Origin of the sequence: Frankia sp. Hr75.2, from assembly GCF_949319125.1 — a bacterium.
Lineage (GTDB): Bacteria > Actinomycetota > Actinomycetes > Frankiales > Frankiaceae > Parafrankia > Parafrankia soli.
On record NZ_CASGGV010000305.1, the window covers coordinates 1 to 46,557 of the forward strand.

A 46,557-nucleotide genomic window follows, 5' to 3' on the forward strand; every position below is an offset into this window, starting at 1 on the left:
GTTCGATCACCTGACCGGCACCATCAAGGTCAACCTCGTGTTCCAGGCCGCCAGGACCCCTCGAGACCCGAGTTCGATCACCTATTGGCGGATATACGCAGGTCACACATAGTGGGTCAGAAGGGCTTGACTATGGACTCACCCACCCGCCACGGTTGTGTCGAGTCGGGGTCAGGCTGTGGTGGTGCCGCTTGGGGTGGTGGTTGTGGTGGTGGTTGGGGTGGTCAGGTTGTAGAGGGTTGTGCCGTCGACGGTGGTGGCGGTGAAGTTCGCCGCGACCCAGGCCGCGATGTCACTGGACGCCTGGCTTCCGCCGTTCTGCCCGCCGAAGCCGCCGCCGCCGATGAAGTAGTGGATGCGGCCGTCCGCCACGTACTGCTTGAACTGCTCGAGGGTGGGGGAGGGGTCGCTGCCGTTGAAGCCACCGATCGCCATCACCGGATCGCCACTGGCGAGCTGGTAGCCGGCGGCGTTGTTCGACCCGACGGACGCCGCCACCCAGGTGTAGGACGAGGCGTCCGCCTCCAGCAGCGCGAGGACCTCCTCGCTGGGGTTACCGGCGCTGAGCAGGCCGCCCATGCCACCGCCGGGGCCGCCCTGCGTGCCGCCGGGAGCAGTGCCGCCCTGAGTAGTGCCTCCGGGGGCCGTCCCTCCGGGGGCCGTGCCGCCCGGAGCTGTACCTCCCGGAGCAGTGCCGCCGCCGGGGACCTGCGTCGTCCCCTGCTGGGCCCCGCCGTTGCCGCCGCCCGGTCCGCCGAACAACTGCCGTCCGCCACCGCCCGGTCCGCCACCGCCCGGTCCGCCGAAGCCCGAGCCTGCCGGGCCCGCGGACGGGATGGAACCGGTGTGCGGGGTGGCCGCGGTCGCGATCGAGTAGCCGAGCGGCCCGAGCAGCGCCGAGACCAGCGCGGCCGCGACGACCACCAGCCGGGCCGCCCGCGGCAGCCGCGAGAGCACGATGAGCAGCAGTGCCGCCGCGAAACCGACGATCAGCACGACCCAGCGCATCCACGGGTTCCAGTCGGGTGTGCGGTCGAGCAGGACGTAGGACCACAGCGCGGTCAGCACCAGGATCCCGGCCATGGTGGCCGCGGCGATCGGGTGCTCACGGCGGCGCCACAGGGTCGCGGCTCCCATGCCGACCACGGCGCCGACCGCGGGGGCGAGCGCGACCGTGTAGTAGGCGTGGAAGATGCCCTGCATCTGGCTGAACACGATGCCGGTGACCAGCAGCCAGCCGCCCCAGACCGCGAGCGCGGCCCGTCCGGGATCGGCGCGGGGTGCGCGCCGGGTGATCCACAGGCCCGCCACCAGCAGGGCGAGCGCGGTCGGCAACAGCCAGGAGACCTGCGCGCCGACCTCGGAGCCGAACATCCGGCCCCAGCCGGTCGTGCCCCACATGGTGCGGGCGCCGCCACCGCCGCCGACGCTGCCGGACTCGTTGCCGGTCAGCCGGCCCAGGCCGTTGTAGCCGAGAGTCAGCTCCAGGATGCTGTTGTGCTGCGACCCGCCGATGTACGGGCGGGCCGAGTCGGGGACGAGCTCGACGATCGCGATGAAGATCCCGGCCGGGACGATCAGTCCGAGCGCGCCCGCTCCGACCTGCCACAGCCGCCGGGTGAACCGCGTCGGCGCGGTGACGAGGTAGACGAGGGCCAGCACCGGGACGATCAGCAGCGCCTGCAGCATTTTCGTCAGGAAGCCGAAGCTGACGAACACCCCGGCCCAGACCAGCCAGCGGGTGCTCGCGATCTCGACGGCGCGCAGCGTCGCGTACGCCGCGGCGACCAGCAGCAGGACGAGCAGGGCGTCCGGGTTGTTGAACCGGAACATCAGCGTCGCGACCGGGGTGATCGCGAGGACGGCCCCGGCGAGCAGCGCCGCGCCGGCCGGGAAGGCCCGGCGCACCGCGGCGTAGAGCAGGCCGACCGTGGCGACGCCCATCAGCGCCTGCGGGACGAGGATGCTCCAGGCGTTCACCCCGAAGACGCGCGCGGAGAGCGCCATCACCCAGATCGAGGCCGGGGGCTTGTCGACGGTGATGGAGTTCCCGGCGTCCGAGGAGGCGTAGAACATCGCCTTCCAGCTCACCGAGCCGGCCTGGACCGACGCCGAGTAGAAGGCGTTCGCCCAGCCGGAGGCGCCCAGGCCCCACAGGTAGAGCACGGCCGTCGCCGCGAGCAGCCCGAGCAGCGCGGGCCGCACCCACCGCGGATCGTCGGGACGTCCGCGCGCGAACCGGCCGATCCGTCCGTCGCCGGCCAGCCGTCGCCGCCCGGACGCCCCGCCCGCCCGCCCGGGAGCACCGGCGGGCCAGTGCGTGCCCGGAACGGTCGCGTGGTCAGCCCCCGCGTAGGCCGCGTGGTCAGCCCTCGGGTAGGCCGCACGGTCAGCCCTCGCGTAGGCCGCGTGGTCGAACTGGTCGGTCGGCGGTGACGGCGTCGGTGAGGTCGGCATAAGGATCAGGGTCGGACGTCGACCTTTCCCGACCTTGTGCCCTACCTGTGCATCACCTGTGGGTACCGGCAGCTAGGCCGCGCCCGCCTCGCTGGCGATCACTTCGTCGAAGTCGAAGTCCACGTTCCAGTCCGGCCCGGCCGCCGACTCCAGGGCGACCGCGAGGATCTTGATCGGCCGGTTGTGACGCTTGGCCGCGCTGGGACTTACGACGACCATCCCGTCCACGATCTCGATGCCCGCGCACTGCTCCTCGGACCAGGAGTCGTACTGCTCCGCCGTGATCTGCTGATGCATCCAGGCAGGAGCGATCATCCCCGCAGCGATGGCGCACGTCCCCTCAGGAGACCCGGCAGGCCTGAACCCGCCACATCAGCCCAGCGCCGTCAGGCCGAGGAACTGCTCACCGAACGAGGGCGACTGCCCGACCCCCGGGTGGGACAGTGCCCCACCGGTGCATCACCTGTGAGGACGGGTCCCCGCGGCCGTCACGGCGGGATCGGCGGCGTCGGGCGCGCAGCCGTCGATGGTGCCCGGTGGGTCGACGGTGCCCGGTGGGTCGAGGGCGCCCGGGTCCGGGGTGCCCGGGTCGGGGGTGTCCAGGGGCAGGACCACGGTGAAGGCGGTGCGGCCGGGACGGCTCGCGGCCGCGACCCGTCCATGGTGTGCCTCGACCACCGCCGCCACGATGGACAGCCCGAGCCCGGTGCTGCCGGCCGCGCGGGAACGCGAACTGTCTCCCCGCGCGAAGCGCTCGAACACCTTCGGGAGCAGTGCGTCCGGGATCCCCGGCCCGTCGTCGATCACCGAGAGCACCGCGGACGGCCGGTCCGCGCCCGGCCCGTTCGCCGCGGGACCGGAAGGCCCCGGCGCGGCGGGTTCCGGAGCGGAGGGTTCCGGCTCGACGGTCAGTCGGGCCGTCACGCGGCTGCCCGGCGGGGTGTGCGTGCGGGCGTTGGCGAGCAGGTTGGCGAGGACCTGGTGCAGCCGGGCCGGGTCGCCCGCCACGGCGACGGGCCTGCTGGGCAGGTCCAGCTCGAAGCGGTGCTCGGGCGCGGCCACGTGGGCGTCGCTGACCGCGTCCACCACGAGCCGGGAGAGGTCGACGGTCTCCCGCACGAGCGGGCGTCCGGAGTCGAGGCGGGCCAGCAGCAGCAGGTCGGAGACGAGCGCGGTCATCCGTGCGCTCTCGGACTCGACCCGGCCCATCGCGTAGGCGACGTCCGGCGGGACGGTGTCGCGGGTGCGCCTGGTGAGCTCGGCGTAGCCGCTGATCGCCGCCAGCGGTGTGCGCAGCTCGTGGCTGGCGTCGGCGAGGAACTGGCGCATCCGCGTCTCGCTCGCGTGCCGGGCGGAGAAGGCCGCGCCGATGTGGCCGAGCATCCGGTTCAGCGCCGCGCCGACCTGCCCGACCTCGGTCCGGGGGTCGGTGTCGACGTCCGGCGCCACCGCCATGAGGTCGACGGCTCCCCGGTCGAGCGGGAGCTCGGCCACCCGGCTCGCGGTCGCCGCGACCCGGTTCAGCGGCCGCAGCGTGACCCGGATGATCGCCGCGCCCGCGATGCCCGCGGCCAGCACCCCCAGCGCCGCCACGATCGCGCCGGCGATCCCGACCTCGGTCAGGGTCGCGCTGACCTCGTTCATCGGCACGCCGGTGACGAGCACCGTCTGCCCGTTGGGGTCGAAGTGGGCGATGAGGCGGTAGTCGCCCTGGTCTGCGATCGCGCGGGTGTGTTCCTGGCCGTCGAGCGGGATCTGGGCCACGACGGCGGCGTCCACGCCGGTGAGCGGCTGCACGTCACCGTTGTCGTCGATGACGGCGACGGCGGCGCTCTCGATCAGGGAGGTCAGGTCCGGGGCCGCCGATCCCGGCGGTGGCGCGCCCCGCAGCGCCTCGCGCGCCGAGCTCTGGGTGGTGGTGTCGGGATCCCGCAGCTTGAAGACCGCGCCGAGGGTCCCCGACGGCTGACCGCGGAAGCCCAGGAACCAGTCCACCCGCTCGTCGGCGGTCAGGTCCGGCGTGGGCGGCTGGGCCAGGCTGGGAGTTCCGGCACCCCCCGGGCCGGCGTTTCCATAGCCGGGCAGCATGACCGGTCCGGCCTGGCTGGTCAGCCCCCAGCGGCGGCTCGCGTCCTCCAACCGGTCGTCGAGCTGCTGGACGAGCACCCCGCGCAACGCGACCGCCGTCACGAAGACGATCACCGTGGACATCACGGCGAGCAGCGCGAGGAGCAGCGCGAGCAGCCTGGTACGCAGCGACCAGCCGGCCGGGCCGCGCCGCCGGTGGGTGCCGGTGGTGCCCGTGGGGCCGGCGGTGCCCGTGGGGCCGGTCATCGTCACGGGCCCGGTCAGGTCGCCGGCCGGAGTACGTAGCCCGCGCCGCGCATTGTGTGGATCATGGCGGGTCGGCCGGCGTCGATCTTCTTGCGCAGGTAGGAGACGTACAGCTCGACGACGTTCGCCTGGCCGCCGAAGTCGTAGTTCCACACCCGGTCGAGGATCTGCGCCTTGCTCAGCACCCGGCGCGGGTTGCGCATGAAGAAGCGCAACAGCTCGAACTCGGTCGCCGTCAGGCGGATCTCGCGGCCGGCCCGGGTGACCTCGCGGCTCTCCTCGTTCATGATGAGGTCGCCGACGACCAGCACGGCACCGTCCCAGATCGTCGAGCGGTGCAGCCGGCGCAGCAGCCCACGCAGGCGCGCGACGAGCTCCTCCAGGCTGAACGGCTTGGTGACGTAGTCGTCGCCGCCGGCGGTGAGGCCGGCCACCCGGTCCTCGACGGCGTCGCGGGCGGTGAGGAACAGCACCGGTACCTCGGGGCTGTCCGCGCGCAGCTTGCGCAGCACCTCGAGGCCGTCCATGTCGGGCAGCATGATGTCGAGGACCACCGCGTCCGGCCGGAAGTCGCGGGCTACGCGCAGCGCGCCGCGCCCGTCCTGCGCGGTGCGCACTTCCCAGCCCTCGTAACGCAGGGCCATGGACAGCAACTCCGACAGCGTGTTCTCGTCGTCGACGACCAGAATGCGGGGGCTCGACGGCTGCATTCCGTCAGCATGGGATGCATTCCTGTGGGCTTCCTGAACATCTCCTGTGGGTTGGCTGTGCGCCCGCGCGGGCGACGCGGTGGCCGGCCCGCTGCGGTGGGCACATAACCAGCGCTCAGCGTCGTCACAGGCTGCACACAGGTTATCGGCGAAATCTCCTCCCGACGGCGGCGACCGACCCGCCGGGACGAGGAGTTCGGACATGAGCCACGTCGGGCCCGACGACCCGCCCGAGTCCTCGCCGTCGAGCGGGGCGGCCCCGTCACCGGCGGGAGGGAATCCCCAGCCGCCGTCGACGAACAGGCCGCCGCAGGCGAGCACATGGCCGGCGCCGCAGGCAGGTGGTGAGCCGGCGCCGCAGGCGACTGGGAGCCACGCGGTTGGAAGCGGGGCCTCCCAAACGCCCGGCTGGACCGGGTCGCCGGCCTGGAGCGGGCCGCCGCCGTCCCCCGGGCCGGGGTCGGCCCCGGGCGAGGCCTCGTCCCGGGCGGCTGCCTCTCCCGGCGCGCCGGTGCCCGGCGTGAGCCCGCCGCCGCGGGTGGCCTCGGGTGCGCTGCCCCGGTGGAGCCTGGGCCGGACGGCCGTGGCCGGAGCCATCGCGCTCGCTCTCGCCGTCGGCGCGGCGGCCGCGGTCAACGCCAGCAGCCTCGGCTCGGACGGAGCCGGCGGCGGCCCCGGCGGCCTGCGCGGCGGGCCGTTCCAGGTCATGAACCCGGCCGGATCGGCGGTGACGGCGGGCGGCACCGGCACCGGTTCGCTGCACGGGGAGTACGTCACCGCGGACCGCTCCGGCGGCTACACGACCGTCCGGACCCAGTCCGGCGAGGTCACGACAGTGCAGCCCACCGCCGTCACGGTGCGCAGTACGGACGGCTTCACCGCGACCTACACGGTCACGGACGAAACGCTCGTGGACGGCGGCACGGGTGGGATCGGCAACGTCGACGTCGGTGACACCGTCGGGGTCACCGCGACCGTGCCCGATGACGATCCGGCCGACGGCACCCCGTCGACGGCCACCGCGACCGCGACCGCGATCGTCGAGGAGGCCACCGGCCAGGGCCAGGGGCAGACCCAGGGCCAGATTCCGAGTCAGGGCCAGGGCCAGGGGCAGGGGCAGGGCCAGCCGCCGGGCGGAGCGGGCGGCCTGACGGGGCGCGGCGGGCTGGGCGGGGGCGCGTTCCCCGGCTCGCCGCCGGGGCAGGGCACGGCGTCGGGCGGGACGGACCCCACCGTCCAGGGCGGGGCCGCCCCGGTGCCGCCGTTGCCTGGTATGGCAGCCCCGCTCGCGCGGCAGACCGCCCTCGTCCCGTCAGCCACCCGGCTGGAGGGTGGGCGGGGCGGCACCGATACCGGCACGGCCGTGGCCACCGCCGCCTAGTTCTGGAACATCATGATCAACCGTGGCCCGCGGTGGCCGCGTCATCGACCCGACCCCGAACCCCTGCCCCGGGCCTGTCCCGGCGGGTGTCGTCGGGACGACGTCATCGTGTCCGTGTGGCCCGCTACGGGTGTCAAGCCGCGCCTACAGTGGACCAATGGCCGTTCGTGTAGTCCTCGCTGAGGACAACGCCCTGCTCCGGCATGGTCTGGCAACGCTGATCGAGCGTGCGGACGGCCTGGAGCTCGTCGGCACGGCGACCGATCGGCCGTCCCTGGAACAGGCGGTGCGCGACCACGATCCGGACGTGGTGGTGACCGACATCAGGATGCCGCCGTCCCGTTCGGACGAGGGCATCAAGGTCGCCGGGTGGCTGCGGCGGGAGCGCCCGGCGGTCGGCGTCGTCGTCCTCAGTCAGCACGCCGAGGCCACCTACGCCCTCGCGTTGCTCGAGGGCGGCTCGTCCGGGCGGGCGTACCTGCTCAAGGAGCGGGTGGCCGGCGTGGACGACCTGCTGCGGGCCATCCGCGCGGTCGCGGCCGGGGAGTCGGTGATCGACCCGGCGGTGGTGGAGGGGCTGGTCGCGGCGAACGCGCGCCGCCAGCACACCGAGCTGGACCGGCTGACCCCGCGCGAGCGGGAGGTGCTGAGCCACATGGCCCAGGGCTGGAGCAACGCGGCGATCGCCGGGACGCTCGTCCTGTCCGAACGGGCGGTGGAGAAGCACAGCAACTCGATCTTCGCGAAGCTCGGCCTGACCGACGAGCCCGACCTGAACCGGCGGGTGAAGGCCGTCCTGCTCTACCTGCACTCGGGGCATCGCCCCGCAAGCGGGTCGACGGGGAAGGTAGCCACACCGACCTGATGACATGGTCGCACCCTTGGGCACCGTGAGCCGCACGGCGAGACTGTGTCCATGAGCTCCCCTCCGGCGGTCTCCGTGCTGGTCGTTGACGACCAGCGGCCCTTCCGGCTCGCCGTGCGCGCGGTCCTGCGCCGTGCCGCCGGTTTCGTCCTCGCCGGTGAGGCCGAGACGGGCGAGGACGCGCTTACCGCCGCCGCCGAGCTGCGCCCTGACCTGGTGCTCATGGACGTCAACCTGCCCGGTATCGACGGCGTGGTCGCCGGCGCGCGCATCCGCGAGGACGCGCCCGACACGGTCGTCGTCCTGTGCTCGACGTACGGGCGGACGGACCTGCCGGCGGCCGTCGCGGCCAGCGGGCTGGACTACCTGTGCAAGGAGGACCTGGCGCCGAGCGTCCTACGCGAGATCTGGAGCCGGCGCACGCCGCCGTCCGATCCGCCCCGATAGCCGGGGCTGGCCCGTGCGGGGGGGGTCACTCCCCGCGCAGGACGGCCCCCGGCAGCAGCCGCCACGCGCGCCAGGCGGGCAGGGCGGCGACGAGCAGGCCGACGGCGATCGCGGCCGGCGGGAGCACGGCGAGCACCCGCACGGGTATCGCCAGGTCGGCGGACACCCCGGTCGCGGTCGCGATCTCCCACCAGACCAGACGTCCGATCAACATGCCGGCCGGGATACCGACGGCGACGGCCAGCGCCGCGCTCACGCACGAGGTCGTCAGCGGGATGCGGGCCGTCTGGGACGGTGTGAAGCCGAGGGTGCGCAGGATCGCGAGCTCGCCGTGGCGGCGCCGCCAGGTGGTTCCGGCGGCGTGACCCGCGGCGGCCACGGCCAGCGCGGCGAGCACGGTCTGGAGCAGGGCCGGGAGCCGGCCGATGCCGCCCAGGTTGGCGATCTCGGTCGGCGGGCGGCCGACGTCCAGCTCGTACTCGGTGCCCAGCGCGGCGGCGAGGTTCACCGGGTTCACCGGGTCGACGGCGCGGACGAGCGCGCTGCGCAGCGGCTGCGTCCGCTGGACCCGGGCGAGCGTGGCCGGCTCGACGAGCATGCTCTCGCCGAGCCGCTCCCCGCCGGGGACGGGGCCGATCCCGATGCCGACGACGGTGAGCACGGCGTGCCCGCCGTCGTTCGCCGCCACGCTCACCGTGTTGCCCACCCCGAGGTCGAACCGCTGGGCGGCCCGCGGGCCGAGGACGACCTCGTTCGGGCCCCGCGGCACCACACCCTCGAAGATCGTCCATCCCACCGCCCCGGTGGACGTCACCGGGCCGGCGCGCGTGGTCGCCTTCGGCGCGAGGGAGTAGACGGCGACGTCCTCGCCGGGGCTGGTGTCCCCCCGCCCGATCGCCCCGGGGCCGGCGTCGCCCGGGCCGTCGCCCTGGATGGGGTCCGGCGCCCGCAACGCCCGGCCCCCGGCGTCGACCTCGATGGTCGCGGTCGAGGCGTCGAGCATGCTGACGGCGGCGACCCGGGGGTCGGCCGCGAGCCGGTTGACGATCTCCGGGCGCGCGTCGGTGATCTCCAGATCCGCGTTCCATCCGTACCGCTGCGGCTCGTCGACCAGGCGGTTCATGCCGGCGGCGATCGTCGCGGCGGCGACCAGCCCGGTCACCCCGATGGCCGCGCCCGCGACGGCGGGCCGGCGGGTGGCCGGCGAGCGGTCCCGGCGGCGCCCGAGCGCGAACGCGGTTCCGATCCACAGCCAGACCGGGCCGCGCATGCAGGCCGCGCCGCGGGCCAGCGGGGATCCGGCCCCACCCTGGCCCGTCGCCGCCGATGCCGCCGCCGAGCCGACCGGTGACAGGGACGACGCGGCCGGCAGGGGTGACACGGCCGACGAGCCGAACCGGGCCGCCGGCCCGAAGGCCCCGGCCGCCAGGGCGGCCATGCCCAGGCGGGGCACGAGAGGTCCCGGGTCTGCCGGGCGACGTCCGGTTCGGGCCGCGGTGCCGCCGGCGAGCAGGAGGGTGATGAGCAGGCCCGCCGCTCCGGCGCCGCACACCAGCGCGACGTGCGGCGCGTAGCCCGGGTGGGGCTCCACCCAGGCGAGCGGCCCGAGCGGTTCCAGCAGGCCCGCGATGAGGGGGCCCGCGGCGGCGGTCACCCCGGCCAGCCCGGCGGCGGGCAGCGCCGCCAGCGTCCGCGCGCCGGCGCGGCCCAGCCCGGTCAGGCCGAGCACCGCCTCGATGCGCTGGGCGTGCGCGCTCGCCGCGTGGTGGCGGTAGAACGCCTGCCCGGCGGCGGCGAGGCCGGCGACGCCGACGACGGCGGCGAAGACGACCAGCCCGGTGACGAGGACGCGCTGGGTCGCGCCGATGCGGGCGTCGCCGTCGGTCGCCGGCCGGGACACCTGCAGCGCGGGGAACTCCCCGGCCAGCGGGTCGCGCGCCAGGCCGTCTCCCAGCCGCCGCAGTGCCGTGCTGACGGCCGCGACGGTCCGCGGGCCGGGCTCGAGTCGCAGCATGACCGCGGTGGAGACGGGATCGAGCCGGCTTGCCAGCGCTGGGCTGACAGCCAGCGGCATCTGCCGGGCGTTCTCGCCGGCCATCCTGGTCAGGCCGGTGATCGTCAGTTTCAGGACGGGCCCGCCCGGGGTGCCGAAACCGGTGTCGAAGCTGAGGAAGTCCGACGGCGTCAGCAGCCGCAGCCGCAGCGTGTCGCCGACGCCCACCCCCCACCGGGCGGCCGCCCGCTCGTCGAGGACGGCCTCGTCCGGCGCGGCCGGGTCATACCCGTGCCCACGGACCACCACGGGCTCGTACAGGCCGCGGTGATCGGCCGGGCCGCCGATGATGCCGATGTAGGCCAGCGACGGCTGGTCCTCCAGCCGCCCGACCATCCCGACGCCCGCCCACGCCTGCGCGACCCCCGGGATGGCGGCCACCCTGCGGGCCAGCTCCGGGTCGTCGCTGAAGTAGCTCACCTGGAGGTCCGCGACCGAGGAGGCACGCTCGAGTCGGTCGTGCGCCGTGGCGGTGCGCCGGACGAGCGCCGCCGTCCCGGCGACCACGGCGACGACCATGCCGATGAGCACGCCGAGGGCGACCAGCGCCGCCCACCGCCGCCGCAGCTCACTGCGCGCGATCATCCCGATCGCGCCGAGGACGGCCATCAGCCGCCACCCACGGGCACGACGCCGATGACGCCCGTCCCGGAGCCGGGGGACGACTCCCAGCGCAGCGTGCCGCCGATCGCGCCGATGCGGTCCGCCATGTTCGTCATGCCGTGGCCACGTGCGGAGCTCTCCGGTTCGAAGCCGGCGCCGTCGTCCCACACGGCGAAGGTGAGCGACCCCTCCCGCTCGCCGAGCGTCACCTCCACCGAGCTGCCGGGGGCGTGCTTGGCCGCGTTCTGCAACGCCTCCAGGCAGCAGAAGTAGACGGCGGCCTCGACGTCCGGGGGGTAGCGGCCGATGTCGTCGGCCCGCACCGTCACGCCCACCGTGGAACGCTGCCCGGCGGCCCGCAGCGCCTCGGTCAGGCCCGAGGACCGCAGCAGCGGCGGGTAGATGCCGTGCGCGAGGTTGCGGACCTCGGTGATCGTCTCGGTCACCTGCTCGGCCATGGCGGTGAGCAGCTCGTCGGCGGCGGCCAGGTCCTCGTCGCGTTCCGGCGCGCCGGGCCCGGACCCGTCGCCGTCGTTCGAGCCGCCGTCGTTCGAGCCGCCGTCGTGCGAGCCGCTGCCGTCCGAGTCACCGTCCGAGATGAGGTCGCGGACCAGCCGGAGGCCGACGGCGAGCGAGACCAGCTGCTGCTGCGCCCCGTCGTGGAGATCGCGCTCGATCCGGCGCCGCTCGGCGTCCGCGGTGGCGACCAGGCGGGCCCTGGAGCCGCGCAGCTCTTCGTTGGCGTGCCGCAGGTCGGTGAGCGCGTCGCGCAGGTTGGCGTCGAGCTGGCGGTTGTGCAGGACGGTGCCGACCCGTGTCCCGAGTTCGGCGAGCATCCGGTCCTCGGCCTCGGAGAACCGGGGGGCCTCCGGTGGCCGCTGGGCGACGAGCATCCCGAGCAGGGCGCCGCCGGCGCGGGCGGGGACGACCCGTACCTGGGTGTCCAGGTACCGGCGGGCGAGCTGGGGGACCCACAGCGACAGCCACCCGGGCCCCGCCACCCTGGTCCGCGCGAGCACGATGAGATCACCGGCGGTGAGGGCGATCGTCGAGCCGACCTCGGCGGGCCCGTCGGCGGTGGCACCGGGACCGCCCGCAGTACCGGAACCGCCCGCAGTGGGCCTACCGGCATCCTGCCCACCGGCGTCCGGAGTGGCCGGGGGTGGGCTCTCCGGCGTCACGACGGCGGCGGTGAGGCGCCCGGCCGCGCCGGTCCAGATCTCCACCCGCTGCAGGGAGAGGCTGCGCCGCAGGGCGTCACCCAGCCCGGCCAGCGCCTCGTCCAGGCTGGTCCCGCGGCTCGCGTCCTCGCCGAAGGTCCGCAGGACGTCGTCGGGCGCGTACCGGGCGCCCCGCACGGCGTGCCGGACGAGCGCCGCCGTCCGGGCCCGCGCCCCGGCGGCCAGGACGGCGGCGAGGGCCGCCGCGATCAGGACCGGGCCGGTGAAGCTCTCGCCGCCGTCCGGCGGGCGGTGCCCGAGGGTGGCCAGCGCGCCCGCGAGGCCCACCGCCGCGATCGCGGCGAGGCAGGCGAGGTCGGCGGCGATGGTCAGAACGCGTTCGGAACGGCGCCGCGCGTGGGGCGCCCAGCCGGCGGCCACCCCGGCGGTGAGCAGGACGGCGTCCACGGCCAGCGGGGCGGACCATGGCGGCGTTCCGGCGCCGAGCAGCCGTGGGGCGGCGCACGCGGCGGTCACCGCGGCCCCGGCCAGGGCCGCCGCGGTGAGGAGCTGGCGCCGCGGGTGGGTCACGCCGACACCTCGGCCCGCCCACGGCCGGCGCCGCCGCCCGCAACCGTGGCGCCGCCCGCACCGGCGACGCCGGCCGCACCTGTGCCGGCACCGGCACCGCCGCTCGCGCTGGTGGAGACGCGACCGTCGCGCATGGTGACGATCCGCTGTGCGCCGGCCGCGACCTGCGGGTCGTGGGTGACCATCAGGATGGTCTGCCCGCGCTCGTGTAGCCGGGTGAACAGATCGAGGACCTCGGCGGCGCCGGCGGAGTCGAGCGCTCCGGTCGGCTCGTCGGCGAGCAGCACGGTCGGCTCGTTCGCGAGCGCGCGGGCGATCGCCAGGCGCTGGCGCTGGCCTCCGGAGAGCGTGCCCGGCATCGAGTCAGCCCGCTCGAGCAGCCCGAGCAGGTCGAGCAGGTCATGCCCACGCCGGACGGCGGCCCGCCGGCCCGCCCCCGACAGCCGGGCCGCCAGCACGACGTTGTCCGCCACGGACATCGCCTCGAGCAGGTGGAAGAACTGGAACACCATCCCGACGTGGTGGCGGCGCAGCCGGGCGAGGTCGGCCTCGGACAGCGCGGTCAGCGCGATGCCGGCGACGGTGACCGACCCGTCGTCGACCCGCTCGAGCCCGGCGACGACGTTCAGCAGAGTCGACTTGCCGCTGCCGGACGGCCCCATCACCGCGACGAACTCACCGCGGGCCACGGTCAGGCTGGCGCCCCGCAGCGCGTGCACCGGGGCGGTCTCGGCATCGAAGGTGCGGTACACCGACCGTAACCGGACGGCGGGCTCCTCCGAACCCGTGCCCGGCAACTCCGGCAACTCCGACGACCGGGGCGGTTCTGACGACCTGGACGGCTCCGGCGACCCCGGCGATTCCGACACGGCAACCGCGCTCCTTCACACCCCGCGCCCCGTGATCCGGACGCCCCGCCCCTGCCGCCCCGATGGCCCGGGGAACTGACCATTTCACCCGACGGCTGCGCCGCGCGGTAGGCGGGCACCCAGCCGGTGCGGGTGGTGGTGGCCTCACCCGTTCCCGCAGGGTGCCAGGCTCGCCGCGCGACGCTCCGCTCCCGGATCGTGACCGCGACCATCTGCCCCGTCTCGCGGCATTCCTGGCGAATGTGCCGCGGCCACGGGCGGTGCGGACCGACCGAGGAGCAGGAGACCCACGAATGCACACCTGGAACCCGTCCGATGTCGACCGGGACCGTGCCGACCGGGACCGTGCCGACCGGGACCGTTACGACTCCCCGGACACCTTCGATCTGCACGGCCGCCCGCGTCGCTCCGATGGGCGCTGGCCGCTGGCGGGCGCGGCGGCGGCCGTCCTCGGGGCGCTCGGCTCGTTCGTCCTCGGCTGGGACCCGGACGAGGGGATCACGCAGGCCGGGACGGACGCAATCTACCGCGAGGCGGGTGAGCACGGGTCCGTCATCAGGGCCGGGGCCTCGCTGGGGTTCGTGGCCGTCGCGGCGCTGATCGTGTTCGCCGCCGGTTTCACCCGGGCGCTGGGCCGCCGGGCGCCGGACAGCCTCGCCGTGCCGGTGATGCGGACGGCCTTCGGCGCGGCGGCCGCCTGCCTGATCTTCGCCTTCGGCCTCAAGCACGTGCTCGCCGGTGGGGTGCCCGGCGGCATCGACGACAACTTCTACACGCCGGCCGACGTCGAGGTGTTCAGCGTGCTGGTCAGCCAGATGCAGTACGCCGCCTGGTGGGGTGTCGTGCTCGCCGCCGCTGCCGCCGCGGTGCTGGCGTTCTCCGGGCCGCGGGTGCTGCCGCGCTGGTTCGGGGCCGTGAGCGTGGCGCTGTCCGGCATATCGATCGGCGCCACCCTGCTGGTCGGGCTGCCCTACTCGGCGGGCCTGCTGGCGCCGCTGTGGCTGCTCGCCGCCGCCGTGGCCGCGTACCGCATCCGGCCCGCGGACGCCGCCCGCGGCCGGCACCGCTGAGCCGGGCCGGGCCGCTGAGCCGTGTTGCTGAGCCGGGCCGAGGGTGGGCCGGATGGTGTCCTCACCCCGGTCCACCAGGTGGCATGTCGCATCTGGTGGTACTGGCATCCCTTGCACCGCAACGTGATCATATGCGTGCAGTGGGTGGGATGTGGTCTGTCGGCAGCCTGACCGGTAACTCGCTCGATTTGGTGGGTTCATCTGCGCAGACTGGGTACGTGCACCCCATGGCCCGCCACCGCAGTCCTGCCTCGCCGCGCCGGTCCACCCGCCCCGGTGGCCACCGGCGTGCCGTGCGTCCCGCTGTCACCGCCGCCACGGTCGTGGCCGCCGGCGCCGTCACGGTCGGCACGGCGTTCGCGGTGTCGGGGTCCACCTCGGTCGCGCCGCCGGTGCCCGCGCAGCGGGTCGGCGTGGTCACGGCGAGCGTCGGCGGGCCCGGCACCGTGGTGCCCTCGGCGCAGGAGTCGTCGGTGATCGTGAACGCGGTCCGGAGCAGCGCCCTCACGTCCGCCGTCCCGCCGGAGAGCTACCGGGTCACGGGCACCGTCCTCGCCCGCAGCGACCAGAGCTGGGCCTGGGTCGAGCTCGTGCCCGTCACGGACGAGGTCGACCGGGCCGAGGGCGTCCTGCACCGTGGCGACTCGGGGTGGGAGCTGATCCAGATCGGCAGCTACGAGGTCGGCTGTGGCATCGTCCCGAGCGCCGTCGCCGCGGATCTCGACCTGGAGTGCCCGAGCGACCAGCCCGGCTTCGACGCCTGACCGGCGCCTCGGCTGAGGCGCCCGTCCGGCGCGTGGCGCCCGGGGTTCGAGTGACCGGCGACTGGAGCCCCGGGTCCGAGGCCGCCGGGCTGGGCCCACGGCGAGCCCGGCCCGGCAGGTCGGCCGTCCGACCGCTGTCCGTCAGCCGTACTGCGGCGGCTGGCCGGCCAGCGGCGCGGCGGCGGGGTTGTTGTTCGCCGCGAGCAGGTCGCGGATCTCGGTGAGCAGCTTCGCCTCGTCGCTGATCGCCGGCTCCTCCTGCGGCTCCGGTTCCTCGCCACGCTGGCGCATCTCGTTCGCCTTGGCGAGCGGCAGGACGATCACGAAGTAGATCACCGCCGCGACAACGATGAACGCGATCACATCGTTGATGAACGTCCCGTACCTGAACTTGCTGTCGTTGATGGTGAACGTCAGGCTGGAGAAGTCCGGCTCGCCGCCGATCGCGGCGATCAACGGCGTGAGGATGTTCTTCACCAGCGACTGGACGACGGCCGTGAACGCCGTGCCGACGACCACCGCGATGGCCAGGTCGACGATGTTGCCCCGCATCAGGAACTGCTTGAAGCCCCGCAGCCCCGGAGTGATCAGCCGCGTCGGGGGCTCGACGACACCGCGACCACTACTGACGACCTTCCGCCACCCGAACACGCCTGTTCCTCCACAACCTCGGACCAAAACTGCCGAGGGGAGGCTATAGCCGGATGATCGGGAGTAAAACCCCAGGTCATCGGATGCGTGAGATCCGGGTGCGCAGCCCGGTCAGCGCGCCGAGTCCGGCGTGTAGGTGATGTCCCACAGCCGGGCGGTCTTGTCCGTGCTGGTGGTGGCCAGCAGCAGGCCGTAGGGCGCGAACGCGCAGGCCATGACGGTGCTGCTGTGACCGGTCAGCGTCGCCACCGCCGTCCCGGTGGCGACGTCCCACAGTCGGGCGGTGTCGTCGGTGCTCGCCGTCGCCAGCAGGACGCCGTCCGGGGAGAACGCGCAGCTCTGCGCCGAGCCGGGCAGGGTGAGTGTGGTCGTCCCGGTCGGGGTGTCGGTGAGACGGGTGCCGTCGTTGCTGGTCGTGGCCAGCAGCAGGCCGTCGGGGGAGAACGAGCAGCCGTTCGCGAAGTTGGTGTGCCCGGCCAGGCTCGTGATCGTCTCGCCGATCGTGACGTCCCAGAGCAGGGTCGACTCGGCGCCCGCGGTGACGAGGAGCCGGCCGTCCGGGGAGAACGCGCACCCGTACACCGAGCCGCGGTGCCCGGTCAGCGTGGCGATGTTGGTTCCGGTCGAGACCCCCCACAGCTTGACCGTGCGGTCCGTGCTGACCGTCGCGAGCAGGCGGCCGTCCGGGGAGAACGCGCAGCCGTAGACGGGGCCTTTGTGGCCGGCCAGGGTGAGGGCCAGCCGCTCGGTCGCGATCTCCCAGATCCGCGCGGTCTTGTCGCTGCCGGTGGTCGCGAGCAGGTCGCCGTCCGGGGAGAACGCACAGCCGTGCACTGCGGAGATCTTGCGCCCGCTCAGCCGTCCGACGGTGCGGCCGGTGGTCGTGTCCCACAGCCGGGTGCCGTCCTTGCTGGTGGTGGCGAGCAGCCGGCCGTCGGGGGAGAACGCGGCGGAGGTGACGTCGCGTTCGTGCCCGGTCAGCGTCACCCGCGTCGTCACCTCGACGTTGCGGGACGGTCGGTTGCTGCGCTCGAATCCGCGCAGGTCGGCGGGCCGGGCCGAGCCGGCCGGCGCGGGGCCGGACGGCAGCGTCGTGGCCAGCCAGTCGACGTCGCGCACGGCCGAACCCGGCTCGGCGTGGGTCTCCACGAGGCTGCCCGGACCCTCGGCGGCCAGGTCGAACAGCGCGCCGTCGGTCAGCCGGACGCGGGCGAGCACCGCCCCGGCGTCGAAGCGGGCCCCGGGTTCGACCAGCCAGCGGACCATCGTGGCCCGCCCGCCGGGAATGTCCCAGCGGGCCGGGCGCACCACCGGGTCGGGCCGTGCGGCGACGGTGCGCCGGGTCGAGACCGTCGCCGCCCAGGAGGCCGCGCCGAGCACGACGGCCTGGTCCGGCTCCGGGGCGGTGAACACGTGCTGGTGCGGCCAGTCGGTGCCGACGCCGAGCCGGCCGGCGAGGATCTCGGTGACCACCGGCATCCGCGACGAGCCGCCGACCGGCAGCACGCCGTCGAGCTGCCCCGGGCTGATGCCGGTGCTCTCCAGCAGGTGCTGGCAGCAGGCCATCGTCCGCGCCAGGGTCGGGGAGGCGAGCTTGTCGAACCGGTCCCGTTCCAGGCTGACGAGCAGGCCGGCGGGGCTGAAGACGTCCTCGACGAAGGCGACATCCGTGAGCTGGTGCTTCACCGCGCGGGCGAAGTCGAGCAGCTCGTGGCGGGTCCGGCTGGCGGCGGTCTGGAACACCTCGCCGACGCCGGTCGGGTTGAGCAGCGGCTCGAGGCCCGGCCCGTAGTGGCCGAGGATCTCGTCGAAAAGCAGCTGGTCGAAGTCACGCCCGCCGCAGTCGTGCAGGCTGGCGTGCCCGAGCAGCTCGTGGCGGCCGTCCTCGCCGACCACCACCAGGGCCGCCTCGAACGTCCCGCCGCCGAGGTCGTAGACGAGGACGAGGTTGCCGGGCTGCGGGCCGGCGGGGCCCATCGGCGCCCAGGCTGCGGCGACTGGTTCGGCGAGCAGGTCGACGTCGACGAAGCCGGCCTCCTCGGCGGCCCGGATCATCGTCCGCCGCAGCGGCCCGGCCGGGTCGTAGCTGGCCGGCACGGTCACGACCGCCCGGCGCAGCGCCTCCCCGGCGAGCTGGACCTCGGCCTCGGCGCGCAGCGCCGCCAGCACCGCGGTGACCAGCGCGGCCGGCTGGTGGGCGCGGCCGTCCAGGGTGACGGCGGCGTTCCTGGTCAGGTCACGTTTGACCCCGCCGCGGTAGGCCGCGGGCCAGATCCGCTTGCGGCGCTCGGCGAGGGTGCCGACCACCAGCAGCTCGCCGTCGGCGAACACGGAGGCCGGCCAGCCGGCGGCGCCGCTCGCGGGTTCCCGGACCGTGGCCACCTTGCCGTCGACGACCAGCGCCGCGGACGCGCTGTAGGTGCCGTAGTCGATCGCGAGGATCGGCTCCACCACCGGCACCCTCCCCGTCGACGTCGCAGGCCTACGTAACCGGACAGAGGTGATCCCTCACCGCCGGTCGGGCGTCCGACCTGTTGATCAAGGTGAGTTGTCCGGAGATGGCCGAAGCATCCCGGGAATCGTAGCGACGGTCGCCCACGGGCCGCCGGGCGCGTCCCACCAGGGATGTCCGTGACCGCTGGGCGTGGCCGTCCGACGTCATGGCGCGACCGGTCGGGCCGGGGGGAAGCCGCGGTGGCCGACGGGTGGCTGACCGGTGGCCGACGGGTGGCCGCGCGATCACGGACCGGCAGCGCGGGGGTGTGCCCCGCGGTGACGCGGGTAGGCGACGAGAGAGATCACCAGACGCCGGCGCGCGGCGAGCGGGTCTGGGCCATGCGGAGACGAGGAGGTTCCGACCATGTGGACCAGGAGCATGGGGTTGATCAACAGGGTGGACGTCGGACCGGATGACGGCGGGGGCGTAGCCGCGGGCGGAGCCCAAGGTGGCGCCGCCGGAGCCGCCACGGGTGGTGCCGGGGGTGGTGTCGTGGCAGCGGGTCCGGGGTTGATCTGGCGCGCGGTGACGCCGCCCGGCCCGGGGCCCGACCCCGTCCCGCCCAGCCCGGTTCCCGATCCGGTGCCGCCCGGCCCGGGCCCGGACCCGGTGCCGCCGGGCCCGGGGCCCGATCCGGTGCCGCCCGGCCCCGACCCGGATCCCGTCCCGCCCAGCCCGCTGCCCGATCCCGTCCCACCGGTGCCGGGGCCGGACCTGTTGCCCGGTGGTGCCCCGGCGTGAGCGCGAAGCGCATCGGGGGAGTGGGAGAGGCGTCCGTACGGGGTAGTGGTCCTTCATGACCCACCGCCCCGAGGGAATTCCCGCGCCCGAACTCTCCGACTCCGACCTCGTCCGTGAAGTACGGCATCTGCACCTGACCAGGCACGACACGTTCCTGGCCGGGAGCGAGGACGCATTCGAGACCCACACCCAGCGGATGCTGGAACTGGAGCGCGAGTACCTGCGCCGGTTCCCCGACGCGGGCAGCCCGGACCCGCGGCGGACGCGGGCCGGCCGCCGCCGCGCCGCGGGCGTCGCGGGTTAGTACCGCGACCACCGCCGCGATCCGGAGGCGTCACGCGGGGGAGAGGAGCCCGCGGACCTCGTCGTCCGTGGTGGCGCCGAAGTCGCGGTAGTACGGGCCGACGGCCATGAAGCCGTCGGGGACGGCCAGGCAGACGAGGGCGTCGACCTCTGGCCGCAGGGTCTGCGCCCCCTGACCCGAGGCGACCGGTACGGCGGCGGTCACCCGCGCCGCGCCGGCCGAGCGCATCGCCCGCACGGCCGCGACCATGGTCGCGCCGGTCGCGAGGCCGTCGTCGACGACGATCACCTCGCGGCCGGCGACCGCGGGTGGCGGCCGGTCACCGCGGTACGCGTGCTCGCGGCGCGCGAGCTCGTGCCCCTCGCTGTCCGCGATGGCGTCGACGACGTCGGGGGCCAGCCCGAGCCGGAGCACCGCGGGCTCGTTCACGATGCGGATCCCGCCGCTCGCGATCGCCCCGATGGCGTACTCGGGCTGGCCGGGCGCGCCGAGCTTGCGCACGGTCAGCGCGTCCAGTTCGGCGCCGAGCCGGCTCGCGACCTCGGCGGCGACCGGCACGCCGCCCCGGGGCAGGCCCAGGACGAGTACGCCCGCGGCGGAGCCGGCGAGCCGGTCCGCCAGCAGCGCGCCGGCCTCGCGCCGGTCGGCGAACAGGTACACGGGGGTGGGCCTACCCCGCCGTGCCCGCGATGACCCGGGTGGTGCGATCCGTCGTCCGGTCCGTGGCGCGGCCCGCTCGGCGGCCGCGGCTCGGGTGGGCGCAGGTCAGGCGGTCGCGGGTCAGGCGGTCGCGGGTCAGGACGCCGGCGTCGTGGATGCCGGCTTGTTCGGGCGCCACGAGGTCACAAGGAGGCCAGCCGAGCCGCCGACTCCCAGCACGAGGGCGATGATCGCGCCCACCCAGCCGTTGAGGTCGTCGTCGATCCCGATCGCGTGGTCGAGCGAGGCCTTGCCCGGGCCGAGGATGGCGATTCCCAGGCACAGGACCGCGATCATGAGCACGTACTCGTAGCCCTGGCCCGGCTTGAAGATGAAGAAGCCGTTCTTGCGGTGCGCGGTGATCCCGGCGACCACCATCGTCCCCATGATCGCACCGGCGCTGAACGAGTTCAGGAAGCCGAAGGCGAGCCCGAAGCCGGCCGCGATCTCCACCAGGCCGGACGTCCAGGCATGCACGATGCCGGGCCGCAGGCCCATGCTCGAGAACCAGCCCGCGGTGCCCTGGATCCCGCCGGGCCCGAAGACGTGGTTGTAGCCGTGGGCGACCAGCGTGAGGCCGACGATGATTCTGAATATGAGCGCCGCGGTGTCGGGCGAGGTCACGGGTACTGCCTCCCAGGAGGGGACCGGCCGGTCCGGACCGGTTCGGACCATCGGGTGTAGGTGATCGGTTGTGGGTGCCCGGCTTCGGGTGCCTGTGGAACCGGCGCCGTCGTGGGTCGGGTGGACGATGAGATCAGACGGTAGCGGTACTGCGGTCCAGATTCGACAGCTTGGAGGCCAAAGTAACTGCTCACTCCGATGTCGGGCCGGATGCGGAGGAAGTCGATCGGCACCGGGCGTCAGGCACCGGCCCCGGGCTGGCGCGGCACCCGTTCCGGACGGACCCCGTCGACCTGTCCCAGCGAGGTCAGCGCGGCCACGGTGCGCAGCCAGGACACCGTCAGTTCGGCCCGTGCCGCCTCGGACGTGCCCGGGTCGTCGAGGGCGTCCGCTACCGGGCGGACGACGCCGTCCGGCCCCGTCCAGGTCGGGCTGTAGGTGAGACCGACGACCACCCAGCCGAGCGCCGTGCGCCGTACCCGGGCGTGCAGGAGCGCGCCGTCCCGCTCCCGGTCCCGCCCGGCGGCGTCCACGCCCGGTTCGGCGCCTGCTTCCCTGCCAGGGCCGCCGCCGGGGACGCCACCGGCACCGCCGCTGGGGCCGCCCGCTGCCGGGACGGTGATCGAGCCCGTCCCGTAGGCGACGTACTTGCCGTCGACGCGTTCGACCGGCCGCACCGTGCCGGTGCCGGTGCCCACGACCAGGTCAACGAGTGGGGAGTGGAGCAGCTCGCGCGCGGTCATCCGCTGCCGCTGCGTCGGCGCCGTTTCCGTCGGCGCGCTCCGCGCGGATTCGGCCTGGTCGGGGGCCCAGGACAGCGCGACCACGACGAGGTCGGCGCCGGCCTGGCGGGCGCGGGCGGCGTCCCGCAGGATCCGCGCCGGGTCCAGCTCGTTGACCGTCCAGCCGGGCGGGTCCGCTCCGGGTGAGCCGGGAGCGGGGTCGGTGCCGGCGTCCTCGGTGTAGGACAGCAGCGAGATCTGCGCGCCGCGCACGGGCAGCAGCGACAGGGTGGCGGCGTCCAGCGGCTCGCGGGCCGTGCCGCTGTGGTCGATCGCCGCGCCATCGAGGGCGTCCAGCAGGCCGCGCACCCCGGCACCGCCCAGCCGGGCCGCCCGGCCGGACGCGGTGGCGCACGCGCCGAAGCCCACCCGCCGCAGGGCCTCGGCGATGACCTCCGGGTGGGCGGTGGGAGCCGGCCCGCGGCAGATCGCGAGGTCGGCGGAGGACAACAGGCTGCCGAGCGGTGCCAGCGCCGCGCGGGCGCTGGACGGGCCGAGGACCAGGTCGCCGCTGAAGGTCAGGGTGAGCTCGGTCGTGTCCCCGGCATCGGACGGGCTGCCGGCCCGCGGTGGCCACACCGGCCCCGGCCGCTGACCGGCCGCAGCGCCCCAGGGGGGCTGTTCCGCCTCTTCCGCCGTGGCGCCCCGCGCGGGTGGTCCCCCGGCGCTGCCCGCGGGCGGCGGGCCACCGGCCCGGCCAGCGCCGAGGGTCAGGACGTGCCGGGTCAGGACATCGGAGAAGAGCCCGAGGCCCAGCGCCGCCATCGCCAGAACGCAGACCGCCGCCACCAGGAGCCGCGCCTGCGGCGGGTCGTGCCGCGCCGGCGGCGGGTCGTTGTGACCCGCCGCCGGCGGTGACTCGTGGCGTTCCGCGGCTCCCGCCGGCCCGGAACGGCCCGCCGGGCGAGGCGGGCCGCGGCGCGGGCCGCGTGCGGAGCGTCTGCGGGACATCATTCCCATCGCCTGGGCCTGATCGGAGGGGTGGACCCCTCTCAACCTAGGTGATGGGTGTTGGCCTCACTACTTTTAGTAGCTGGATCCGGTGCTGATCGGATCTTGTCGGTGGTGAGGCCGATCCTGCCGTCAGACGGCGGCGTTCCCCTCGGCCGCCGAGATCGCCGGCACGGACTCGACGATCCGCGTCAGCATGGAGAGCAGGGCGGTGCGTTCGTCCGCCGAGAGCGGGGAGAGCAGGAGGTCGTTCATCCGCTCCACCCGCCCAGCGACGTGGCTGTGCGTCGATTCGCCGCGCTGCGTGAGCCGCAGTACGTTGCGGCGGCCGTCACGGGGATCGCGCACGCGGCGGATCAGCCCCCGCTGCACCAGTCGCGCGACCACGTCGGCGACGGTGGAGCGGTCCAGCGACGCCCGTTCGCCCAGCGTGCGCTGGTCGATGTCGGGGTCGGCGAGCAGGCTGTTGAGAACCACGAACTGTGGCGGGGTTGTCTCGGTGGACACAGTGGCGGTCCACAGTTGATATGTGACCTGCTGCAGACGGCGGGCAAGCTGTCCGGGGTGTGTCGACAGGTCTGCTACGGGCCGCGCGCGGCCGGGGTCGGTCTCCTCGGCCGGCCGTCTCGGTCCCGGGTATCGCTGGTTCACGGCGTCCTCACCGGTTTCGATGGTCACATGCTCGGTTCGTGCGGGCGGGGTCAGGGCTTCGTTCCATTCCGGGCTGGAGGGCGGGGACGTTCGAGCGCGCGACGGCAGGGCTTCGCGTTGGTCATCATCTCGCATCTCTACGCCCGTTGCCGGCAAGCCGGAGGAATCGAGCCAGGACGACCCCCCGGAACGGGTAACTCATCCGGCATGCGTCAAAACATCACTACTCGCCGAAAGATATCCGCCGACCGGTCATCGGTCGCCGCGCCGCGTGTCTCTCGTGGTGTCCGTGGGGTCTCACCGCCCGCGTCGACCGCGCCGTCACACGGGCCGAGCTATGCCGGATGGACAGTTTCCACTGGCCCGACAGTGTCATCGCCGACAGCTCGGCGTAGCCCGTCAGGGCCGTTGCCGAAGCGCGGGACCAGCGGCTTCAAAGCACGCTCCGGCGCAGCACGGCGGCGTGTGGCGACTGCGGGAGTGCATATGTCCGCGGGACCTATGTCGGGAAATGTCGTCGGCGGCTACCGGATGGTGCGTACACTCCTCGCTCTGAGGGATGCGTACGTCACGCCCGTCCCGCGCGGGAACAACAAGGCGCACTTCTTCGTCTCGGCCGTGAACAACGGCCCGGACGCGGGCTCCGGAGTGCCTTCCGACCGGCGTTCCGCGGAAGCGGTAGGCGGTGGAACGGCGTCGGCCGTGTGCAGTTGCCGCCGCCGGAAGACCGTGTGCGTACGTGTCGTGAACACGACATGGGGCCGGCTCTGTCACTGAGGTGCTGCCGCGCTGTTGTGTCCGAATTGGCGGTGATGCGCCCGCGCGCCGCCCGATGCGGGGGGTCCCGGCACCGGATGCGGCCTTCGGGGAGTCAGGACGATCGGCGCGGGTACCCCGATGGTCATGGATGATGCGCCCCGCGGTCTGCGGGAAAGTCTCAAACGTGTCGCCGTGACGCTGAAAGAGGCGGAGATCCCCTTCGCGCTCGGCGGCAGCTACGCGTGCTGGGCCCGCGGCGGGCCGGAGCCCGTGCACGACGTGGACTTCATGCTCCGCGAGGCGGACGTCCCGCGTGCCGTGGAGGTTCTCTGCGCCGGTGGGCTGCGCCCGGTGGACCCGCCCGAGGACTGGCTGACCAAGGTCTTCGACGGCGACGTCCTGGTCGACCTGATCCATCACCCGGTCGGGCGGGCGGTCACCGACGAGATGCTGGCCCGCTCGAGCGAGATGTCCGTCGACTCGGTCCGGATGCCCGTCCTCGACGCCACCGACTGGTTCGAGATGACCCTGCTCGCCCTCGACGAGCGGTACTGCGACCTCGGTCGCGTGATCCCCATGATCCGCGCGATGCGCGAGCAGGTCGACTGGGAGCAGGTTCGCCGGGCCACCGCCGAGTCGCCGTTCGCCGAGGCCGCGCTGCTGGTCGCCACCCGGCTGAAGCTGATCCCACCGCACGTCGTCACCCCGCCGCGCGCCGCACGCGCCGTGGATGCCGTGGACGGGGTGGGTGCCGTGGGCGCCGCCGCGCCGGTCGCCGTCCTGGACGTCACCGAGCCGGCGGAGTACCTGGCCGGTGACCTGCACGAGCGCCTGGCGGAGGATCCGCGGGTCGCCGAGCTCGGCCTGGACGTCGCCGTCGGCCCGGAGGGGATCACCGTGCGCGGGGAGGTGGCCACCGAGGCCCGCCGCCGCGCGGTCGACGCGGTGCTGGCCGACGCCGTGCCCGGCCGGCCCGTCCGCAACGACGTCGTCGTGTCGAAGCGCGATTCACCATCGACGATGGAGAGTGTGTCGTGATCCGGATCGCCGCGGTCGGGGACATCCACCTGGGCACCGACTCGCGTGGGTCCTTCGCGCCCTGTCTGGCCGGGATCGGCGACCTGGCCGACGTCCTCCTCGTCGCCGGTGACCTGACCCAGCACGGACGGGTGTCCGAGGCCGAGGTCGCCGCGGGCGAGCTCGCGACGTCGGAGATCCCGGTGATCGCCGTCCTCGGCAACCACGACCACCACAGCGATCAGGCCGACGAGGTGGCCGCCGTACTGGGGCAGGCCGGTGTCGAGGTGCTCGAGGGCTCCGTGGCGCTGGTTCGGGCCGGCGGGTGCCGCCTCGGCGTCGCCGGGGTCAAGGGCTTCGGTGGAGGCTTCGCGGGCGCCAGCGGCAGCGACTTCGGGGAGCCGCAGATGAAGGCGTTCGTCCGGCACACCAAGGAGGTGAGCGCGGGTCTGCGAGCCGCCCTGGAGGGCCTGGAGTGCGACGTGCGGGTAGCTCTCACTCATTACGCGCCCGTCCCCGACACCCTCGCGGGCGAGCGGCCGGAGATCTTCCCCTTCCTCGGCAGCTACCACCTGGCGGAGGCGGTGGACGCCGGCGGCGCCCAGCTGGCACTGCACGGGCACGCCCACGGGGGGACGGAGAAGGGACGGACGGCCGGTGGTGTCCCGGTGCGCAACGTGGCCCGTCCGGTGATCGGGAAGGCGTTCGCGCTGTACGAGGTGAGCGCCCGGCTCGACCCGGCCGCGGCGGTTCCGGCCTCCGTCTAGGCACCTTCCCTCGCGTTTCGGGTACTAGGGGCCTGAGGGCTTCACGAGGAACGCGACGAAGGCATCACGAGGAAAGAGGACGCCGCATGTCGATGGATCGTGGCAGCGCCAAGCACGGGCCCAAGCGCGACGAGCTGATGGCCCACGAGGTCGCGGGCATCGTCCGCGCGCGCAGGGACACCCGAGCAGAGGAATGGAGGTCACCGGAACCGCCTGGCGAGGACGCCCCCGCGCTCGCCTCCCGCCCGGACAGCGCCGGCGTCCTCGGCAGTGCTCCGCCCGGGATGACGACGGTGGACGTCGAGGAACGTTCGGAGCTGGCCCGCTGGCTCGGGCGTGCGGTCTTCCCCGCCGAGCGGAACGAGGTGATGGACCACCTGCGCCACCAGCACGCGCCGGACCGGGTGGTCGACGAGGTCCGCGCGGCGCCCGAGGGGGTCCAGTTCACCTCGCTGGGCCAGCTCTGGCGCGCGTTGCGCGACGACGCACACGTCGAGTCGCACCGGTACTGAGCCCGCGCCGGACGGGGCACGCGGGCGAGCCGCGGGTGCGGGGCGCTGGTGCCGTAAACCGGGAACCGGGGTGAGGAACGTCGCGGGTGAGGGGGCACATCGGTGGGCGAGGCAGGCATGACGCTCCGGAGCACGGGCACAGACGCTGGCATGGATGGTCCTGTCCTGGAACGACGCTCCCGCCAGCGGCGCCGGCCCTTCGGCGGCCCGCAGGTACCCAGCCCGATCGGCGTGCGCCCCGACCCCGTCGACGCGGAGGGCGCGCGTGCGCCCGCACCGGCCCGTCAGGCTCCGGCTCGCCCCGCTTCGGCTGGTGGGGCACCGGTCCGTCAGGCACCGGCCCGACAAGCTTCGGCTCGCCCGGTCACGGCTAGCCCGGTCACGGCTGGCGCGGCTTCGGCTCGCCGGGTTTCGGGTCGCCCGGCTCCGGCCCGGTCCGCGGCCGCGCGGCGCGGGAACGGGGTGTCCGGGTGGGTGGGCGCGCATCCGGTCGCCTTCGGGCTTGTCGGCGCGGGTGTTCTGCTCGTCGCCTCGGCACTGGTCGGCGCGCTGGACCTGTTCGCGGTGGGGGCCGTCTTCGGATTCTGGACGCTGATCGCCGCGACGGGGCTGGTGCTCGGCCGTCCAGGCGTCGACTGGCGGGTCCCGACCGAGGAGATCCGGGCCGGTGCCCGCCGCGCCGCCGCCGTCGGCCGACGGGAGGCCGCCCGGGCAGCCCGCGGGCTGGCACGGACGGGCGGTACGACAGCCCGCCGCGTCCAGCGCCGGGCACGGCGCGACCGGCCGGCCGGCGACTAGTGGGCCGCTGGCGGCTGGTCGGCGACCAGCCGCCAGTGGCTGGCCATGGCCCACTCACCGGCGGGGCTGTTAATTACTTTCCGTAGTTGGGATGGCGCGCAAACCGTCATGCCAAGGCGTGCCGGACCGCAGAGGTGGGTAGGGGACAGCCATGGCTGGGACCTTGGGCGGTGTGTGCGGGCCGGGATCCTCCGACCTGCTGGCAACATTGGCGGACGGCCTCGACGAGCGGGAGCGCGACGAGACCCTGCAGATCATCACCAGGCGGCTCAACGCGGAGCGCGCGGCCGCCGTCGGTGGTCAACGCGACCGCCAGGTGGATGTCGGCACCCGTAGCCGAGCCGCACGCACGCGCCGCAGCCTGCAGCCCGCCGCCCGCACGACCCGCCCGCGCGACGACGCTCATCCTTAACCGGGGCCTGGCTCGTCTGCCGGGCCCCGATCCTGCTTGCGGTGGTGTGGCTGTCAGCCGCAGCAGCCGCCGCCGCAGCATGCGCCTCCGCCTCCGGTGGCCGGCGCCGTGGCCATCGCGGGCGCGGATGCGCCGCGGCTCACCGCGACCGCGGAGAAGACCCGTGAAGTCTCGGCGTGGCCGGCCGGGCAGGGCGCCGGTGCGGTCGTGTCACTGTTCATTCCGCGGCGGACCTCGAAGGACGCGTCGCAGACACGGCATCGGTACTCGTATGCGGGCACCGGCCAAGGATAGGCCGGCGATCGGCCGCGGCGCCGGCCGATCGCCCACCCGGAGCGTGCACCTGTCCGGGGTGCCTGATCAGAGGCGCTCGATGATGGTCGCGTTCGCGAGGCCGCCCGCCTCGCACATCGTCTGCAGCCCGAACCGGCCGCCGGTCTGGTGCAGCGCGTGCACGAGGGTCGTCATGATCCGGGCGCCGCTGGCGCCGAGCGGGTGGCCGAGCGCGATCGCGCCGCCCCGGGCGTTGACCTTCTCCGCCGGTGCGCCGATCTCGGCGCGCCAGTCCAGCACGACCGCGGCGAAGGCCTCGTTCACCTCGAACAGGTCGATGTCGTCCAGGCTCAGGCCCGAGCGCTCCAGCACCCGGCGGGTGGCGGGGATGACGCCGCGCAGCATCAGGAACGGGTCGTCGCCGACGACGGCGAAGCTGTGCAGCCGGGCGAGCGGGCGCAGCCCCAGTTCGCGGGCCCGCTCCGAGGTGGTGATCAGCAGCGCGGCGGAGCCGTCGCTGATCTGCGAGGCGTTGCCGGCCGTCACGTTCCAGCCGATCTCCGGGAAACGCGCGGCGGTGGCCTCGTCGTAGAAGGCCGGGCGCAGACCCGAGAGGGCCTGCGTGCTCGATGCCGGGCGGATGCCCTCGTCGGCGGAGAACTCGACGACCGACCCGTCCGGCCCGGTGACCTTCACCGGCGCGATCTCCGGGGTGAACAGGCCGTCCCGGGCCGCGGCGGCGGCGCGCTGGTGGCTGGCGAGGGCGAACTCGTCCATCTCGGCACGGCCGAGGCCCCGCCGCGCGCCGATCAGCTCGGCGCTGATGCCCTGCGAGATCAGCCCGTCCGGGTAGCGGGCGTTGATCCGGGTGCCGTGGCTGTCTCCGGGGAGCGTCGCGGAGCCCATCGGGACCCGCCCCATCGACTCGACACCGCAGGCCAGAACCATGTCGTAGGCGCCGGCGATGACGCCCTGCGCGGCGAAGTGGACGGCCTGCTGGGACGAGCCGCACTGGCGGTCGACGGTGGTCCCGGGCACCGACTCGGGCAGTCCGGCGGCCAGGGTCGCCCAGCGGGCGATGTTCGCGGCCTGCTCCCCGCTCTGGGTCACGCAGCCGGCGATGACGTCGTCGATCAGCGCCGGATCGACGCCGGACCGCTCGACGGCCGCGGAGATGCTGTGCGCCAGCAGGTCGATGGGGTGGACGGGGGCGAGGCTGCCGCTGGCGCGTCCCCGCCCGATCGGGGACCGCACCGCTTCGACGACGACGGCGTCACGCATCGGAGGCTCCTTCTCCAGGAGTGAGTTCGAAAACCAAACTCACTGGTGTTCCCAGTGTGCGCGTAGTTAGTTGGAAAAGGCAACTGATGGAGCTGTGACCACCGGCCGGGTGGATCGCTCGGGTGCGGGTCCCGGGCGGCGGCGGGGAGCGCGCATACCCTGATGTGCATGACGGATTCGCGATCATGAACGATTTCGGATCATGAGCGAGTCCGGGGGAGGCGTGGCCCCGCCGGTGGTCGCGTGGATCGACCGCGACACCGACACCGACCGCGACACCGCCACCGGGATGACCGCGGTTCTGGTCGAGAGCCGGATCAGGGGGACCGTCGTCGGGCTGGACCCGGCCGGCGCGGTGGTGCTGTCGGTCGGCGACCCGACCGCGGTGATCTCCCCGCGGTCCACGGTGAAGCCGATGCAGGCCGTCGGGATGCTGCTCGCCGGGCTCGACGCGGCGTTCGGCTCCGGTGCCGGCGCCGCTTCCCGCCCTGCCGCCGTTTCCGGTGCGGGCGATCCCGCCTCCGGCGTCGGCGATCCCGACTGCGGCGATCCCGACTGCGGGGCCGCCTCAGAGTGGGGCGGCGGAATCCCGTCCGAGCTGCTGGCGATCGTGTCCTCCTCGCACAGCGGTGAGCCCGAGCAGCTGGCGGCCGTGCGGGCCGTGCTCGCGGCGGCCGGGCGCGGCGAGGACGCCCTGGCCTGCCCCGCCGACCTCCCCATCGGGCGGCTCGCCCACGAGCGGCACCTGGCTGCCGGCGGCGGGCCCGAACGGCTGTTGATGAACTGCTCCGGCAAGCACGCCGGGATGATCGCCACCTGCGTCGCGGCCGGGTGGCCGGTGGCCGGCTACACCGACCCGGCGCATCCGCTGCAGCGCCGGATCCGGGCCGTGATCGAGGAGCTCACCGGTGCCACGATCACGGCCACCGCGGTGGACGGCTGCGGTGCTCCGCTGTTCGGTATCCCGCTGCTCGGCCTCGCCCGCGGGATGCGCGAGATCGCGCTCGCCGCCGCCGGCCCGCGCTCGCCTCGGCAGCGCGTCGCGGCGGCGATGCGGGCCTTCCCGGCCCTCATCGGCGGTCCGGGGCGACCGGACACGGAGCTGATGCTCGCCGCCCCGTGGATCATCGCGAAGGACGGCGCCGAGGGGGTCACCGTCGCGGCGACGGCGGCGGGGTACGCGGTGGCGGTCAAGATCGAGGACGGCTCCCAGCGCGCGGCTATGCCGGTCCTGGTCACCGCGCTGCGCCGCATCGGCGCGCTCGACCCCACCCCGGGCCCGGGCGCCGCCGTGGGCCTGGACGCCGGCAGGCTCGACGCCCTGGCCGCTCCCGCGGTGCTCGGTGGCGGGGTGCCGGTCGGTCGGCTGCGCCCGTTCCTGCCGTCCGCCTCCTGAGGCGTTCGGCCGTCCGGCTTGCCGGCCCGGTCCCGTCGGGGCCCGGCCGTGGTGGTTCAGTGAATGCCGGTGAGCGCGGGCCGGTGAGCGGGTTCCGGGCTTCCGGTCGCGGTGCCCGTCCGGTGTCCGGGGGTTGGTGGGCGCTTGGTCGGGTGGTTCGACGTGCCTGAAAGCGGTGTCGCGTGCACGTGATGGCGTGGGTGTGCAATGCTGTCCGTCACATAAGCCTCACTCTGGGACATGGTCTGGGGGCGGGAGTAGCCCGGACGGTTCGTCCGGTGACACATCAGGCGACACGCGTGATCCGCTTTACAGGATGGGGATATGTCCGACAACTCGATGATCGCCGCCCAGGTCGCGACGCTCGTCGACGAACCGGGAGTCACCGAACGCCTGACCGTGACCGGCCCCCCGGACGTCCTGCCGAGCCTTTACCGGGTGACAACCATTGCGACGGCCAGCGTCGCCGCCGCGTCCGTCGGTGCGGGCCGGTTACTGGCCGCGCGCAACGGGAGCCCGTCCCAGCCGGCGGTCACCGTTGACACCCGGCACGCCAGCGCGGCCTTCCGTAGCGAGCGGTACCTGCGGCTCGACGGACGTCCGCTGCCCAACCCCTGGGACCCGATCTCGGGCTACTACCGGACGGCCGACGACCGGTGGATCCAGCTGCACTGCAACTTCCCGCATCATCGCAACGGCATTCTGGAACTGCTCGACTCGCCGAACGACCGGGCGGCGGTCGGGCGGTCGGTGGCCCGTTTCGAGGCCGAGTCCCTCGAGCTCGAGCTCCAGGCGATGGGGATGTGCGCCACGATGGCGCGCGACGAGGACGAGTGGCGGGCGCACCGGCAGGCCAAGGCCGTCGCCGAGCTGCCCGTGCTGGAGACCGAGCGGATCGGGGACGCCCCCGCGCTGCGGCCCGAGCCGGCGGACCTGCCGGCCGAGGGCATCCGCGTGGTGGACATGACGCGGGTCATCGCCGGCCCGGTCTGCGGGCGGACGCTGGCCGCCCACGGCGCCGAGGTGTTGCGGGTCGGCGCCGCGCATCTGCCGGAGGTCCGGTCGGCGCTGATGGACACCGGGTTCGGCAAGCGCAACACCTTTCTGAACCTGCGCGTCGCCGCGGACGCCCGCCGACTGCAGGAGCTCGTCTCGACGGCGGACGTCGTGCTCCAGGCGTACCGCCCGCGCGCCCTGGACAGGCTGGGCTTCGGTCCGGACGCGCTGGCGCGCCTGCGCCCGGGGATCGTCGTCGCGACGATCAGCGCCTACGGCCGGAGCGGGCCGTGGAGCGGCCTGCGGGGCTTTGACAGCCTGGTCCAGACGGCGTCGGGCATCTCGTGGGCGGAGGCCGAGGCCAGTGGGGAGGAGGAGCCCCGTCCGCTGCCCGCCCAGGCTCTCGACCACGCGACCGGGTATCTGGCGGCGCACGGCGTGCTGTCGGCGCTGGCCCGGCGCGCGGTGGAGGGCGGCAGCTGGCAGGTGCGGGTCTCGCTGGCCCAGACCGGCCGGTGGTTGCAGAGCCTCGGCCACCATGACACCCTCGCAGCCCCGGACCCGACCCGGGCCGACGCGGAGGAGTTCTGCCGGCGCCTGCGCAGCGAGTTCGGGGAGCTCTCCTACGTGGCCCCACCGGGAACGGTCGACGGCCGGGCACCGGCCTGGACGATGGCGCCCGCCTCGCTGGGCACCAGCCCTCCCGGCTGGGAGCCCCGCCCGGCCTGACCGCCCGGCCTGACCGCCCGGCCCGGGCGTGGGGCCCGGGCGTGCGGCCCGATCGGGCCGTTCGTGCCATGTAGCAGGTCGACGTCGCGTAGGACTGGGTCTGCGACATCTCGGCGGCGGGTGGGACGGGCTCCGTGGACTCCGGGCCGCAGCCGGACCTCCCCCTCGGCTCGCCGTCGAGAATCAGGTGCCGGACTGCCCGCGGGCGGCGGTGAAACCGGAGGAGAGACAGCATGATCAGGCGACCGGCCCTGGGTGCGATCGTCGCCGCCGCCATGACGGTGATGATCGTCGCGGCCTGCAGCGGTGACGGTGTCTCCTCGTCCGGTGACCGCCGCCGGACAGTCACCATCGGGTTCCAGGGCGTGCTGTCGGGCGACGACGAGCAGCTGGGCGTCAACGCCCTCTACGGGGTGCGCACGGCGATCGAGGAGATCAACGCGGACGCCAGCCTGCCGTTCCGGGTCGAGCTCGTCTCCTCCGACGACGGCGGGTCACCCGAGCGGGCGCCGGCCGCCGCGCGCAGGCTCATCGACGACTCCGATGCGGTGGCCGTCATCGGCCCGATGCTCTCGGACGCGACGGAGGCCAGCGAGCCGTTCTACAGCGAGGCCGGCCTGCTCTCGGTCAGCCCGTCCGCCACCGCCCCGGCGCTCACCGACCTCGGCTTCACCACCTTCTACCGGGTCGTCGCCCCCGACTCCGTGCAGGGCCGGGCCGCGGCCGACTACATCTCCACCGTCCTCGACGCGGGGAAGGTGTACTCGGTCGACGACCGCAGCGAGTACGGCATCGGCCTGTCCACCGCGCTGGAGGCGGAGCTGTTCTCCGACGGCGTCGACGTCGTCCACGGCGGCGTCGACCCGGCCCGGGACTACACCCGCGAGGCAGCGAAGATCATCGCCGAGGCGCCGGACGTACTCTTCTACTCCGGTCAGTACGCCGACTTCGCGCTGCTCAACAAGGCGCTCGAGGACGGTGGCTTCACGGGCACCGTCATGGGCGGGGACGCGACCCGCGACCCGGACTTCGTCACGCGGACGGGCGCGGCTGCCGCCGAGGGCGCCTACTTCTCGTGCGCCTGCAGCGACGTCGACACCGACCCGGCGGCGAAGGAGTTCGTGGCCTCCTACAAGGACGTCAACGGCGGGGCGTTGCCCGGGACCTACTCGGGGGAGGCCTACGACGCCACCTGGGCCGTCGTCGACGTCCTGAAGCGGCTCGGGAACAACATCGGCCGGGAGTCCGTCGCGCGGGCCTTCCGCACCGTCAGCTGGGACGGCCTCACCAGGAAGATCGAGTTCGAGGAGAACGGCGAGCTCAAGCGCTCGACCGTCTACCTGTACAAGGTGCAGGACGGCGAGATCACGGACCTCGGACGGATCTCGGACCTGATCGGCTCCTGACACTCGCCCGTCGGCGGTGCTCGTGTTTCGGTGCGTGGTCTCGTCTGGCCTAGTCGCTGTTGGCGAGGGACGATGTGCTCTCCGTGTCGCGTCCCGCGGAGAGAGGGCAGGCCGCCGAATGACCGTGTCAGCCGGATGACGGTGTCCACCGAATGATCGTTCCTACCGAATGATCGCGTCCACGCCCACGGCGGTGCCCTCGGGCACGAGCCTCGGCCGGCTGGCCGAGCTGTCCATCGAGCGGACCGGCGGCACCGGTCCACTGATCTTCGAGGAGCAGCGCTGGACGGCCGCGCAGCTCGCGGCCCGGGCCCGGCGCCTGGCCGGCGGGCTGCGCGCGGCCGGGCTCGCGCCGGGGGACAGGGTCGCGGTCTGCATGGCGAACTGTCCCGAGGTCGGCATCACCTACCAGGCGGCCTGGTGGGCCGGCGCGGCCGTCACGCCGGTGCTGTTCCTGCTCGGGGAGACGGACCTGCGTCACGTGCTGGCCGACAGCGCCGCCTCGTTCGTCGTGACCACCCCGGACTTCCTGGACAAGGTCCGCGCGGCGGCCCGGGGCCTGCCCGCGCTGCGTGCCGTCGTGCTGGCCGAGCAGGCCGAACCCGCGCCCGCCGACCGCGCCGGGCCACCGGTGCTGCTGTTCGCCGAGCTGGAGTCCCCGGCCGAGTCCGACCTGGTGGACGTCGACCCGTCCGGTATGGCCGCGCTGCTCTACACCGGGGGGACGACGGGGCGCGCCCGGGGCGTGGTGCTCTCCCATGACAACGTCTCGGCGGCCGCGTGGGCGGTGCACTCGATGCGGCTGGGCGAGGGCCTGCCCGGCCTGCTGCCCCTGCCGATGTCGCATGTCTACGGGATGACCGTGAGCGTCATGGCCACCTACGCCGAGACGCCGGCGACGGCTGTCCTGATGCGCTGGTTCGAGCCCGTCCGGTTCCTGGAGCTGGTGGTGGAGCACCAGGTGGCGCAGACGGCGATCGTCCCCGCCATGGCCCGGATGATCCTGGACCAGGATCTCGACGGCTACGACCTGTCGGCGCTGCGCCAGGTGGTCTCCGGGAGCTCGGCGCTGCCGCGCGAGGTGGCCGACGAATGGGCGCGCCGGCTGCCCGGGGTCGAGCTCGTGGAGGGCTACGGCTGCACCGAGGCGTCGGCGATCGTCACGGTGATGCCACCGGGGCGGACCCGGCTGGGCAGCGTCGGCCGCCCGGCACCCGGCGTCGAGCTCCGGATCGAGGCCCTGAACGCCACCGACGGCGACCATGATGGCCCGCCCGGGGGAGCGGGTGGTTCGCCGGTCGGGGAGATCTGCGTGCGCGGACCGGGCGTCATGCTGGGCTACTGGCGTGATCCCGCGGCGACCGCGCAGGCGGTCCGCGCCGGATGGCTGCACACCGGCGACGTCGGCCACCTTGACCGGGACGGCTTCCTGTACCTCGTCGACCGGATGAAGGATCTGATCATCCGCGGCGGGTTCAACATCTACCCGCGGGACGTCGAGGACGCGCTGCGGGAGCACCCGGACGTCGCCGAGGTGGCCGTGGTGGGCCGCCCCGACCGCCGGCTCGGCGAGGAGATCGTCGCGTTCGTCCAGCTCGGCCCGGGCGCGGACGTCTCGGCGGAGGCACTTGTCCGGTTCGGGCGGGAGCGGCTCGGGCCGCTACGGTACCCGCGTGAGGTGCGGATCGTCCCGGCGATCCCGCTCACCAGCATGCTCAAGACAGACCGGGCAGCCCTGCGGACGATGCTCACGCCGTCAATTCCGCCGGCTCCGTCACCGGCTGCATCTCCGGCGGCTCCGCTGGAGCCGTCAGCGCACGGCTCGTCACCCTCGTCGCCCCTGTCGCCAGGGGATTCCGACTCCGTCGCGTGGCACGGCGGGCCTGTTGGACCAGCGCCGCGAGTTTCGTCGTAGGGTGAGGTTGGCTGAACCTTCCACTAACGTAAGGGTTGTTCGTCTCCCATGGTGCGGTTGCCGCTCAACGGAGTTTTCTCGCCCCCGGGTCGCCTGACGGGCCGGGCGGCCGTGGTGACCGGTGCCTCCAGCGGCATCGGTCACGCGATCGCGCTCGACCTCGCCGCCGCCGGGGCATCCGTCCTGGCCACGGGGCGGGACGGCGCGGCATTGTCCCAACTCGCGCGCACGGCCGCCGCCGGCCGGGTCGACCTGCGCGTCTTCGCCACCGAGATCACCGACGCCGACGGCCGGGAGCGGCTCGTCGAGACGGCCCGGGCGGAGCTCGGGGAGATCTCCGTGCTGGTCCACTCGGCCGGGGTCTACCACAGTGGTCCGATGACGATGGCGAGTCTCGCCGACCTTGACGATCAGTACGCGGTCAACCTGCGGGCCCCGTATGCGCTGACCCAGCTGCTGCTACCCGATCTCACTCGCACGCTGGGCGACATCATCTTCGTCAACTCCACCCAGGGCCTGTCGGCGAGCCCGGAGGTCGGCCAGTACGCCGCGACGAAGCACGCGCTGCGCGCGATCGCGGACAGCCTGCGCGGCGAGCTGGGGCCGAAGGGGCCGCGGGTCTGCACCATCCTGCCTGGTCGGACGGCCACCGCGATGCAACGGAAGATCTTCGAGACGGAGGGTCGGGACTGGGATCCCGAGGCCCTCATGCAGCCCGAGGACGTCGCGGCGATGGTGCTCTCGGTCGTGGAGCTGCCGCGTCGCGTCGAGGTGACCGACATCGTGATGCGACCGGCCCAAAAGGTCTCCTGATTCGGCGAGAGCATATTGTTCTCCGGGTTCGGTGCGAATTACGCGGGAATTCCACGAGGATTTCCGCGGCGGTGCCGCCTCAACGGCTGGTTGGCCGTGACGGCAACCGTTGGTGAACGTCCCACGGATTCAAAGGGAGCTCCCCGCGGGGGTGCGAGGCTTGCTGCGCTGACCCCGCAACGACAGGAGTTCCCATGTCCAGAGCGGCCAGGATCCTTGGCGCTCTCGCGGTCGCCGCCGCAGCTTTGCTGGGCACGTCGACCGCCGCCTCCGCGGCGACACATGAACCCGTTATCTTCGTCTACGGATTCAACGGATCGACATCCACCTGGACCGACATGGTCGCCGACTTCCAGGCCAACGGCTGGTCCTCGTCCGACCTGGTCGTGTTCACCTACGATTCGCACCAGTCGAACGTGACGACCGCGAACCAGCTGGCCGCCACAATCTCCTCCGTGCGCAGCGCGACCGGCGCGGCCAAGGTGGACCTCGTCACCCACTCCATGGGCGCGCTGTCCTCGCGCTATTACCTCAAGAACCTCGGCGGGACGTCCGTCGTCGACGACTTCGTGTCGCTGGGTGGCCCGAACCACGGGACCAGCACCGCGACCCTGTGCGGATGGCTCTACACGGCCTGCTCGGAGATGAGTCCTGGCTCGTCCTTCCTGAACACCCTGAACTCCGGTGACGAGACGCCGGGCGCGGTCAACTACCGTACGTGGTGGTCGTCCTGCGACGACGTCATCAATCCGGATTCCAGCGTCGCCCTCTCGGGTGCCACGAACACCGCCGCCGGCTGCCTCGGCCATTCCGAGCTGCACGACGACAACACCGTGGCCAGTCAGGTCAGAGCCTTCATCGGCTGAGCCAGGCTGAGCCGGGCTGAGCCGCCGAGCGGGCGGCTCACGAGCGATCCTGGTCCGGTGTGTGCGAACGTCCCGGGAACGGGTACGCCGAGCGCACCATGAATGGTCACGATCCGGCACGCACCCGGTTGGCGGGCTGGTTGCGCCGTCTGCCGCTGCAACGCCGTAACCGCGATAGCCCCGCCCCGCCTCCCACGCCACCGCCTCCTCCCATGCCTGAGGAGGCGGTGGTGGCGGACACCGCCCGCCCCGATCCGCCGCGGGACGACGAGAAACACCACGAACACCACGAGGAACACGAGGAACACGCAGAGCTGGACGATCTGCTGCGGGCGGTGGCCCGGAAGGGCTTCGGGTTCGCCGAGCTGCGCCCCGGCCAGCTCGAGGCGATGCGGGCCGTCACCGCCGGCCGGGACACGCTGTGCGTCCTGCCGACCGGGGGTGGCAAGTCGGCCGTTTACCAGATTCCGGCCCTGCTCATCGCGGGGCCGACCGTGGTCGTCTCGCCGCTCATCGCGCTGCAGCGTGACCAGGTGCGCGGGCTCACCGAACGCCTGGGCGGCCTGCTGGACGCGGTGCCCGCCGGCCCCGGGACCGCCGCCAGACCCGACGCCGGCCAGTCCGGTGCCGGTCAGCCTGACGCTGACGCGCCCGCGGTGGCGGCGAACTCGCAGAGCGGGCGCGGCGCGGCGCTCGCGGCGATCGACGCCGTCCGCCACGGCCGGGCCGAGTTCCTGTTCCTTGCTCCTGAGCAGCTCGCCCGCGACGACGTCCGGGAGGCGCTTCGCGAGGCGCGGCCCTCCCTGTTCGTCGTGGACGAGGCACACTGCATCTCCAGCTGGGGCCACGACTTCCGCCCCGACTACGCCCGCCTGGGCCAGGTGATCGACGACCTCGGCCATCCGGTGGTCGTCGCGCTGACGGCCACCGCGTCGCCGCCGGTGCGCCGGGAGATAGCCGAGCGCCTGCGGCTCGAGGATCCGGCGGAGATCGTCCGCGGCTTCGACCGCCCGGAGATCACCCTGAGTGTCGAGTCGTTCGTCGACGACGACGAGAAGAAGGCCCGGCTGGTCGAGCGGATCGCCGCCGAGACCAAGCCCGGCCTGGTCTACACGGCGACCCGGCGTGGCGCCGAGGATCTCGCCGCCGAGCTCGCGGACCTCGGGCTCACCGCGAGCGCGTACCACGCCGGGCTACGCGCGGCGCGCCGCCGTGAGGTCGAGGAGGACTTCATGGCCGACCGGTGCGACGTCGTCGTGGCGACGACCGCGTTCGGCATGGGCATCGACAAGCCCAACGTCAGGTTCGTGATCCACGCCGAGGTGGCCGACTCGATCGACTCCTACTACCAGGAGATCGGGCGCGCCGGCCGCGACGGCCAGCCGGCGGTCGCGGTCCTGTTCTACCGGCCCGAGGACCTGGGCCTGCGTCGCTTCTTCGCCTCGTCACGCCCGGACGAGACCGCCCTGCGCCGCGTCGCCGTGCTGCTCGGCCACGCCGAGGAACCGGTGAGCGCGCGCGCCCTGGCCGACGCCGCCGGGGTCGGCGACACCGCGCTGACCCGCATGGTGGACCTGCTCGAACGGGCCGACGCGGTCACCGTCCACGACGACGGCCGCATCGAGCGCAGTGCCGGTGCGCCGGAGCCCGAGCAGGCCGCGCGCCGTGCCGTCGAACTGGCCGCGGCACGGGTCGAGTTCGAGCGGTCGCGGGTCGACATGATGCGCGGGTACGCGGAGACCCGCGACTGCCGGCGGCGTTACCTGCTCGCCTACTTCGGCGACACGTCCCCCGCGGCCTGCGGGAACTGTGACGTGTGCCGGTCCCGTCTGCCCGGACAGCGGGTGCCGGGCGGCGAGGGCGGGGCCGCGGCCGCCGCCGGTTCCCCGGCGCCGGTGGGCGACAACGAGGCCACGGCGGAGGTCTCGCCGTTTCCGGCCGGGCTGGCCGTCCGCCATGTGCGGTGGGGGCCCGGCCAGGTGATGAAGGAGGACGGCGACCGCATCACCGTCCTGTTCGACGAGGTCGGATACCGCACGCTGTCGGTGGCGGCGGTGACCGAGCGGGGCCTGCTGGTCGTCGCCGACTAGCCCCGCTGTAACGTCACCGCCGGCCCGCGCTGGCCGGTCGTTTCGTCAGCGACCGCGGTGCCCCGCACCGTCGAGGTCAGGCGCGGCCAGTCCGTCCCCGCACGTCGCCGATTGCCGCCGACCTGAGGAGCACCGCTTTCGTGACCGACTTCCGGAACCGGACCGCACTGGTCACGGGGGCCTCGTCGGGGATCGGGGCCGCGTTCGCCGAGGCGCTCGCGGCACGCGGGGCCGATCTCGTGCTCGCCGCGCCGTCCGAGGAGAAACTGCGGCCGGTGGGCGAGCGACTGCGCGCGCTGCACGGGGTGCGGGTGTGGACGGTCCCGGTCGACCTCGCCCGGGAGGACGGCCCGGACCTGCTCGTCGAACAGGTCCGGGCGACCGGGCGCGAGATCGACATCCTGGTGAACAACGCCGGGTTCGGCACCTACGGCCGGTACGAGGAGCTGCCCGCCGACCGTGACCACCGCGAGGTCATGGTGGACGTCGTCGCGGTCGAACGGGTGACGCACCTGCTCCTGCCGGCGATGGTCGAACGGGGGCGGGGCACCGTCGTCAACGTGTCGTCGACGTCGGGGTTCCAGGCCGTCCCGTACATGGCTGTGTACGGGGCGTCGAAGGCCTTCGTGTTGTCCTTCTCGATCGCGCTGTGGGCGGAGTACCGGTCGCGCGGAATCCGGGTGCTGGCGGTGTGCCCGGGGCCGACCGACACGAACTTCTTCGAGGTCCTCGGCCGGCGGATGAGCGCCGGTGGACGGCTGCGCACCACCGACGAGGTCGTCTCGGCCGCCTTCCGCGGCCTCGACCGCGGCCTGCCCTACGTGATCGACGGCCGGCTGAACTACCTGACCTCGAACGCGTCCCGCCTGCTGGGCAGGGGGCTGGTCGCGGGGATCACCGCCCGGACGCTCCGGCCGCGCGGGCACGGGTGACCTGCTCGCCGTCCTGCTCCGCCAGCGCCAGCCGGGCGACCAGCTCGTAGGAGCGGATCCGGTCGGCGTTCGAGTGCACGTTCGTGACAATCATGAGCTCGTCGGCCTCGGTCGCCTCGAGCAGGGCGTTCAGGCCGTCCCGCACGGTCTCCGGGCCGCCCACGATGTGCGAGGACGTCGCCGCCTCCGCCACATCGCGCTCCTGCGGCGTCCAGGGGTGGGCGGCGGCCTCCTCGGGCGTGGGGAAGGCGCCGGGCCGTCCCATCCGCAGGCGCAGCATCGTCAGGCGGGTGGGCCCGGCGAGCCACTGGGCCCGCTCGTCGTCCTCGGCGCACAGGACACCGGCGGCGACCATCGCGTACGGCCGCTCCCGCCCGGGCGACGGCCGGAACGAGTCGCGGTACAGCCGCAGCGCGGGCAGCGTGCCGGCGGAGCTGAAATGGTGCGCGAACGCGAACGGCAGGCCGAGGATTCCGGCGACCTGGGCGCTGTAGCCGCTCGAGCCGAGCAGCCAGATCGGCGGTGTCTCCGCCCGCGGGTACGCCTCCACACCGCGCAGTGGGTGCCCACCGGGGAACGACCCACCGGAGAGGAAGGTCGTCAGCTCGGCGAGCTGGTCGGGGAAGTCGTCCGCGGACATCGACCCCGGGCCGCGGCGCAGGGCACGCGCGGTGTTCTGGTCGGTGCCGGGCGCACGGCCGATGCCGAGGTCGATGCGGCCGGGGAAGAACGCGCCCAGGGTCCCGAACTGCTCGGCGATCGTGAGCGGGGCATGGTTGGGCAGCATCACCCCACCCGAGCCAACCCTGATGGTGGACGTCGCCGCGGCCACCTGGCCCATCAGGATGGTCGTCGCGGAACTGGCGATGCCCGGCATGCCGTGGTGCTCGGCCAGCCAGTAGCGGGTGAAGCCGAGATCCTCGGCCCGCCGGGCCAGCTCAAGGCTGCCCCGCACGGCCTCGCCGGCGGAGACACCCGTGCCCACCGGCACCAGGTCGAGGACGGACAGCGGCACCGGTCTCATCAGGCTCACCCTTGCGCCAACCGCCCCACCGGTGCCCGTCTTCCCACCAGGGCTCCGCTTTCCCCGTCGGGCTCGGCTCTTTCCGCCGGGGCTCGGCTCTCCCCATCAGGGCTCGGCCGGCGACGGCGCCGTTGGCGCCGAAGTGCCTGGACGGCCCGCCGTGGAACGGGAGGATGGCAGGCATGGGCGCATACCGGCGGGCGTACGAGCAGGAGCGGACCGACCCCGAGGCCTTCTGGGCCGCGGCCGCGCGGGAGGTCGAGTGGACCCGTCCCCCGGAGCGGATTCTCGACGCGAGCGCACCGCCGTTCTACCGCTGGTTCCCCGACGCCGAGCTGAACACCTGCGCCAACGCCCTGGACCGGCACGTCGCCGCCGGTCGCGGGGACGCGCTCGCCCTGGTCTACGACTCACCGGTCACCGGGACGTCCCGCCGGTACACGTTCGCGCAGCTCACCGACGAGGTGGCCCGGGCCGCCGGCGCGCTCGCCTCGCTCGGAGTCGGCCGCGGCGACCGTGTCATCGTCTACCTGCCGATGATCCCCGAGGCGGTCGTGGCGATGCTGGCGTGCGCCCGCCTCGGCGCCGTCCACTCGGTGGTCTTCGGCGGGTTCGCCGCCCCGGAACTCGCCGCCCGCATGGACGACGCCCGCCCGAAGGTCGTGGTCAGCGCGTCCTGTGGCATCGAGCCGACGCGGCTCGTCCCCTACAAGCCGATGATGGACGCGGCGATCGAGCTGGCCGTCCACAAGCCGGCCGGGTGCCTCATCGTGCAGCGCGAGCAGCACCGCTGTGATCTCGTGACCGGCCGCGACCACGACTGGGACGCCCTCGTCGGCTCCGCGCCCCCGCTGGCCCCGGTGCCCGTCGCGGCCACCGACCCGCTGTACATCCTCTACACTTCCGGGACGACCGGGCGGCCGAAGGGCATCGTCCGGGACAACGGCGGCCACGCGGTGGCGATGTCCTGGTCGATGCGCAACGTGTACGGCATCGGGCCGGGGGACGTGATGTGGGCGGCCTCCGACATCGGCTGGGCGGTCGGCCACTCGTACACGGTCTACGCGCCGCTGCTGGTCGGCGCCACGACGGTGCTCTACGAGGGGAAACCGGTCGGCACCCCCGACGCCGGGGCCTTCTGGCGGGTGATCGCCGACCACGGGGTGAACGTGCTGTTCACCGCGCCCACCGCGATCCGCGCGATCAAGAAGGAGGACCCGGCGGCCGAGCTCGTCGGCCGGTACGACCGCACCACCCTGCGGGCGCTGTTCCTGGCCGGCGAGCGGCTGGACCCGGCCACCTACGAATGGGCCTCGGGCGCGCTCGGCCTGCCCGTCGTCGACAACTGGTGGCAGACCGAGACGGGATGGCCGATCTGCGCGGCGCCGCTCGGGCTGGAGCCGCTGCCGCTCAAGGCGGGGAGCCCGTCGGTGCCGATGCCGGGATACGACGTGCGGGTCCTGGACGCGGCGGGCGAGGAGGTCCCGCGCGGCACCGAGGGCGCCATCTGCATCCGCCTGCCGCTGCCGCCCGGCTCGCTGCCGACGCTGTGGGAGGACGACGAGCGTTACGTCGCCTCGTACCTCTCGGCCTTCGACGGGTACTACCTGACCGGCGACGGCGGCTACGTGGACGACGACGGCTACCTGTTCGTCCTGGGCCGCACCGACGACGTCATCAACGTGGCCGGGCACCGGCTCTCCACCGGATCGATGGAGGCGGTGCTGGCGGCCCACCCGGCGGTGGCGGAGTGCGCCGTCGTCGGCGTCGCCGACCCGTTCAAGGGCCAGGTGCCCCGCGGGCTCGTGGTGATGAAGAGCGGAACGGAGATCACGCCGGACGTACTGGCCGCCGAGCTCGTCGCGCGGGTCCGCGCCGAGATCGGGCCGGTCGCCTCGATGCAACGGGTGGACGTCGTCGCCGCCCTCCCGAAGACCCGCTCCGGCAAGATCCTGCGCCGCACCATGCGCGAACTGGCCGACGGCCGCTCACCGGCGATCCCCTCCACCATCGAGGACGCCGCGGTGCTCGACGCCCTGCGCCCCGTCCTCCTCCCGGACACCTGATCGAGCCCGGGGAAACTGCCAGACACCTGACCAGGTCGGGCGATGCTGTGGGAGGCCTGATCGGGTCAAGCGAGGTTGTCGGTGGCCTCCAGGTGGTCGACGTAGGCGTCGGCGATCTCGTCCAGCTCGTCCGGCGGGAAGCCGAGGTTCCTGCGTATCGCGCGGCGCCCGATCAGCAGCAGGTGGAGCATGTAGACCGGGATATCCGCGTCCTGGCAGCGGTGGAAGCCCATCGTGAACCAGGTGAGCGCCTCCTGCTGCCGGCCGTGCTCCGCGAGTGTCTCCGCCACCGCCGCGTACACATCCGGATTCGTGGAGCGGCTCGACTTGATCTCGGCGCGCAGCGTCGTGGCCTCGGCCTCGTCGCCCTTGCGCACGAGCGCGTCATGCAGCCAGACCCGCGGGTCGATGTCCGCCACGCCGGCTGCCGCGTCATCCGTCGCGTCATCCGCCGCCGGGTCATCCGCCGCCATGGCGGCCGCTGCCGCGGCGGCCACCGAACCGGCGGCCGCTGTGTCGTTGGCGACCACGGCAGCGCGGTAGCAGCGCACCGCCTCGTCCCAGTCGTCGGCGAGGCCGTACTGGCCGCCGGCGTGGACCAGCAGCATCGACGCGCTGACCTGGCCGTGGAGCTCAGGCCGCGCGGCGAGATCCTCGAACTGTGCCGCGGCCTGCTGGTGGCGGCCGTCGCCCGCGGCCTCGATGACGATCTCGTCCAGGTCATCCTCGGTGAGGATGTCGTCCTCGGTGAGCGTGCGCATGACGGCCATTGTTCTCCGCCCGCCGCCCGTCCCGGACGGCCGGGGATGAGGAGGCCACAGGGGGGCGCAGACGCCGCCGGACCATCGGGTTCCGGGCTGGTTCGGCGGGGTAGCAGGCTGCGGTGACCAGTATTCCGCCCGAGAAACAGCCGGGGCCGGTCGCGTTCGTGCTCGGCGGCGGCGGCGTCCTGGGCGCCGCCGAGGTGGGAATGCTCGACGCGCTCCTGGCCGCGGGCGTCCGCCCCGACCTGGTCGTCGGGACCTCCGTGGGCGCCATCAACGGTGCCGTGGTCGCCGCCGACCCGTCCAGAGCCGCGATCGGGCGGCTGACCGAGCTGTGGGCCGACCTGGGCAGCTCGGACGTCTTCGCCGGCGGGCCGGCCAAACGGCTGGCCACCGTCGTCCAGCACGGCTACCTGCACTCGAACGTGCCGCTGCGCCGGATACTGAAGGCGAACCTGCCGTCCTCCTTCGAGCGGCTGGCGGTGCCCTTCCAGTGCGTGGCGGCCAGCGTCGAACGTGCGGCCGCGCACTGGTTCGACCGCGGCCCGCTCGTCGACGCCGTCCTGGCGTCGTGCGCGGTGCCCGCGCTGCTACCCCCGGTCAAGATCGGGGACGAGCACTTCGTCGACGGCGGCCTCATCGACAGCACTCCCGTGGGCCGGGCGGTGACGCTGGGCGCGCGAACGGTCTACGTCCTGCACGTCGGGCGGATCGAGCGGCCGCTGCGCCCCGGCCGCTGGCCGTGGGAGGCCGGCCTCGTGGCCTTCGAGATCGCCCGCCGCCGCGGCTTCGCCGACGCGATGGCCGCCCTGCCGGCGGATGTCGCCGTCCACCTGCTGCCGATCGGTGACGCCACCGGAGTACCACTGGTCGGGCTGCGATACCGGTCCCCCTCCGGGGTCCGCCGCCGGATCGAACGCGCCCGCCAGGCCACAGCCGACTACCTCGACCTCCTGGCGGCCCCCGGCACCCGAGGCCTGGGCGCCGCGAAGACCCCGGCCACGCCGGGCCGCGCCCCCGACGGTGACCGCGGCCCTCGACCGGATCCCGACCGCGGCCGAAGCGTCGCCCCCGAGCCTCGCCGTGGCCTTGTCGTGAACAGCGACGGCGATCGTTCGGGGCGTGAGGCGTGAGAGTGCCACCAAGGGCGATCCGCCGCCTCGTGATCGATCCCCTGTTCATCCCGGTCGCGGTGGGCGGCGCGGTGCTCGGTGTCCTGGTGACTCTGCTCGGCCTGCTCAGCGCGCCCGTCGACCGCCGGCTACGGCTGTCCCGGGTGGCGGCCCTGGCCGGGGCCTACCTCGCCGCCGAGGCCGTTGTGATCGTGAGCGGCTTCGGGTTGTGGCTGGCCCGGCCGCTGCTCCGCGCCAGGTGGGAGAAGGTCAACCTGCGGCTGCTGCGCGGCGTCCTGCGGTTTGTCGTCACTGCCGCCGGGCGGCTGGTCGCGTTCCGCCTGACCGTCCGCGAACCGCCGGCGGGCACTGTGGACTGCGCCGGCCGCCCCGTCCTGGTCGCCAGCAGGCACGCCGGGGTCGGTGACTCCTTCGCGCTGGTCCATCTGCTGCTCGACCGCTACCAGCGCACGCCGCGGGTCGTGCTCCTGGCGAGCCTTCAGCTCGACCCGGCGATCGACATCCTGCTCGGCCGGCTGGATGCCTGCTTCCTGCGCACGGAGGGCGCCGACCCGACGGCACCCGCTCGGGTTCACGACCTGGCCACCAGGCTGACGTCCCGCGATGCCCTCGTCATCTTTCCCGAGGGGGCGAACTTCACCGCGCGGCGCCGCCGGCGGGTGATCCGCGGGCTGCGGCTGCGCGGCCAGTCGAGCCGGGCCGCGGTGGCCGAGAACCTCGCCCACGTGCTGCCGCCCCGCCCCGCCGGCGTGCTCGCCGCGCTGGACGCGCGAACCGTGGGGGGAACGGCCGTGGTCGCCCACACGGGGCTGGACCTCCTGGTCACGCCGGGCCTCGTCTGGCAGGCCCTGCCGTTGACGGCCCCGATGGAGCTGCGCTGGTGGTGGTTCCCCGCGGACGAGCTGCCGCCCACCGGAACGGAGCGCGCGGACTGGTTGACCATGAACTGGGCAGTGGTGGACGCCTGGATCGACTCCCGCCGCTCCCCGAACCCCCTCCCGACGTCCTCGGACTCCTGACCGCCCTCTCGGTCAGGAGGAGCTCGGGAGGGCGCACGGCCTGCCGGTTCCGGCGGCGCCAGGCACACCACGACCGCGGGAATCGTTCAGCTCGTCTCGATCGGCTCAGTCATACCGAGGCCCGCCAGTGGTGGGATGACATGGACCGCGGCAACAGCCTGCAGACCCGAGGCCTTCTCGTCCTGCGATTCCCCGGTTTCACTGTCCTGAATGATCCCTGCCGCGTGGCGGCAGCCATCGCCCAGGCCCTGCGCTCTCGCGGCTGGACCGCCCTCTACCACCCCTGCCCCAGCTGCCACCCCCCCGAACTCGAGGCTTTCAGGCCGTCCGAAAGAATGTGTGGCGGGGGGGGGGGGGGGGGGGGGGACCCCCCCCCCCCCCCCCC

Annotated in this window: 39 protein-coding genes and 1 pseudogene; 23 read left to right on the forward strand and 17 right to left on the reverse strand. The window is 73.9% G+C overall.

Features of this window, described 5'->3' with window-relative positions; genetic code table 11:
- Positions 1-171: 171 nt before the first annotated feature.
- The 4 genes and pseudogenes from AC559T_RS25390 to AC559T_RS25405 all read right to left on the reverse strand — a co-directional run bounded on the left by AC559T_RS25390 (position 172) and on the right by AC559T_RS25405 (position 5,501).
- Positions 172-2,457 (reverse strand): glycosyltransferase family 39 protein, encoded by a 2,286-nt coding sequence (locus tag AC559T_RS25390; protein ID WP_498870320.1) that lies wholly within the window; start codon positions 2,455-2,457, stop codon positions 172-174.
- A 105-nt stretch (positions 2,458-2,562) separates the two neighbouring features.
- Positions 2,563-2,772 (reverse strand): annotated as a pseudogene (locus AC559T_RS25395) (Uma2 family endonuclease); the annotation flags it as partial.
- Between the two features lie 144 nt (positions 2,773-2,916).
- Positions 2,917-4,791 carry a sensor histidine kinase gene (locus tag AC559T_RS25400; protein WP_498870335.1) on the reverse strand — a complete coding sequence of 625 codons (1,875 nt, stop codon included), beginning with the start codon at positions 4,789-4,791 and terminating at the stop codon, positions 2,917-2,919.
- 14 nt (positions 4,792-4,805) lie between these two features.
- A complete protein-coding gene (locus AC559T_RS25405; protein WP_071064827.1) occupies positions 4,806-5,501 on the reverse strand; it encodes a response regulator transcription factor in 696 nt (231 codons plus the stop codon).
- Positions 5,502-6,021: 520 nt separating this feature from the next.
- Here AC559T_RS25405 and AC559T_RS25410 point away from each other — a divergent pair.
- The 3 genes from AC559T_RS25410 to AC559T_RS25420 all read left to right on the forward strand — a co-directional run bounded on the left by AC559T_RS25410 (position 6,022) and on the right by AC559T_RS25420 (position 8,194).
- Entirely contained in the window at positions 6,022-6,882 is an 861-nt protein-coding gene (locus AC559T_RS25410; protein ID WP_498870321.1) for a hypothetical protein, read from the forward strand.
- 157 nt (positions 6,883-7,039) lie between these two features.
- Positions 7,040-7,747 carry a response regulator transcription factor gene (locus AC559T_RS25415; protein ID WP_018500389.1) on the forward strand — a complete coding sequence of 236 codons (708 nt, stop codon included), beginning with the start codon at positions 7,040-7,042 and terminating at the stop codon, positions 7,745-7,747.
- A 51-nt stretch (positions 7,748-7,798) separates the two neighbouring features.
- Entirely contained in the window at positions 7,799-8,194 is a 396-nt protein-coding gene (locus AC559T_RS25420) for a response regulator transcription factor (protein WP_020463902.1), read from the forward strand.
- A gap of 25 nt (positions 8,195-8,219) precedes the next feature.
- Here the strand turns inward: AC559T_RS25420 and AC559T_RS25425 are convergent, their stop codons facing one another.
- The 3 genes from AC559T_RS25425 to AC559T_RS25435 are packed head-to-tail and all read right to left on the reverse strand — an operon-like array spanning position 8,220 to position 13,353.
- Positions 8,220-10,856: an ABC transporter permease gene (locus AC559T_RS25425; RefSeq protein WP_498870322.1), complete on the reverse strand. Its 2,637-nt coding sequence runs from the start codon at positions 10,854-10,856 to the stop codon at positions 8,220-8,222.
- Positions 10,856-12,601: a sensor histidine kinase gene (locus tag AC559T_RS25430; protein WP_498870323.1), complete on the reverse strand. Its 1,746-nt coding sequence runs from the start codon at positions 12,599-12,601 to the stop codon at positions 10,856-10,858. The genes AC559T_RS25425 and AC559T_RS25430 overlap by 1 nt, the downstream gene beginning before the upstream one ends.
- Positions 12,598-13,353, reverse strand: a complete 756-nt coding sequence (locus tag AC559T_RS25435; protein WP_498870324.1) for an ABC transporter ATP-binding protein — start codon at positions 13,351-13,353, stop codon at positions 12,598-12,600. Before AC559T_RS25435 ends, AC559T_RS25430 begins: the two co-directional genes overlap by 4 nt.
- Positions 13,354-13,763: 410 nt before the next feature.
- Here AC559T_RS25435 and AC559T_RS25440 point away from each other — a divergent pair, with 410 nt between their 5' ends.
- Both AC559T_RS25440 and AC559T_RS25445 read left to right on the forward strand, forming a co-directional pair.
- Entirely contained in the window at positions 13,764-14,540 is a 777-nt protein-coding gene (locus AC559T_RS25440; protein ID WP_498870325.1) for a hypothetical protein, read from the forward strand.
- Between the two features lie 293 nt (positions 14,541-14,833).
- Positions 14,834-15,304, forward strand: coding sequence for a hypothetical protein (locus AC559T_RS25445; RefSeq protein ID WP_235013597.1), 471 nt, complete (start codon positions 14,834-14,836; stop codon positions 15,302-15,304).
- A 141-nt stretch (positions 15,305-15,445) separates the two neighbouring features.
- Here the strand turns inward: AC559T_RS25445 and mscL are convergent, their stop codons facing one another.
- Both mscL and AC559T_RS25455 read right to left on the reverse strand, forming a co-directional pair.
- Entirely contained in the window at positions 15,446-15,955 is a 510-nt protein-coding gene (gene mscL, locus AC559T_RS25450) for a large conductance mechanosensitive channel protein MscL (RefSeq protein ID WP_200835148.1), read from the reverse strand.
- A 111-nt stretch (positions 15,956-16,066) separates the two neighbouring features.
- Positions 16,067-18,409, reverse strand: coding sequence for an Hsp70 family protein (locus AC559T_RS25455; RefSeq protein ID WP_112104773.1), 2,343 nt, complete (start codon positions 18,407-18,409; stop codon positions 16,067-16,069).
- A gap of 535 nt (positions 18,410-18,944) precedes the next feature.
- Here AC559T_RS25455 and AC559T_RS25460 point away from each other — a divergent pair.
- Both AC559T_RS25460 and AC559T_RS25465 read left to right on the forward strand, forming a co-directional pair.
- Complete coding sequence (locus tag AC559T_RS25460) at positions 18,945-19,193, forward strand: hypothetical protein (protein WP_207912529.1); 249 nt, start codon at positions 18,945-18,947, stop codon at positions 19,191-19,193.
- 55 nt (positions 19,194-19,248) lie between these two features.
- Positions 19,249-19,497 carry a DUF6158 family protein gene (locus tag AC559T_RS25465; protein ID WP_071065954.1) on the forward strand — a complete coding sequence of 83 codons (249 nt, stop codon included), beginning with the start codon at positions 19,249-19,251 and terminating at the stop codon, positions 19,495-19,497.
- A gap of 30 nt (positions 19,498-19,527) precedes the next feature.
- Here the strand turns inward: AC559T_RS25465 and AC559T_RS25470 are convergent, their stop codons facing one another.
- The 4 genes from AC559T_RS25470 to AC559T_RS25485 all read right to left on the reverse strand — a co-directional run bounded on the left by AC559T_RS25470 (position 19,528) and on the right by AC559T_RS25485 (position 23,231).
- Positions 19,528-20,157, reverse strand: a complete 630-nt coding sequence (locus AC559T_RS25470) for a phosphoribosyltransferase (RefSeq protein WP_368954860.1) — start codon at positions 20,155-20,157, stop codon at positions 19,528-19,530.
- Positions 20,158-20,292: 135 nt separating this feature from the next.
- A complete protein-coding gene (locus AC559T_RS25475) occupies positions 20,293-20,820 on the reverse strand; it encodes a DoxX family protein (protein ID WP_020463893.1) in 528 nt (175 codons plus the stop codon).
- A gap of 239 nt (positions 20,821-21,059) precedes the next feature.
- Positions 21,060-22,556 (reverse strand): CapA family protein, encoded by a 1,497-nt coding sequence (locus AC559T_RS25480; protein ID WP_498870326.1) that lies wholly within the window; start codon positions 22,554-22,556, stop codon positions 21,060-21,062.
- A 129-nt stretch (positions 22,557-22,685) separates the two neighbouring features.
- A complete protein-coding gene (locus AC559T_RS25485; protein ID WP_018500376.1) occupies positions 22,686-23,231 on the reverse strand; it encodes a MarR family winged helix-turn-helix transcriptional regulator in 546 nt (181 codons plus the stop codon).
- A gap of 924 nt (positions 23,232-24,155) precedes the next feature.
- Here AC559T_RS25485 and AC559T_RS25490 point away from each other — a divergent pair.
- The 5 genes from AC559T_RS25490 (at position 24,156) to AC559T_RS25510 (ending at position 27,469) form a co-directional block, all read left to right on the forward strand.
- Positions 24,156-25,001 (forward strand): nucleotidyltransferase family protein, encoded by an 846-nt coding sequence (locus AC559T_RS25490; RefSeq protein WP_338045502.1) that lies wholly within the window; start codon positions 24,156-24,158, stop codon positions 24,999-25,001.
- Entirely contained in the window at positions 24,998-25,747 is a 750-nt protein-coding gene (locus AC559T_RS25495; protein ID WP_498870327.1) for a metallophosphoesterase family protein, read from the forward strand. The genes AC559T_RS25490 and AC559T_RS25495 overlap by 4 nt, the downstream gene beginning before the upstream one ends.
- Positions 25,748-25,833: 86 nt before the next feature.
- Positions 25,834-26,259 (forward strand): DUF2795 domain-containing protein, encoded by a 426-nt coding sequence (locus AC559T_RS25500; RefSeq protein WP_071065959.1) that lies wholly within the window; start codon positions 25,834-25,836, stop codon positions 26,257-26,259.
- Between the two features lie 474 nt (positions 26,260-26,733).
- Positions 26,734-27,057 (forward strand): hypothetical protein, encoded by a 324-nt coding sequence (locus AC559T_RS25505; protein ID WP_235013846.1) that lies wholly within the window; start codon positions 26,734-26,736, stop codon positions 27,055-27,057.
- 151 nt (positions 27,058-27,208) lie between these two features.
- Positions 27,209-27,469: a hypothetical protein gene (locus tag AC559T_RS25510; RefSeq protein ID WP_347176838.1), complete on the forward strand. Its 261-nt coding sequence runs from the start codon at positions 27,209-27,211 to the stop codon at positions 27,467-27,469.
- A 53-nt stretch (positions 27,470-27,522) separates the two neighbouring features.
- On the opposite strand, the gene AC559T_RS25515 is transcribed toward AC559T_RS25510, so the two are convergent.
- Together AC559T_RS25515 and AC559T_RS25520 are read right to left on the reverse strand one after the other, a co-directional pair.
- Positions 27,523-27,750: an FmdB family zinc ribbon protein gene (locus tag AC559T_RS25515; protein ID WP_083391270.1), complete on the reverse strand. Its 228-nt coding sequence runs from the start codon at positions 27,748-27,750 to the stop codon at positions 27,523-27,525.
- Positions 27,751-27,829: 79 nt separating this feature from the next.
- Positions 27,830-29,023 carry a thiolase family protein gene (locus tag AC559T_RS25520; RefSeq protein WP_498870328.1) on the reverse strand — a complete coding sequence of 398 codons (1,194 nt, stop codon included), beginning with the start codon at positions 29,021-29,023 and terminating at the stop codon, positions 27,830-27,832.
- A 202-nt stretch (positions 29,024-29,225) separates the two neighbouring features.
- Here AC559T_RS25520 and AC559T_RS25525 point away from each other — a divergent pair, with 202 nt between their 5' ends.
- The 8 genes from AC559T_RS25525 to AC559T_RS25560 all read left to right on the forward strand — a co-directional run bounded on the left by AC559T_RS25525 (position 29,226) and on the right by AC559T_RS25560 (position 40,166).
- The gene (locus tag AC559T_RS25525; protein WP_498870329.1) at positions 29,226-30,419 is read left to right on the forward strand and encodes an asparaginase; all 1,194 of its coding nucleotides are present in this window, start codon (positions 29,226-29,228) and stop codon (positions 30,417-30,419) included.
- A gap of 324 nt (positions 30,420-30,743) precedes the next feature.
- The gene (locus AC559T_RS25530; RefSeq protein ID WP_498870330.1) at positions 30,744-32,144 is read left to right on the forward strand and encodes a CoA transferase; all 1,401 of its coding nucleotides are present in this window, start codon (positions 30,744-30,746) and stop codon (positions 32,142-32,144) included.
- 233 nt (positions 32,145-32,377) lie between these two features.
- The gene (locus AC559T_RS25535; RefSeq protein ID WP_498870331.1) at positions 32,378-33,550 is read left to right on the forward strand and encodes a branched-chain amino acid ABC transporter substrate-binding protein; all 1,173 of its coding nucleotides are present in this window, start codon (positions 32,378-32,380) and stop codon (positions 33,548-33,550) included.
- 169 nt (positions 33,551-33,719) lie between these two features.
- Complete coding sequence (locus tag AC559T_RS25540; protein WP_498870332.1) at positions 33,720-35,465, forward strand: class I adenylate-forming enzyme family protein; 1,746 nt, start codon at positions 33,720-33,722, stop codon at positions 35,463-35,465.
- A 48-nt stretch (positions 35,466-35,513) separates the two neighbouring features.
- Entirely contained in the window at positions 35,514-36,278 is a 765-nt protein-coding gene (locus AC559T_RS25545; protein ID WP_020463881.1) for an SDR family oxidoreductase, read from the forward strand.
- Between the two features lie 194 nt (positions 36,279-36,472).
- Positions 36,473-37,144, forward strand: coding sequence for an esterase/lipase family protein (locus AC559T_RS25550; RefSeq protein WP_071065968.1), 672 nt, complete (start codon positions 36,473-36,475; stop codon positions 37,142-37,144).
- Between the two features lie 212 nt (positions 37,145-37,356).
- Positions 37,357-39,234 (forward strand): RecQ family ATP-dependent DNA helicase, encoded by a 1,878-nt coding sequence (locus tag AC559T_RS25555; RefSeq protein ID WP_498870333.1) that lies wholly within the window; start codon positions 37,357-37,359, stop codon positions 39,232-39,234.
- Positions 39,235-39,374: 140 nt separating this feature from the next.
- Positions 39,375-40,166, forward strand: coding sequence for an SDR family NAD(P)-dependent oxidoreductase (locus tag AC559T_RS25560; RefSeq protein ID WP_498870334.1), 792 nt, complete (start codon positions 39,375-39,377; stop codon positions 40,164-40,166).
- Here AC559T_RS25560 and AC559T_RS25565 read toward each other — a convergent pair.
- Positions 40,129-41,190 (reverse strand): LLM class flavin-dependent oxidoreductase, encoded by a 1,062-nt coding sequence (locus AC559T_RS25565; protein WP_165938511.1) that lies wholly within the window; start codon positions 41,188-41,190, stop codon positions 40,129-40,131. The two genes, AC559T_RS25560 and AC559T_RS25565, sit on opposite strands and share 38 nt — an antisense overlap.
- Positions 41,191-41,372: 182 nt before the next feature.
- Here AC559T_RS25565 and AC559T_RS25570 point away from each other — a divergent pair, with 182 nt between their 5' ends.
- Positions 41,373-43,256 carry an AMP-binding protein gene (locus tag AC559T_RS25570; protein ID WP_112105694.1) on the forward strand — a complete coding sequence of 628 codons (1,884 nt, stop codon included), beginning with the start codon at positions 41,373-41,375 and terminating at the stop codon, positions 43,254-43,256.
- Between the two features lie 65 nt (positions 43,257-43,321).
- On the opposite strand, the gene AC559T_RS25575 is transcribed toward AC559T_RS25570, so the two are convergent.
- Positions 43,322-44,026, reverse strand: a complete 705-nt coding sequence (locus tag AC559T_RS25575; RefSeq protein WP_071065971.1) for a hypothetical protein — start codon at positions 44,024-44,026, stop codon at positions 43,322-43,324.
- 200 nt (positions 44,027-44,226) lie between these two features.
- Between AC559T_RS25575 and AC559T_RS25580 the strand changes: the two genes are divergently transcribed.
- Together AC559T_RS25580 and AC559T_RS25585 are read left to right on the forward strand one after the other, a co-directional pair.
- Positions 44,227-45,153, forward strand: a complete 927-nt coding sequence (locus AC559T_RS25580; protein ID WP_498870336.1) for a patatin-like phospholipase family protein — start codon at positions 44,227-44,229, stop codon at positions 45,151-45,153.
- Positions 45,150-46,172, forward strand: coding sequence for a 1-acyl-sn-glycerol-3-phosphate acyltransferase (locus tag AC559T_RS25585; RefSeq protein ID WP_131624693.1), 1,023 nt, complete (start codon positions 45,150-45,152; stop codon positions 46,170-46,172). Before AC559T_RS25580 ends, AC559T_RS25585 begins: the two co-directional genes overlap by 4 nt.
- Positions 46,173-46,557 lie beyond the last annotated feature (385 nt).

What these genes read in the sequence shown, in the direction of transcription:
- AC559T_RS25545 (WP_020463881.1), top strand. Translation starts at nt 35,514, where the DNA reads ATGGTGCGGTTGCCGCTCAACGGAGTTTTCTCGCCCCCGGGTCGCCTG.
- AC559T_RS25535 (WP_498870331.1), top strand. Translation starts at nt 32,378, where the DNA reads ATGATCAGGCGACCGGCCCTGGGTGCGATCGTCGCCGCCGCCATGACG.
- AC559T_RS25500 (WP_071065959.1), top strand. Translation starts at nt 25,834, where the DNA reads ATGTCGATGGATCGTGGCAGCGCCAAGCACGGGCCCAAGCGCGACGAG.
- AC559T_RS25570 (WP_112105694.1), top strand. Translation starts at nt 41,373, where the DNA reads ATGGGCGCATACCGGCGGGCGTACGAGCAGGAGCGGACCGACCCCGAG.
- AC559T_RS25415 (WP_018500389.1), top strand. Translation starts at nt 7,040, where the DNA reads ATGGCCGTTCGTGTAGTCCTCGCTGAGGACAACGCCCTGCTCCGGCAT.
- AC559T_RS25530 (WP_498870330.1), top strand. Translation starts at nt 30,744, where the DNA reads ATGTCCGACAACTCGATGATCGCCGCCCAGGTCGCGACGCTCGTCGAC.
- AC559T_RS25425 (WP_498870322.1), bottom strand. Translation starts at nt 10,856, where the DNA reads ATGGCCGTCCTCGGCGCGATCGGGATGATCGCGCGCAGTGAGCTGCGG.
- AC559T_RS25420 (WP_020463902.1), top strand. Translation starts at nt 7,799, where the DNA reads ATGAGCTCCCCTCCGGCGGTCTCCGTGCTGGTCGTTGACGACCAGCGG.
- AC559T_RS25565 (WP_165938511.1), bottom strand. Translation starts at nt 41,190, where the DNA reads ATGAGACCGGTGCCGCTGTCCGTCCTCGACCTGGTGCCGGTGGGCACG.
- AC559T_RS25525 (WP_498870329.1), top strand. Translation starts at nt 29,226, where the DNA reads ATGAGCGAGTCCGGGGGAGGCGTGGCCCCGCCGGTGGTCGCGTGGATC.
- AC559T_RS25555 (WP_498870333.1), top strand. Translation starts at nt 37,357, where the DNA reads ATGCCTGAGGAGGCGGTGGTGGCGGACACCGCCCGCCCCGATCCGCCG.
- AC559T_RS25520 (WP_498870328.1), bottom strand. Translation starts at nt 29,023, where the DNA reads ATGCGTGACGCCGTCGTCGTCGAAGCGGTGCGGTCCCCGATCGGGCGG.
- AC559T_RS25465 (WP_071065954.1), top strand. Translation starts at nt 19,249, where the DNA reads ATGACCCACCGCCCCGAGGGAATTCCCGCGCCCGAACTCTCCGACTCC.
- AC559T_RS25390 (WP_498870320.1), bottom strand. Translation starts at nt 2,457, where the DNA reads ATGCCGACCTCACCGACGCCGTCACCGCCGACCGACCAGTTCGACCAC.
- AC559T_RS25400 (WP_498870335.1), bottom strand. Translation starts at nt 4,791, where the DNA reads ATGACCGGCCCCACGGGCACCGCCGGCCCCACGGGCACCACCGGCACC.
- AC559T_RS25510 (WP_347176838.1), top strand. Translation starts at nt 27,209, where the DNA reads ATGGCTGGGACCTTGGGCGGTGTGTGCGGGCCGGGATCCTCCGACCTG.
- AC559T_RS25550 (WP_071065968.1), top strand. Translation starts at nt 36,473, where the DNA reads ATGTCCAGAGCGGCCAGGATCCTTGGCGCTCTCGCGGTCGCCGCCGCA.
- AC559T_RS25480 (WP_498870326.1), bottom strand. Translation starts at nt 22,556, where the DNA reads ATGATGTCCCGCAGACGCTCCGCACGCGGCCCGCGCCGCGGCCCGCCT.
- AC559T_RS25580 (WP_498870336.1), top strand. Translation starts at nt 44,227, where the DNA reads ATGCTCGACGCGCTCCTGGCCGCGGGCGTCCGCCCCGACCTGGTCGTC.
- AC559T_RS25540 (WP_498870332.1), top strand. Translation starts at nt 33,720, where the DNA reads ATGATCGCGTCCACGCCCACGGCGGTGCCCTCGGGCACGAGCCTCGGC.
- AC559T_RS25575 (WP_071065971.1), bottom strand. Translation starts at nt 44,026, where the DNA reads ATGGCCGTCATGCGCACGCTCACCGAGGACGACATCCTCACCGAGGAT.
- AC559T_RS25440 (WP_498870325.1), top strand. Translation starts at nt 13,764, where the DNA reads ATGCACACCTGGAACCCGTCCGATGTCGACCGGGACCGTGCCGACCGG.
- AC559T_RS25405 (WP_071064827.1), bottom strand. Translation starts at nt 5,501, where the DNA reads ATGCAGCCGTCGAGCCCCCGCATTCTGGTCGTCGACGACGAGAACACG.